Origin of the sequence: Escherichia sp. WS547 (assembly GCF_046486065.1) — a bacterium.
Lineage (GTDB): Bacteria > Pseudomonadota > Gammaproteobacteria > Enterobacterales > Enterobacteriaceae > Escherichia > Escherichia coli.
Genome location: NZ_JBJQMA010000018.1, coordinates 1 through 57,671 on the forward strand (window position 1 = coordinate 1; position 57,671 = coordinate 57,671).

The following is a 57,671-nucleotide window of genomic DNA, read 5'->3' on the forward strand; positions in this document are numbered from 1 at the left end:
CCCGCCTTCGCCCTGCGTGTGCAGCACTTCACGGCGGTCCAGACTGTCGGTGATGGTGATGCGGTCTTTCTCATACTGATACGTGTAGCTTAAGCCTGCCGGGTTTAGCTGTTCTGTCACCCGCCCGTCACTGTCGTAACGGTAACGGATTTCCGACCGGCCCGTGTGACGGTGCGCCACCATCCGGCCCCGGTATTTATCATCGTAAGTAAAGCTGCGCACCTGTGTATTGCTGCGGTCATACACCGCCGCCAGTTCGCCGCGCGGCGTCCAGCCATAGCGTACCAGCGGCGCGGCTGGCAGGTTGTCCGGATATTCCGGGTCGTGCGTCAGCCACACGGCAGACAGACGGATGCCGTTGTCCCGGCCATATTCGGTGTAGTCCGGCAGGGTATCAGGAAAAGCGGACGGTTCCGTCCCGCCGGAAATGGCCTGCTGCCGGGCCTCTTCTGCCCGCTGCGCCTGCGTGGTCAGTACCAGCCGGAAGTGACGCCCGGCACCATCCGTCACGCCGGTGATTTCGCCGCTGAATTCACCGGCGGCTTCGCGGTGGAACGTCTGTGTGCGCCCGAAGCGGTCCACCAGCCCGGTCAGTACCCGGTACGGCGGCAGCGGCGCGGGCAGCACCTCATCCGCTTCCGGCACCCGCTCACACCAGCCGAGCAGCCACCACGGCCCCTGCGGACTGTTTGTCGCCAGATAACGATGCGGACTTAAGCGGAGTTCTTCCGGCAGCGCCTGCCAGAGTGCGGCCAGCCGGTGACCTTCATCCAGTTTCAGGACACCGCCGCGCACCAGCCAGAGTGACTCGCTGCGGCTGTAACCGTCCTCACCGGGAAACAGGTGCTCAAAATACAGGCTTCTGCCGCCGTTATCACTGAGTATCAGTGTGTTATCGCGCAGCTGTAAGCGGATATCCGCAGGCATTTTCCAGCCGGGGCCGAGGCTCCCCACCGGCGCGGGCGTTTTTGTCCGGTAACTGCTGTAGGTGCGGGAGAGGATGAACGGCAGCGGGCCGGGCAGGGCAAGGTCGGTTTCTCCGGGAAGGACCTTCGCGCCGAGCAGCGGATTGACCGGATGGCCGGACGTCACCCCGCCGGGGCACACCGAACAGGCCACGCCGGTGGGGGCACCGATGCGCACCCCGGCTGAACCCTGGACAATGCTACCGCCATACTGCGTCATGTCGCCCTGACGCGCCGCCGGTTTTCCACTCATCTGCTCATCCTTGTTTTATCGGGTTATTTGTCTGCTGACAGGCGAAACCCTACAGATTTATAAGAAAGCCTTAAGTGAGATATCTGTCAGATAAGAACAATTAGGAAAATATTTATATATATTTCATGAATATATATTTCGGTTGGGTAATGCGATGTATAAATACTTACCTGAACGTCTTCCCGACAAAAAAACCGCCAGCGTTTCCGCTGGCGGTTTTCTTTTCTTTGAACGTAATATTTAGCAATCAGTAAAAATCACCAGTTGCCTTTTCTGCCTGATCCATCCACACCGGTTTCTCGCTGGTTTTCGACCAGACGCGGTGCAGGTAGCTGTAAAAGCGGGCGCGGTCTTTCCAGAAAAGCATGAAAGGCAGCGCCAGAACGCCCGCTGCAACCGCATAAGTACGGCGTAAAAAGATAAGCCATGCAGGATATTCTCTGTAGAGTTCCATACTTTTCTCCCCCTTTTGTATCTACCCGGTGAATGGCACCGGAAAAATGAATTTGTTTATCTGATGAAAATAGTACCGCCTTTTGTGTAATTTTACTACTCATCCGACCACTTATTTTTGCTTATTGATGGTTTATTTACATTCATCGTGTAATTAAGTTACACAAAAGTTAAATTAATACTAACCATCAGTTAAATCATGGCTTTTGCCATTTTTATACTTTTTTTACATCCCGCCCGAAGATTTTTGCGAAATCTTTGCAGCCAGAATTCTACCCTTCCGGTATCACTTTTAGGCCACTGGAGGTGCACTGTGAGTGCAGGCGTGATAGCCGGCGTGTTGCTGGTGTTTTTATTACTGGGTTATCTGGTTTATGCCCTGATCAATGCGGAGGCGTTCTGATGGCTGCGCAAGGGTTCTTACTGATTGCCACGTTTTTACTGGTGTTAATGGTGCTGGCGCGTCCTTTAGGCAGCGGGCTGGCGCGGCTGATTAACGACATACCTCTTCCCGGTACAGCGGGTGTTGAACGCGTACTTTTTCGTTTACCTGGCGTCTCTGACAGTGAGATGAACTGGAAGCAGTATCTCTCTGCCATTCTCGGCCTGAACATGCTGGGGCTGGCGGTGCTGTTTTTTATGTTGCTCGGTCAGCACTATCTGCCGCTTAATCCACAGCAGTTGCCAGGGCTGTCGTGGGATCTGGCGCTGAATACCGCCGTCAGCTTTGTCACCAATACCAACTGGCAATCTTATAGCGGTGAAACCACGTTGAGCTATTTCAGCCAGATGGCGGGCTTAACGGTGCAAAACTTTCTTTCTGCCGCCAGCGGGATTGCGGTGATTTTTGCCCTCATCCGTGCATTTACCCGCCAGAGCATGAGCACACTCGGGAATGCCTGGGTCGATCTGCTACGCATCACGTTATGGGTGCTAGTCCCTGTGGCGTTGTTGATCGCACTGTTTTTTATTCAACAAGGTGCACTGCAAAACTTTCTGCCCTATCAGGCGGTGAATACCGTTGAAGGAGCGCAACAGCTGTTACCCATGGGTCCGGTGGCTTCTCAGGAAGCGATCAAGATGCTCGGTACTAACGGCGGTGGCTTCTTTAATGCCAACTCGTCGCATCCGTTTGAAAACCCAACCGCACTGACCAACTTCGTGCAGATGCTGGCGATCTTCTTGATCCCAACAGCGCTGTGCTTTGCCTTTGGTGAAGTGACGGGCGATCGCCGCCAGGGGCGCATGTTGCTGTGGGCGATGTCAGTGATTTTTGTCATCTGCGTAGGCGTGGTGATGTGGGCAGAAGTTCAGGGTAATCCTCATCTGCTGGCGCTGGGTGCGGACAGCAGCATCAATATGGAAGGTAAAGAGAGCCGTTTCGGCGTGCTGGTCAGTAGCCTGTTTGCGGTCGTGACTACGGCGGCGTCCTGTGGCGCGGTGATTGCGATGCATGATTCGTTTACCGCTCTCGGTGGCATGGTGCCGATGTGGCTGATGCAAATTGGTGAAGTGGTATTCGGCGGTGTCGGTTCTGGTCTTTACGGCATGATGCTGTTTGTTCTGCTGGCGGTGTTTATTGCCGGGCTGATGATTGGTCGTACACCGGAATATCTGGGTAAAAAAATCGACGTACGCGAGATGAAACTGACTGCACTGGCGATTCTGGTTACTCCAACACTGGTGCTGATGGGCGCGGCGCTGGCAATGATGACCGACGCCGGACGTAGCGCCATGCTCAACCCTGGCCCGCATGGTTTTAGCGAAGTGCTGTACGCCGTGTCGTCCGCCGCTAACAACAACGGCAGCGCCTTTGCCGGATTAAGCGCCAACTCCCCATTCTGGAACTGTTTACTGGCGTTCTGCATGTTTGTCGGTCGCTTCGGGGTGATTATCCCGGTGATGGCAATTGCCGGTTCGTTGGTGAGTAAAAAGAGCCAACCCGCCAGCTCCGGCACGCTGCCAACGCACGGCCCGCTGTTTGTTGGCCTGTTAATCGGCACCGTGTTGCTGGTTGGCGCACTGACCTTTATCCCTGCCCTGGCGCTTGGTCCGGTGGCGGAATATCTCTCCTGATGATATTGAGTGAGCACTGAATATGAGTCGTAAACAACTGGCGCTATTCGAACCAACACTTGTCGTTCAGGCGCTGAAAGAAGCGGTGAAAAAATTAAACCCGCAGGCGCAATGGCGCAATCCGGTGATGTTTATCGTCTGGATCGGCAGTCTGCTGACCACCTGTATTAGCATCGCGATGGCAAGCGGTGCGATGCCTGGCAATGCGCTGTTTAGCGCGGCCATTAGCGGCTGGCTGTGGATCACCGTACTGTTCGCTAATTTCGCCGAGGCGCTGGCAGAAGGCCGCAGTAAAGCGCAGGCCAACAGCCTGAAAGGGGTGAAAAAAACTGCCTTTGCCCGCAAGCTGTGTGAGCCGAAATATGGCGCTGCGGCGGACAAAGTTCCCGCCGATCAACTGCGTAAAGGCGATATCGTACTGGTAGAAGCTGGCGATATTATCCCCTGCGATGGTGAAGTCATTGAAGGGGGCGCATCGGTCGATGAAAGCGCCATCACCGGGGAATCGGCACCGGTGATCCGTGAATCCGGCGGCGATTTTGCCTCCGTCACTGGCGGCACGCGTATTCTTTCTGACTGGCTGGTGATTGAGTGCAGCGTTAACCCCGGCGAGACATTTCTGGATAGGATGATCGCGATGGTGGAAGGCGCACAGCGACGCAAAACGCCGAACGAGATTGCCCTGACCATTCTCCTGATTGCCCTGACTATCGTCTTTTTACTGGCAACCGCCACGCTGTGGCCGTTTTCCGCGTGGGGCGGTAATGCAGTGAGTGTAACGGTACTGGTGGCGCTGCTGGTCTGTCTGATCCCAACCACTATTGGCGGCCTGTTGTCAGCGATCGGCGTCGCCGGGATGAGTCGGATGCTGGGCGCGAATGTGATTGCCACCAGCGGACGTGCAGTTGAAGCGGCAGGTGACGTTGACGTTCTGCTACTGGATAAAACCGGCACCATCACACTCGGTAACCGTCAGGCGTCGGAGCTTATCCCCGCGCAGGGCGTGGATGAAAAAACGCTGGCTGACGCCGCACAACTGGCTTCACTGGCTGATGAAACGCCGGAAGGCCGCAGTATTGTGATCCTCGCCAAGCAGCGTTTTAACCTGCGCGAGCGCGATGTGCAGTCGCTCCATGCCACCTTTGTACCGTTTACTGCGCAAAGCCGGATGAGCGGGATCAACATCGACAACCGCATGATCCGTAAAGGTTCTGTCGATGCCATTCGCCGCCATGTTGAGGCTAATGGTGGTCACTTCCCTGCCGACGTCGATCAAAAAGTCGATCAAGTAGCACGCCTGGGGGCAACACCGCTGGTCGTGGTGGAAGGTTCCCGCGTGTTGGGCGTTATTGCGCTAAAAGATATCGTCAAAGGCGGTATTAAAGAGCGCTTCGCCCAACTGCGCAAAATGGGCATTAAAACGGTGATGATTACCGGCGATAACCGTCTGACTGCCGCCGCCATTGCTGCGGAAGCGGGCGTCGATGATTTCCTCGCCGAAGCGACACCAGAAGCCAAGCTGGCATTGATTCGTCAGTATCAGGCAGAAGGCCGTTTAGTGGCGATGACCGGCGATGGCACCAACGATGCTCCGGCGCTGGCGCAGGCAGATGTCGCGGTGGCGATGAACTCCGGTACTCAGGCGGCGAAAGAAGCGGGCAATATGGTGGATCTCGACTCTAACCCGACCAAGTTGATCGAGGTGGTACATATTGGCAAACAGATGCTGATGACCCGTGGCTCGCTGACCACCTTCAGCATTGCCAACGATGTGGCGAAATACTTCGCCATTATTCCGGCGGCGTTCGCGGCAACGTATCCACAGTTAAATGCGCTGAACATCATGCGCCTGCATTCGCCCGACTCCGCAATCCTCAGTGCGGTGATTTTCAACGCCTTGATTATCGTCTTTTTGATTCCCCTAGCGTTAAAAGGCGTGAGTTATAAACCGCTTACCGCTTCTGCCATGTTGCGCCGTAACTTATGGATTTACGGTCTGGGTGGGCTGCTGGTGCCGTTTATCGGTATCAAAGTCATTGATTTACTGCTGACCGTTTGCGGTCTGGTGTGAGGTTTACCATGCGTGGATTACGTCCGACATTATCGACATTTCTCTTTCTGTTATTGATTACTGGCGGCGTTTACCCGCTGCTAACCACCGTGCTGGGGCAATGGTGGTTTCCCTGGCAGGCCAACGGTTCGTTGATTCGTGAAGGTGATACGGTGCGCGGTTCGGCATTAATCGGGCAGAATTTTACCGGCAACGGCTATTTTCAGGGTCGCCCGTCGGCAACGGCAGAAATGCCCTATAATCCACAGGCTTCTGGCGGGAGCAACCTGGCGGTCAGTAACCCTGAGCTGGATAAACTAATAGCCGCACGCGTTGCTGCATTACGGGCCGCTAACCCGGATGCCAGCGCGAACGTTCCGGTTGAACTGGTGACGGCATCGGCAAGCGGGCTGGACAATAACATCACCCCGCAAGCGGCAGCCTGGCAGATCCCACGCGTGGCGAAAGCGCGCAATCTCAGCGTTGAACAGCTCACGCAGCTGATCGCAAAATACAGCCAACAACCGCTGGTGAAATATATCGGCCAGCCGGTCGTCAACATTGTCGAACTCAATCTGGCGCTGGATAAACTTGATGAATAACGAACCTTTACGTCCCGACCCCGATCGTCTGCTGGAACAAACTGCCGCGCCGCATCGGGGGAAGCTGAAAGTTTTCTTCGGTGCCTGCGCAGGCGTCGGAAAGACCTGGGCGATGCTGGCAGAGGCCCAGCGACTGCGGGCGCAAGGGCTGGATATTGTGGTTGGCGTGGTTGAAACCCACGGGCGGAAAGATACCGCCGCAATGCTGGAAGGGCTGGCTGTTCTGCCGCCCAAACGCCAGGCGTACCGTGGGCGGCATATCAGCGAGTTTGATCTCGATGCCGCCCTCGCCCGCCGTCCGGCGCTGATCTTAATGGACGAACTGGCGCACAGTAATGCGCCAGGTTCTCGTCATCCTAAACGCTGGCAGGACATCGAAGAACTGCTGGAAGCGGGCATTGATGTTTTCACTACCGTCAACGTTCAGCATCTGGAAAGCCTGAATGATGTGGTCAGTGGCGTCACCGGAATTCAGGTACGAGAAACCGTGCCCGATCCTTTTTTCGATGCCGCCGACGACGTGGTGCTGGTGGACTTGCCCCCGGACGATCTGCGTCAACGGCTGAAAGAAGGTAAAGTCTATATTGCCGGGCAGGCGGAACGCGCCATTGAACATTTTTTTCGTAAAGGTAATCTGATCGCCCTGCGCGAATTGGCACTGCGCCGTACTGCCGATCGCGTAGATGAGCAAATGCGCGCCTGGCGGGGGCATCCTGGCGAAGAGAAAGTCTGGCACACGCGCGACGCGATCCTTTTATGCATCGGCCATAACACTGGTAGTGAGAAACTGGTCCGCGCGGCGGCGCGGCTGGCGTCACGGCTGGGTAGCGTCTGGCACGCGGTGTATGTTGAAACCCCTACCCTGCATCGCTTACCGGAGAAAAAACGTCGGGCAATTCTCAGCGCCTTACGTCTGGCGCAGGAGCTGGGCGCAGAGACGGCAACACTTTCTGATCCAGCGGAAGAGAAAGCGGTAGTGCGTTATGCCCGTGAACATAATCTCGGCAAGATTATTCTCGGTCGCCCAGCCTCGCGCCGCTGGTGGCGTCGGGAAACGTTTGCTGACCGACTGGCGCGCATCGCCCCCGATCTCGATCAGGTGCTGGTCGCGCTTGATGAACCACCCGCCCGCACGATTAACAACGCGCCGGATAGCCGCTCTTTTAAAGACAAGTGGCGGGTACAGATTCAGGGATGCGTGGTTGCCGCCGCGTTATGCGCCGTTATCACCTTAATTGCCATGCAGTGGCTGATGGCGTTTGATGCCGCCAACCTGGTGATGCTGTATCTGCTTGGCGTGGTGGTGGTGGCACTGTTTTATGGGCGCTGGCCTTCGGTGGTCGCCACCGTCATTAATGTGGTGAGTTTCGATCTCTTTTTTATCGCCCCACGCGGCACGCTTGCCGTCTCTGATGTGCAATATCTGCTGACCTTCGCGGTGATGTTAACCGTCGGGCTGGTGATCGGGAACCTTACTGCGGGCGTGCGTTATCAGGCGCGGGTAGCCCGTTACCGCGAGCAACGCACACGGCACTTATATGAAATGTCGAAAGCTCTGGCGGTGGGCCGCAGTCCGCAGGACATCGCCGCCACCAGCGAACAGTTTATTGCCTCCACGTTTCATGCCCGCAGTCAGGTGCTGTTACCCGATGACAACGGTAAATTGCAGCCGTTAACACATCCGCAAGGAATGACCCCGTGGGACGATGCCATCGCGCAGTGGAGTTTTGATAAAGGCCTGCCTGCGGGCGCGGGCACCGACACGTTACCCGGTGTACCGTACCAGATTTTGCCGCTAAAAAGCGGCGAGAAAACCTACGGACTGGTGGTGGTGGAACCGGGGAATCTGCGCCAGTTGATGATCCCGGAACAGCAGCGCCTGCTGGAGACATTTACGTTGTTAGTCGCCAATGCCCTTGAGCGGCTGACACTGACCGCCAGCGAAGAACAGGCGCGGATGGCAAGCGAACGTGAACAGATCCGCAACGCCCTGCTGGCGGCGCTTTCGCATGATTTACGCACTCCGCTCACGGTGCTGTTCGGTCAGGCAGAAATCTTAACGCTCGATCTGGCGAGCGAAGGATCGCCCCACGCCCGCCAGGCCAGCGAGATTCGTCAGCATGTGCTGAACACCACCCGACTGGTGAATAATCTACTGGATATGGCACGAATTCAGTCCGGCGGCTTTAATTTGAAGAAAGAGTGGTTAACGCTGGAAGAAGTGGTCGGCAGCGCGCTGCAAATGCTGGAACCGGGTTTATCGTCGACCATCAATCTTTCTCTGCCAGAACCGCTGACCTTAATCCACGTTGACGGGCCACTCTTTGAACGGGTGCTGATTAATCTGCTGGAGAACGCGGTGAAATACGCGGGGGCGCAGGCCGAAATTGGTATCAATGCCCACGTTGAGGGCGAAAATCTACAACTGGATGTCTGGGATAACGGCCCCGGTCTTCCACCAGGCCAGGAGCAGACGATATTTGATAAGTTTGCTCGCGGGAATAAAGAGTCGGCGGTACCGGGTGTAGGGCTTGGGTTGGCAATTTGTCGGGCGATAGTGGATGTACACGGCGGCACCATTACCGCATTCAACCGACCGGAAGGTGGTGCCTGTTTTCGTGTTACACTTCCCCAGCAAACAGCCCCTGAACTTGAAGAATTTCATGAGGATATGTGACAAACGTTCTGATTGTTGAAGATGAACAGGCTATTCGTCGCTTTCTGCGCACGGCGCTGGAGGGCGACGGGATGCGCGTCTATGAGGCCGAAACGCTGCAACGCGGCTTGCTGGAAGCGGCTACCCGTAAGCCAGATTTGATTATTCTCGATCTCGGCCTGCCCGATGGTGATGGGATTGAGTTTATCCGCGACCTGCGCCAGTGGAGCGCAGTGCCAGTGATTGTGCTTTCCGCACGCAGCGAAGAGAGCGACAAAATCGCCGCGCTGGATGCCGGAGCGGATGATTACCTGAGTAAGCCGTTTGGCATTGGCGAATTGCAGGCCCGTCTGCGCGTCGCTTTACGTCGCCACTCCGCCACCGCTGCGCCCGATCCGCTGGTGAAATTTTCCGATGTTACCGTCGATTTAGCCGCCCGCGTGATCCATCGCGGTGAGGAAGAGGTGCATCTCACACCAATTGAGTTTCGCCTGCTGGCGGTGCTGCTCAACAATGCCGGAAAAGTGCTCACCCAGCGCCAGCTCCTTAACCAGGTGTGGGGGCCAAACGCGGTCGAACACAGTCATTATTTGCGTATTTATATGGGACATCTGCGACAAAAACTGGAACAGGATCCCGCTCGCCCCCGCCATTTCATTACTGAAACCGGTATTGGGTATCGGTTTATGCTTTGAATTGTTATTCAATAAATTCGCTTTAATAGTGATTAATTTATTATTAAACCTGCTCCAAATATTATTATTTGGCAGGTTTAATTTCTTAACGCAAATATAAAACACAAAATTACAACATTTAAGTAACAAAACAGCATCTAATATGGCAATATTCATAATTAATGATTTATTATCTGGGGTATGATCGTTTTTTGTTGATCTTCTTCACAGATTATAGCCATTTCATGGATAGAATAACTCTACCTTCAACTGACACAGCAAGAGGTAAAGGTAAATGGAAAATAATAACCGCTTAATGCCTCATATAAGGCGGACAACCCATATCATGAAGTTTGCCCATCGTAATAGTTTTGACTTTCATTTCTTTAATGCCCGCTAGTCTTCTGACTAAAGGGCACCCCAACGTACAGGTCTCCCTGACTTTAAGCATTACAGGTTAATACCTGTATTCCTCGGTGCTCATATACTGCTAACCCTTTTAAACTCTAAATAATTCGAGTCGCAGCACTTGCAACTTGAGGTATGACGAGTATAGCCAGTTACCGGGCTGGTCTGGGTTATTGCATCTACAAAAAGCAAACTACTGATTTATTTATCAGCGGTGGGGTTTTGCTTTTTTCCGGCGTGATCAATTTCTCCTTTGAGAAATTGAGGACCTGCTATTACCTGAAATAAAGAGATGAACAAAATGTCAGAATTAAAAATTGCCGTTAGCCGTTCTTGCCCGGATTGTTTTTCCACTCATCGTGCATGCGTGAATATTGACGAAAGTAATTATATTGACGTTGCCGCCATTATTTTATCAGTCAATGATGTTGAACGTGGAAAACTCGATGAAATAGACGCTACTGGCTATGGCATTCCTGTTTTTATTGCAACGGCAAATGAAGAACGTGTACCAGCAGAATATCTGCCACGTATTTCTGGTGTCTTCGAGCATTGCGAATCACGGAAAGAGTTTTATGGACGTCAGTTAGAAACCGCTGCTAGCCATTATGAAACGCAACTGCGCCCGCCCTTCTTCCGCGCACTGGTCGATTATGTCAATCAGGGCAATAGCGCTTTTGACTGCCCGGGTCATCAGGGAGGTGAGTTTTTCCGTCGTCATCCGGCAGGGAATCAGTTCGTGGAGTACTTCGGAGAAACGCTGTTCCGTTCCGACTTATGCAACGCGGATGTGGCAATGGGCGATCTGCTGATTCACGAAGGCGCACCATGCATTGCACAGCAACATGCGGCAAAAGTGTTTAATGCCGATAAAACATACTTCGTTCTAAATGGCACTTCATCTTCTAACAAAGTGGTTTTAAACGCCCTGCTAACACCGGGTGATCTGGTGCTGTTTGATCGCAATAACCACAAATCTAACCACCACGGAGCGTTGCTACAGGCTGGTGCAACACCGGTTTATCTGGAAACGGCACGTAACCCGTATGGCTTTATCGGTGGCATTGATGCGCATTGTTTTGAAGAAAGTTACCTGCGTGAGCTGATCGCGGAAGTCGCACCGCAGCGGGCAAAAGAGGCTCGTCCTTTCCGCCTCGCTGTGATTCAGTTAGGCACCTACGACGGTACGATTTATAACGCCCGCCAGGTGGTGGATAAAATTGGTCATCTGTGTGACTACATTCTGTTTGACTCCGCATGGGTCGGCTATGAGCAATTTATCCCGATGATGGCTGACTGTTCGCCGCTGTTGCTGGATCTTAATGAGAACGATCCGGGTATTCTGGTTACGCAATCCGTACATAAACAGCAGGCTGGTTTTTCTCAAACTTCACAAATCCATAAAAAAGACAGCCACATCAAAGGGCAACAGCGTTATGTACCGCACAAACGCATGAACAACGCCTTTATGATGCACGCCTCCACCAGCCCGTTCTATCCGCTGTTTGCCGCACTGGATATCAACGCCAAAATGCATGAAGGTGTCAGCGGTCGTAATATGTGGATGGATTGTGTGGTAAATGGCATTAATGCCCGCAAACTGATCCTCGATAACTGTCAGCATATTCGTCCGTTCGTACCTGAACTGGTGGATGGTAAACCCTGGCAGTCGTATGAAACAGCGCAAATTGCGGTTGATCTGCGCTTCTTCCAGTTTGTACCAGGGGAACACTGGCATTCTTTTGAAGGCTATGCAGAGAATCAATACTTTGTCGATCCTTGCAAACTGTTGCTGACAACCCCAGGTATTGATGCACGTAACGGCGAATATGAAACATTCGGTGTACCCGCGACGATTCTTGCTAACTTCCTGCGCGAAAATGGCGTAGTGCCGGAAAAATGCGATCTTAACTCCATCCTCTTCCTGCTGACTCCGGCGGAGGATATGGCCAAACTTCAGCAACTTGTTGCCCTGCTGGTACGCTTCGAAAAACTGCTGGAATCTGATGCGCCGCTGGCGGAAGTGCTACCTTCCATCTACAAACAGCATGAAGAGCGCTACGCCGGTTATACCCTTCGTCAGTTGTGCCAGGAAATGCATGATTTGTATGCCCGCCACAACGTGAAACAACTGCAAAAAGAGATGTTCCGTAAGGAACACTTCCCACGCGTCAGCATGAATCCGCAAGAAGCTAACTACGCCTATTTACGCGGTGAAGTGGAGCTGGTTCGTCTGCCGGATGCAGAAGGCCGTATCGCTGCCGAAGGTGCGCTTCCTTATCCTCCGGGTGTGCTGTGTGTTGTTCCGGGTGAAATCTGGGGTGGTGCTGTTTTGCGTTACTTCAGCGCTCTGGAAGAAGGGATCAACCTGCTGCCAGGTTTTGCACCGGAGCTGCAGGGTGTCTATATCGAAGAACATGATGGTCGTAAGCAAGTTTGGTGCTATGTCATCAAGCCTCGTGATGCGCAAAGCACCCTGTTGAAAGGGGAAAAATTATGAGTCAGGCTAAATCGAACAAAATGGGCGTCGTTCAGTTAACCATACTGACGATGGTCAACATGATGGGCTCCGGTATCATCATGCTGCCGACAAAGCTTGCCGAAGTCGGGACAATCTCAATTATTTCCTGGCTGGTGACAGCCGTAGGCTCAATGGCACTGGCATGGGCATTCGCAAAATGCGGTATGTTCAGCCGTAAATCAGGCGGTATGGGCGGTTATGCGGAGTATGCTTTCGGTAAATCCGGGAACTTTATGGCGAACTATACCTACGGCGTCTCACTGCTAATTGCTAACGTCGCGATTGCTATTTCGGCGGTTGGTTACGGCACCGAACTGCTCGGCGCGAGTTTGTCGCCAGTGCAGATTGGTCTTGCGACCATCGGGGTGCTGTGGATTTGTACCGTGGCTAACTTTGGTGGTGCGCGCATTACCGGGCAAATCAGTAGCATTACCGTGTGGGGGGTCATTATTCCGGTGGTAGGCCTGTGCGTTATCGGCTGGTTCTGGTTTAGCCCGACGCTTTACGTTGATTCCTGGAATCCGCATCATGCACCGTTCTTCAGTGCGGTAGGTTCTTCCATCGCTATGACGCTGTGGGCTTTTCTTGGTCTGGAGTCTGCGTGTGCGAATACTGATGTAGTGGAAAACCCGGAACGTAATGTGCCAATCGCGGTACTCGGCGGTACGTTAGGTGCGGCGGTGATTTATATCGTCTCCACCAACGTGATTGCAGGGATTGTGCCTAATATGGAGCTGGCAAATTCAACGGCACCATTTGGCCTGGCCTTCGCACAGATGTTCACGCCAGAAGTGGGTAAAGTCATTATGGCGCTGATGGTGATGTCCTGCTGCGGTTCGCTGCTTGGCTGGCAGTTCACCATTGCCCAGGTGTTTAAATCTTCATCTGATGAAGGCTACTTCCCTAAAATTTTCTCCCGTGTAACCAAAGTGGATGCACCGGTGCAGGGAATGTTGACCATTGTGATTATCCAGAGCGGGTTGGCGCTGATGACGATTAGCCCGTCGCTAAACAGTCAGTTCAACGTGCTGGTTAACCTGGCCGTGGTGACCAATATCATTCCGTATATTCTGTCAATGGCGGCATTAGTCATTATTCAGAAGGTCGCTAATGTGCCCCCCTCAAAAGCGAAAGTTGCAAACTTTGTTGCTTTTGTTGGCGCGATGTACAGCTTTTATGCGCTGTACTCATCCGGGGAAGAAGCCATGCTATACGGTTCCATCGTGACCTTCCTCGGTTGGACACTGTATGGTCTGGTCTCACCACGCTTTGAACTGAAAAATAAACACGGTTAATTAAGAAAAGCAAAAAAGGGCGATCTTCCGACCGCCCTTTTTCTTATTTAATGTGTTTACGCGTTTTTCAGAACTTCGCTAACAATCTCAACCGCTTCTTTCTCGATCTGCTTGCGATGCTCTTCACCGAGGAAGCTTTCGCAATAAATCTTGTACGCGTCTTCCGTGCCTGACGGACGCGCGGCGAACCAGCCGTTGTCAGTCATCACTTTCAGACCGCCGATAGAAGCACCATTGCCCGGTGCCGCAGTCAGGCGCGCGGTGATCGGGTCACCTGCCAGGGTGCTGGCGCTCACCATTTCCGGAGACAGCTTAGACAACGCCGCTTTTTGTGCGGAAGTCGCAGCTGCCTGCAAACGGTTGTAGCTCGGCGCACCAAAGCGTTTTGCCAGTTCGTTGTAGTGTTCCTGCGGGTTCTTACCGGTGACAGCGGTGATTTCCGCCGCCAGCAGACACATGATGATGCCGTCTTTGTCGGTGGACCACGGCGTGCCGTCGAAACGCAGGAAGGAAGCCCCTGCGCTCTCTTCGCCGCCAAAGCCGAAGCTGCCGTCGAACAGACCATCAACAAACCATTTGAAACCTACCGGGACTTCTACCAGCTTACGGCCCAAGTCATTGACCACACGGTCGATCATCGCAGATGAAACCAGCGTTTTACCGACAGCAACATCTTTGCCCCACTGCGGACGATGCTGGAACAGGTAGTTGATCGCCACCGCCAGGTAGTGGTTCGGATTCATCAAACCTGCCGGAGTGACGATACCGTGACGGTCATAATCCGGGTCGTTAGCAAACGCCAGATCGAACTTATCACGCAGTGCCAGCAGGCCCGCCATCGCACACTCGGAGGAGCAGTCCATACGGATCGCACCGTCTTTATCGAGGTGCATAAAGCGGAAGGTTTGATCGACCTGATCGTTAACGATGGTCAGGTTGAGGTTGTAATACTCGCCAATGCGCTTCCAGTATTCGATACCGGAACCGCCCAACGGATCAACGCCCAGCGTCAGGCCCGCTTTCTGAATCGCCGCCATATCAACGATATCGGCCAGCCCTTCCACGAACGGCTGCACCAGATCCTGCTCTTTCACATGACCGGATGCCATCGCTTCGTCGAGGGAGATACGCTTCACGCCTTTCAGGCCATCGGCCATCAGTGCGTTGGCCCTGTCTTCCACCACTTTGGTGACGTTGGTATCAGCCGGGCCACCATTTGGCGGATTGTACTTGATACCACCATCTTCCGGCGGGTTATGGGACGGTGTAATCACGATACCGTCTGCCAGCGGGCCACCTTTTTTATTGTGAACCAGGATGGCATTGGAAACGGCAGGCGTCGGAGTGAAGCCATTGTTTTCCTGCACAATAACATCTACGCCGTTCGCTGCCAGCACTTCCAGTACGGAAATGAACGCAGGCTCGGACAGAGCGTGAGTATCTTTACCCACATAGCAAGGGCCAGTGATGCCGTTTTTCGCACGTTCTTCAGCAATTGCCTGAGCGATCGCCAGAATGTGCGGCTCGTTAAAGCTGTGGCGCGCTGCACTGCCACGGTGACCGGAAGTACCGAATTTCACCGCGTGCTCCGCATTCCCTGCTTCTGGTTTCAGTACATAATATTGCGCCGTCAGTTGGGCGACGTTAATCAAATCACTCTGTTGTGCAGGTTGGCCTGCACGATTGTGGATTGCCATTGCTTTGTCCTTTGTCTGCAACGTTTTAGATAGTTCCGCAAACCTTCTCAATCAATTCCGCCGGGAATTGCATCGACTGCATGATGTGTTCGATCATGCTGCATTTACGGCCGGTGTTGGTGTTGGTGATCACCCAATACGGCGTGCCTGGCACATGTTTCGGCTTGGTCTGATTACCATTTTTCAGCAGCGTTTGTTCATCTGCCGCAAAGTAAACGCGTGTACGACCGTGCAACGATTCCGTTGCTTCGGCAAACGCCTGGGCGTCAAGAGAATATAGTGTAGACAACAGCAGCATAAAGCGATTGACCGCTCGCTTTTGCTCTGCGTATTCATCCGAAAGCAGAAGTTCACGCATTGCGCGAACCTTGTCTTTAATCGTTTTGACCGGCTTCGCTTCGACGATAGCAGGTGACGCAACGCGAACCTCTTTCGTCACCGGAGCAGCAGGCTGTGATGCGGCGGAAAATTTCAACATACGCCGTAAAATGTCGGATGCGCTCTCGCCGATATGCTTAGTGTGGCTGGCAATATAGCTGTAGAGTTCATCATCAACTTCAATCGTTTTCATCTTAATCCAGTGCAGTGTCTTAGCTGAATACAAGTCGCCAGGAGTATATGAATAAATCCCGGCAGCGGATAGCGTCAAGCCTGGCTTGCAGAAAAACTCGGAATAAACCTTATTTGTTGCAGCCCTGTGGCACAATGGTCAACATAATACCCTAACCCGACAACGCGAAAAAAAGAACTTTGCCATGAAATTGAATATCCGCGCGCAAACTGCACAAAACCAGCACAATAATTCTCCCATCGTTCTTGTCCATGGTCTGTTTGGTAGCCTAGACAACCTTGGCGTACTGGCTCGCGATCTGGTAAACGATCACAATATCATCCAGGTTGATATGCGTAACCACGGTCTTTCACCGAGAGATCCGGTAATGAATTACCCGGCGATGGCCCAGGATCTTGTTGATACCCTGGATGCACTGCAGATCGACAAAGCAACATTTATCGGTCACTCCATGGGCGGTAAAGCGGTAATGGCACTTACTGCACTGGCCCCCGATCGGATTGACAAGCTGGTGGCAATTGATATTGCTCCGGTCGATTATCACGTTCGCCGGCATGATGAGATTTTCGCGGCCATCAACGCAGTCAGTGAATCGGACGCACAAACTCGCCAGCAAGCAGCGGCAATAATGCGCCAGCATCTTAATGAAGAAGGGGTGATTCAGTTTCTGCTGAAATCTTTTGTTGACGGGGAGTGGCGCTTTAACGTGCCGGTATTGTGGGATCAGTATCCGCATATTGTGGGTTGGGAGAAAATCCCGGCATGGGATCACCCTGCCCTGTTTATCCCTGGCGGCAATTCTCCGTATGTTAGCGAGCAGTACCGCGATGATTTACTGGCACAATTTCCACAGGCACGGGCGCATGTGATTGCAGGCGCGGGTCACTGGGTCCATGCTGAAAAACCGGATGCGGTATTACGCGCTATCCGTCGCTATCTCAATGATTAACGCAACTGATTAAAAACCCAGCGTCCGCGTCGCTTTCCGCGCGTGGGCGTTGGCGTGACTCATCGCGCTGATGTATTATGGCGCGCTATCCATCCGGGCAGAGGCCTGGCTGATTGTTTCCCCCGAAGTCACCAAGATCATGGCCAAAGAACAAACGGACCGTACGACATTAGATCTGTTCGCGCACGAGCGTCGACCGGGACGACCGAAAACTAATCCGCTTTCGCGCGATGAACAGCTGCGTATTAATAAACGCAACCAGCTAAAACGCGATAAAGTACGTGGCCTTAAGCGTGTCGAACTGAAGCTGAACGCGGAAGCTGTCGAGGCGCTGAACGAGCTGGCGGAATCGCGCAATATGAGCCGTAGCGAACTGATCGAAGAGATGTTAATGCAGCAACTGGCGGCGCTGCGTAGTCAGGGCATCGTTTAAATTTCCACTTTCATGTAGCACAGTGTGCAGTCCTGCTCGTTTGCTGATTCCGCAAGACTGCCTGTTCTGCTATGATTGCCTTTATCCGTGGGCAATTTTCCACCCCCATTTCAATAAGTTTCAAGAGGTTATTTCACTCATGGCTATCACTGGCATCTTTTTCGGCAGCGACACCGGTAATACCGAAAATATCGCAAAAATGATTCAAAAACAGCTTGGTAAAGACGTTGCCGATGTCCATGACATTGCAAAAAGCAGCAAAGAAGATCTGGAAGCATATGACATTCTGCTGCTGGGCATCCCAACCTGGTATTACGGCGAAGCGCAGTGTGACTGGGATGACTTCTTTCCGACTCTCGAAGAGATTGATTTCAATGGCAAACTGGTTGCGCTGTTTGGTTGTGGTGACCAGGAAGATTACGCTGAATACTTCTGTGACGCATTGGGCACCATCCGCGACATCATTGAACCGCGCGGTGCAACCATTGTTGGTCACTGGCCAACTGCGGGCTATCATTTCGAAGCATCAAAAGGTCTGGCAGATGACGACCACTTTGTCGGTCTGGCTATCGACGAAGACCGTCAGCCGGAACTGACCGCTGAACGTGTAGAAAAATGGGTTAAACAGATTTCTGAAGAGTTGCATCTCGACGAAATTCTCAATGCCTGATGTGATGCGGCGTAGACTCATGTCTACGCCGTATTAATAGATAATGCCAATCAAAATAATTGCTACAAATTTGTAACTTTTGCTGTTGTACCTGTACAATGTCCCGGTGTTCAAGTGGCCTTGCCGTTGTAAATGTAAGCTGTGCCACGTTTTTATTAACAATATTTGCCAGGGACTTGTGGTTTTCATTTAGGCGTGGCAATTCTATAATGATACGCATTATCTCAAGAGCAAATTCTGTCACTTCTCCTAATGAAGTGAACCGCTTAGTAACAGGACAGATTCCGCATGACTGATAACAATACCGCCCTAAAGAAAGCTGGCCTGAAAGTAACGCTTCCTCGTTTAAAAATCCTGGAAGTTCTTCAGGAGCCGGACAACCATCACGTCAGTGCGGAAGATTTATACAAACGTCTGATCGATATGGGTGAAGAAATTGGTCTGGCTACGGTATATCGCGTACTGAACCAGTTTGACGACGCTGGTATCGTCACCCGCCACAATTTTGAAGGCGGTAAATCCGTATTTGAACTGACACAGCAACATCACCACGATCACCTGATCTGCCTCGACTGCGGCAAGGTAATCGAATTTAGTGATGATTCCATCGAAGCGCGTCAGCGTGAAATTGCCGCAAAACATGGCATTCGCCTGACTAACCACAGTCTCTATCTTTACGGTCACTGTGCCGAAGGCGATTGCCGCGAAGATGAGCACGCGCACGAAGGCAAATAAGCCAGCCGGAACGAGAAAAGCCAACCTGCGGGTTGGCTTTTTTATACACGGGAAATAAGAAAAGCGAGAGTTACAGCTCTCACTTATTTGTTATTACTGCGAATTTCCTGCCAGACCTTATCACAGTCGGCTTTTACCGCCTGATCATTTCCGGTTTGCGTTGCGCGCAGACACTGCTGATAATCCAGTACGCGTACACTTTCCTGGTCGGCAAACTGCTGATGTTGTTTCTCTTTCTTCAGCACGTTTAACACGCTCTGGCAGGCTTCAATTTTTTCTGGCGAACCTTGTGCGGTGTTGATACAGGCGCTGTATGCCTCTTTCAGACGGCTGTCTTCCTGTGGCGCGGTTGATTGCGCACAAGCCACCAGCCCCGATGCCATCATGGCGATGAGAATCAGTTTTTTCATAGCAAATTCCTCAAACGTGCGGCAGGCACAAAACCTGCCGCGTCGGGCATCAGAAGATGGTGAATGGTGCGATTACCATAAATTTCACGTCACGCTCATCCTGGAAGATGTTGCCGTAACCACCGCCCCAGCTTGGGATGTCGGAGTGGTTGTCGTATTCGGTGAAGTGCAGTTTGAACATCGTGCCTTTGGCGCGGCCGTCCTGAATGGTGTAAACCGCATCCAGGCTATATGCAGACTCTTCAATAGTCCGGTTCTTGTCGTAGTACGCATCCGGATTGCTCTGCCAGGTAGCGGGTTTAGCATCCCATGCGTAAACGTAGGAAGCGCCGATGGCGAAGCCTGGAAGATTCCAGTTTTTCAGGTCATACATCGCACCGAAGAAGACCGCTTTTTCGCCGTTAGCGTTGAAGTCGGAACGGTTATCCCACCAGATATCCAGGCGGCCGTTGGAGGAAGCGTAGGTTGGAGTCATACGTTGCAGGAAGTATCCCTGCTGACCGTCAGCCTTAACCCAGGTGCCTTCGAGGCGCAAATCCACTACGTCAGCCGCCCGGTAACCAAAGGTCAACGCTTGCAGCCAGGCGGTGCCGTCATAAAGATCGTTGACGCTGCGATCGTCAACTTTATCGCGCGTACCATAGAACTGGTAACTGGTGGTTAACGGGCTACCGGCGATATCAAATTTGTAGCTGGCTTTGGCAAAATATTGATCGATATACCCTTCCGCCTGACCAAATGCCGCTTCCAGTACGAAGTTATTTTTGAAGTCGTATTTCGCACCGATGGAGTGAAGATAATCAACTTTGGTGGTTTTATCGTTCTGATAAAACTCATCCATTTCCAGATGCCACGGTGCTTTGTATTCGTTGGTCCACATGTAGGAGAAACTCAACGCACCAGCATCGCCGTAATCAAAATTCGCCCCGGCTTCCGCCCCCTGATAAGTACCCGGCATAAAGCTCCAGTGCGGCGCTAACAGCGTCTGACCAGTTGGCTGAATGTAACCTGCCCTCGCCCACACCGGACCGTATTTAAATTTGGCCGCTGCTTTATACAGGCTTATACCGCTTTTGTCGCCGGACCAGTCTTCGTCATAGGCTTTATTGCTTTTTGAAAACGCGATTTCGTTCGGGTGAGAGCTGTCACCGTTTTCCGCCATTTCAATCGCCGTAAACGCAGCAATATCAAGGCCGAACATATCAGCAGCATAACCAGACTGAAAATCGAGGTTGGCGTTCCAGGTGGAGTGAGAAAGGTTGGTTTTGTATTTGTCGCCGTCGGTAACATCTTTACGGTCGCGTTCACGCTGCCAGTAATAGATACCGCCGGTTAAGGTTGAATCGTCGATAAATCCTTCGGCGCGAGCCTCCGGCATTGCCATAAAGCCCGACATTGCTGTAACACCGGCGATAGCCAGCGCCAGCGTACTACGTTTGCCACTAAACGTACGCATGGGTTAATCCTCTTTGACGTATAAATTGCTGCACCAAAGGTGAACAGCGAAAAAAATAAAAATTAAAAAAGTAGCGTTGAGAAAAGTCTCGCTGACTACAGGAACAGACTATTTTTCGCGACGCGAATTATCAATCTCTTTCTGTAACCAGAATGTAAGAACATGAGCAACCGCACATATTTTGATGATTTTTGTTACAAGGCTTAAGTTTGCGGTTGAAAGGCTTGCAGAAGAATAAAAGCGTGAATTTCCAGCAAGATGAAAGCGGTTACATTTTATTTAATTATGTTTTGTGATTTTAAATTTATTTTATGGATAAATTGCGAAGCAGAATTAATTCGCGAAGAAAAGCAGAAAAAACGCCGCTGAACGCGGCGTTTTGGATTGTTTGCATATTTCTTGCCGGATGCGGCGTGAATACCTCACCCGGCCTGGTAGAACTTAAAACTACTCGCCTACTTTCGCCCAGGTATCACGCAGCCCTACGGTGCGGTTAAATACCGGTTTTTCGGCAGTGGAATGGCGGCTGTCGAGGCAGAAATAACCTTCACGTTCAAACTGGAATGCTTTACCCGCAACCGCGTCTTTCAGAGACGGTTCAGCAAAGCCCTGTTTGATCACCAGCGATTCCGGGTTAATCACCGACAGGAAATCATCCGCAGCACCTGGGTTCGGCACGCTGAACAGACGATCGTACAGGCGGATTTCAACCGGCAGCGCATGTGCCGCGCTCACCCAGTGAATAACACCTTTGACTTTACGACCATCTGCCGGATCTTTGCTTAAGGTGTCGGCGTCATAAGTACAGAAGATGGTGGTGATATTGCCTTCGGCATCTTTCTCCACGCGTTCAGCCTTAATGACGTAAGCATTACGCAGACGCACTTCTTTACCCAGCACCAGACGTTTGTACTGCTTGTTAGCTTCTTCGCGGAAATCGGCGCGATCGATCCAAATCTCACCGCTAAACGGCACCTGACGGCTCCCCATTTCCGGTTTGTTCGGATGGTTCGGCATGGTGACCATTTCGCCTTCGCCATGGTAGTTTTCGATAACCAGTTTCACCGGATCGATAACCGCCATTGCGCGCGGCGCATTTTCGTTGAGATCTTCACGGATGCAGGATTCCAGTGACGCCATCTCAATGGTGTTGTCCTGCTTGGTCACACCGATGCGTTTGCAGAACTCACGAATAGAAGCCGCAGTGTAACCACGACGACGCAGACCGGAAATGGTCGGCATACGCGGGTCATCCCAGCCTTCAACGTGCTTGTCGGTCACCAGCAGGTTCAGCTTACGCTTGGACATCACAGTGTATTCCAGATTCAGGCGCGAGAATTCGTACTGGCGCGGGTGAACAGGAATGGTGATGTTGTCCAGCACCCAGTCGTACAGGCGACGGTTGTCCTGGAACTCAAGCGTACACAGAGAGTGCGTAATACCTTCCAGCGCATCGCTGATGCAATGGGTGAAGTCGTACATCGGGTAGATGCACCACTTGTTGCCAGTCTGGTGGTGTTCAGCAAATTTAATGCGGTACAGCACCGGATCGCGCATTACGATAAATGGCGACGCCATGTCGATTTTCGCACGCAGGCAGGCTTTACCTTCTTCAAAACCACCGGTACGCATTTTTTCGAACAGCGCCAGGTTCTCTTCAACGCTGCGGTCGCGGTACGGGCTGTTTTTACCCGGCTGCGTCAGGGTGCCGCGGTATTCGCGGATCTGTTCCGGTGTCAGTTCATCAACGTACGCCAGGCCTTTATTGATCAGTTCGATCGCATAGGCGTGGAGCTGATCAAAATAATCGGAGGAGTAACGGACGTTACCAGACCAGTGAAAACCTAACCACTCTACGTCGTTTTTGATCGACTCAACATACTCGATATCTTCTTTTACCGGGTTAGTGTCGTCGAAACGCAGGTTGCACTGGCCTTTATAGTCCTGGGCGATCCCGAAGTTCAGGCAGATAGATTTCGCATGGCCAATATGCAGATAGCCATTCGGCTCCGGCGGGAAACGGGTGTGTACTGTGGTGTGCTTACCACTGGCCAGATCTTCATCGATGATCTGACGAATAAAGTTAGTCGGGCGGGCTTCTGCCTCACTCATCGTGGATTCCTCAAAGCGTAAACAACGTATAACGGCGTATGATCTTATAAGCGGGACAGGCTGACAACTGTTAGTTAGTGAAAATCGAAAATCTCACTGAGATTATGGGGATGATTGATGAAAAAAAAAGCGGCAGAGAAGATCTCCACCGCTTGTCATTGTTGGATGCGACGCTGACGTGTCGCATCAGGTATAAAGCAGATTACTTTTTGATTTCATACAGCGGTGTTTGACCCGCCACAACATGGCCCTGAGCTTTAATGATCAAGCCGCTGAAATCGTCGATATTGCTGCAAACCACCGGGCTAATCATCGAACGGGCGTTAGCGTTCAGGTAATCCAGATCCATTTCCAGAATCGGTTGCCCTGCGCTTACTTGCGCGCCCTCTTCCACCAGACGTTTAAAGCCTTTACCTTCCAGCGCTACGGTGTCGATACCCATATGGACGACGATCTCCGCGCCTTTTTCGGTTTCCAGACAGCACGCGTGGTTGGTGTTGAAGATTTTCACGATTGTCCCTGCGGCTGGTGATACGACGATTTTATCTGTCGGTTTCACCGCCACACCGTCACCCACCGCTTTGCTGGCGAATGCTTCGTCAGGAACCTGATCCAGTGCCACAACATCACCGGTAATCGGCGATACCAGCTCCGCGACAGACACCGCGTTTGGTATAGCCTGCGGTTTTGCTACAGGCGCGGCAGTTGCAGGCGCAGTTTCAGCTGACGCAGCGGCTACCGGACCACGGGCAACAACTTTCTTCATTGCATCGCCAATGGATTCCGCTTTCGCGCCAACAATCACCTGAATAGTCTGTTTGTTCAGTTTCACTACCCCAGAAGCACCCAGCCGTTTACACATCGCATCGTTGACGCGAGCCGAGTCAACCACGGTCAGGCGCAGACGAGTAATACAGGCGTCAATTGCTTTCAGGTTGTCAGTGCCGCCAACCGCAGCAATATAGTTGGTCGCCAGTTGATTGAGGCCTTCTTCAGTGTTGCTGTTGGCTTCTTCAGTAACGATCTCATCTTCTTTATCTTCACGACCCGGCGTTTTCAGGTTGAACATGCGGATAACCAAACTGAACACCACGAAGTAGATAGCGAAGAAGACAACACCCATCACCAGCAGCATCCAGACGTTCTGGCTGGCGGCCGGCAGGTTATACATCAACGCGTAGTCGATAGCCCCCGCAGAGAAGGAGAAGCCCGCGTGGATACCCAGCAGCGTTGCCACAAACAGGCTGATACCGGTCAGCAGTGCGTGCAGGAGGTACAGCAGCGGCGCAAGGAACATGAACAGGAATTCCAGCGGCTCAGTCACACCGGTCAGGAACGCAGTAACAGCAACAGAAAGCAGCATCCCGCCAACCATCGGACGACGCTCTTTCGGTGCTGCGAAGTACATCGCCAGCGCCGCACCTGGCAGACCGAACATCATAATCGGGAAGAAGCCGGACATGAACATCCCCGCGGTGCCGTCACCGGCATAGAAGCGGTTGATATCACCGTGGAAAACCGTTCCCGCCGCGTTGGTGAATTCACCAATCTGGAACCAGGCGATGGTGTTCAGCACCTGATGCAGACCGGTTGGGATCAGCAGACGGTTGATGAAACCAAAGATACCGGAACCCAGCGCGCCCGCAGAAACGATCCACTCGCCGCCTGCATGGATAGCGTGCTGTACCGGCGGCCAGACGTAACCAAAAATGGCCGCCAGCACCAGACAGAAGAAGCCGGTGGCGATCGGCACAAAGCGTTTGCCGCCGAAGAAGCTCAGGAAGTCCGGCAGTTTAATATCGGACCAACGGTTATAGGCTGCACCACCGACCAGACCGGTAATGATACCCGCCAGTACACCCATGTTAATTTCCGGGTTGATGGTCACCATCGCTTTGGTTAACACAAAGTAACCTACCGCACCCGCCAGTGCCGCCGCACCTGCGCTGTCTTTCGACCAGCTGGATGCCACGCCGATGGCGAAGATTAATGCGAGGTTATCAAAAATCGCACCGCCCGCCTGGGCAATAAACGCAACGTTAAGTAAATCTGGCTGACCGAATCGCAGCAACAGCGCCGCCACCGGCAGCACCGCGATAGGGAGCTGTAACGCCCTACCGAGTCGCTGGAAAAAACCTAAAATATTCATCTTATTCCCCCTACGAGAACCCTATTTGGCTCGTTTAAAGCCGTATTTTTATTTTGCTGCAAATTGTACTGCCGATGTTCTGTAATCAGATTGTTAGATCATCTGCTACAGAGTGTGTGAAAATTTAATTCGTATCGCAAATTAAACGCGTGTCTTTTGTGAGTTTTGTCACCAAATATCGTTATCATCACTCCCTTTTACTGGCTAAACCAGAAAACTTATTTTATCATTCAAAAAATCAGGTCGGATTGACGCCTGTCTGCGCAAATCCAGGTTACGCTTAAAGATGCCTAATCCGCCAACGGCTTACATTTTACTTATTGAGGTGAATAATGAGACTGATCCCCCTGACTACCGCTGAACAGGTCGGCAAATGGGCTGCTCGCCATATCGTCAATCGTATCAATGCGTTCAAACCGACTGCCGATCGTCCGTTTGTTCTGGGCCTGCCGACTGGCGGCACGCCGATGACCACCTATAAAGCGTTAGTCGAAATGCATAAAGCAGGCCAGGTCAGCTTTAAGCACGTTGTCACCTTCAACATGGACGAATATGTCGGTCTGCCGAAAGAGCATCCGGAAAGCTACTACAGCTTTATGCACCGTAATTTCTTCGATCACGTTGATATTCCAGCAGAAAACATCAACCTTCTCAACGGCAACGCCCCGGATATCGACGCCGAGTGCCGCCAGTATGAAGAAAAAATCCGTTCTTACGGAAAAATTCATCTGTTTATGGGCGGTGTAGGTAACGACGGTCATATTGCATTTAACGAACCGGCGTCTTCTCTGGCTTCTCGTACTCGTATCAAAACCCTGACTCATGACACTCGCGTCGCGAACTCTCGTTTCTTTGATAACGATGTCAATCAGGTGCCAAAATATGCCCTGACTGTCGGTGTTGGTACATTGCTGGATGCCGAAGAAGTGATGATTCTGGTGCTGGGTAGCCAGAAAGCACTGGCACTGCAGGCCGCCGTTGAAGGTTGCGTAAACCACATGTGGACCATCAGCTGTCTGCAACTGCATCCAAAAGCGATCATGGTGTGCGATGAACCTTCCACCATGGAGCTGAAAGTTAAGACTTTAAGATATTTCAATGAATTAGAAGCAGAAAATATCAAAGGTCTGTAATTGTTATCCCTGCCCTGACACCTTGCTCAGGGCAATATTTTTTAAAATCGGGGGTCAGAATGTATGCATTAACCCAGGGCCGGATCTTTACCGGCCACGAATTTCTTGATGACCACGCGGTTGTTATCGCTGATGGCCTGATTAAAAGCGTCTGTCCGGTAGCGGAACTGCCGCCAGAGATCGAACAACGTTCACTGAACGGGGCCATTCTCTCCCCCGGTTTTATCGATGTGCAGTTAAACGGCTGCGGCGGCGTGCAGTTTAACGATACTGCTGAAGCAGTCAGCGTAGAAACGCTGGAAATCATGCAGAAAGCCAATGAGAAATCAGGCTGTACTAACTATTTGCCGACGCTTATCACCACCAGCGACGAGCTGATGAAACAGGGCGTGCGCGTTATGCGCGAGTACCTGGCAAAACATCCGAATCAGGCGTTAGGTCTGCATCTGGAAGGCCCGTGGCTGAATCTGGTAAAAAAAGGCACCCATAATCCGAATTTTGTGCGTAAGCCTGATGCCGCGCTGGTCGATTTCCTGTGCGAAAATGCCGATGTCATTACCAAAGTGACCCTGGCACCGGAAATGGTTCCTGCAGAAGTCATCAGCAAACTGGCAAATGCCGGGATTGTGGTTTCTGCCGGTCACTCCAACGCGACGTTGAAAGAAGCGAAAGCCGGTTTCCGCGCGGGGATTACCTTTGCCACCCATCTGTACAACGCAATGCCGTATATTACCGGTCGTGAGCCGGGCCTGGCGGGCGCGATCCTCGACGAAGCTGACATTTATTGCGGTATTATCGCTGATGGCCTGCATGTTGATTACGCCAACATTCGCAACGCTAAACGTCTGAAAGGCGACAAACTGTGTCTGGTTACTGACGCCACCGCGCCAGCAGGTGCCAACATTGAACAGTTCATTTTTGCGGGTAAAACAATATACTACCGTAATGGACTTTGTGTGGATGAGAACGGTACGTTAAGCGGTTCATCCTTAACCATGATTGAAGGCGTGCGTAATCTGGTCGAACATTGCGGTATCGCACTGGATGAAGTGCTGCGTATGGCGACGCTCTATCCGGCGCGTGCGATTGGCGTTGAGAAACGTCTCGGCACACTCGCCGCAGGTAAAGTAGCCAACCTGACCGCATTCACACCTGATTTTAAAATCACCAGGACCATCGTTAACGGTAACGAGGTCGTAACTCAATAAGAGAAAGTATGACACCAGGCGGACAAGCTCAGATAGGTAATGTTGATCTCGTAAAACAGCTTAACAGCGCGGCGGTTTATCGCCTGATTGACCAGTATGGGCCAATCTCGCGGATTCAGATTGCCGAGCAAAGCCAGCTTGCCCCCGCCAGCGTAACCAAAATTACGCGTCAGCTTATCGAACGCGGGCTGATTAAAGAAGTTGATCAGCAGGCCTCCACCGGGGGCCGCCGCGCTATCTCTATCGTCACCGAAACCCGCAATTTCCACGCAATCGGCGTACGGCTTGGTCGTCACGACGCCACCATCACCCTGTTTGATCTCAGCAGCAAAGTGCTGGCAGAAGAACATTACCCGTTGCCGGAACGTACCCAGCAGACGCTGGAACATGCCCTGCTGAATGCCATTGCTCAGTTTATTGATAGCTACCAGCGCAAGCTGCGCGAGCTGATCGCCATTTCCGTGATCCTGCCGGGGCTTGTTGACCCGGACAGCGGCAAAATTCATTACATGCCGCATATTCAGGTGGAAAACTGGGGGCTTGTAGAAGCACTGGAAGAGCGTTTTAAAGTGACCTGTTTTGTCGGCCACGATATCCGCAGTCTGGCGCTGGCGGAGCACTACTTCGGTGCAAGTCAGGATTGCGAAGACTCCATTCTGGTGCGTGTACATCGCGGAACCGGGGCCGGGATTATCTCTAACGGGCGCATTTTTATTGGCCGCAACGGTAACGTCGGTGAAATTGGCCATATTCAGGTCGAACCGCTGGGTGAACGCTGCCACTGCGGCAACTTTGGCTGCCTGGAAACTATCGCTGCCAACGCCGCTATTGAACAACGGGTGTTGAATCTGTTAAAGCAGGGCTACCAGAGCCGCGTGCCGCTGGACGACTGCACCATAAAAACTATCTGCAAAGCTGCGAACAAAGGCGATAGCCTGGCGTCGGAAGTGATTGAGTATGTCGGTCGTCATCTGGGCAAAACCATCGCCATTGCCATCAACCTGTTTAACCCGCAAAAAATTGTTATTGCCGGAGAAATCACCGAAGCCGATAAAGTGCTGCTCCCTGCTATTGAAAGCTGCATTAATACCCAGGCGCTGAAGGCGTTTCGCACTAATCTGCCGGTGGTACGTTCTGAGCTGGATCACCGCTCGGCAATCGGCGCTTTTGCGCTGGTAAAACGCGCCATGCTCAACGGTATTTTGCTCCAGCATTTGCTGGAAAATTAATGTGCTTTTATAGTGGCGCTTATTGTTGTCAATATTCTGGGTAGTCCATGACCATTAAAAATGTAATTTGCGATATCGACGGCGTGCTGATGCACGATAACGTCGCCGTACCGGGTGCAGCGGAATTTTTGCACGGGATTATGGATAAAGGCCTGCCGCTGGTGTTGCTGACCAACTATCCTTCACAGACCGGGCAAGATCTGGCGAATCGCTTTGCCACTGCGGGTGTCGATGTGCCGGACAGCGTGTTTTATACCTCCGCGATGGCAACCGCCGATTTCCTGCGTCGCCAGGAAGGCAAGAAAGCATATGTGGTGGGCGAAGGCGCACTGATTCATGAACTGTACAAAGCCGGTTTCACTATTACCGATGTGAACCCTGATTTTGTGATTGTTGGCGAAACGCGTTCCTACAACTGGGACATGATGCATAAAGCAGCCTATTTCGTCGCTAACGGTGCACGCTTTATCGCCACCAACCCGGACACCCACGGGCGCGGTTTTTATCCGGCCTGTGGCGCGCTATGCGCGGGGATCGAAAAAATCTCCGGACGTAAACCGTTCTATGTTGGTAAGCCGAGTCCGTGGATCATCCGCGCAGCATTAAACAAAATGCAGGCGCATTCGGAAGAAACGGTGATTGTTGGCGATAACCTGCGTACCGATATTCTGGCGGGCTTCCAGGCCGGTCTGGAGACGATTCTGGTACTCTCCGGTGTTTCGTCGCTCGACGATATCGACAGTATGCCATTCCGCCCCAGCTGGATTTACCCATCGGTCGCCGAAATCGACGTTATCTGAATAGCAACCACGCCTCAGGGCGTGGTTTCTTATTTTTACCCATCACTAAAATTCGCCCATTCAATAAAACCCGCCAAAAATTATCGATTCATCAATAAATACACCTCCACACCCTACCCTTTTTCATTAATCAGCAATCACCATTACGTTTTTTATTTACCCCCTGCCAAATCGCTTGCGCACAGTGCTGCTTTGCGGCATTTTTTTAAACAAGCAAACACAACAAGCAACAAATACCAGGTTAACGGAGAAGGTTATGTGTTCAATTTTTGGCGTATTCGATATCAAAACAGACGCAGTTGAGCTGCGCAAGAAAGCACTCGAGCTGTCACGCCTGATGCGTCATCGTGGCCCGGACTGGTCCGGTATTTATGCCAGCGATAACGCCATTCTCGCCCACGAACGTCTGTCCATTGTTGACGTTAACGCGGGGGCGCAACCTCTCTACAACCAACAAAAAACCCACGTGCTGGCAGTAAACGGTGAAATCTACAACCACCAGGCATTGCGCGCTGAATATGGCGATCGTTACCAGTTCCAGACCGGGTCTGACTGTGAAGTTATCCTCGCGCTGTATCAGGAAAAAGGGCCGGAATTTATCGACGACTTGCAGGGCATGTTTGCCTTTGCCCTGTACGACAGCGAAAAAGATGCGTATCTGATTGGTCGCGACCATCTGGGGATCATCCCACTGTATATGGGCTATGACGAACATGGTCAGCTGTATGTGGCCTCAGAAATGAAAGCCCTGGTGCCGGTATGCCGCACGATTAAAGAGTTCCCGGCGGGGAGCTATTTGTGGAGTCAGGACGGCGAAATCCGTTCTTATTATCACCGCGACTGGTTCGACTTTGATGCAGTGAAAGATAACGTGACCGACAAAAACGAGCTGCGTCAGGCACTGGAAGATTCCGTTAAAAGCCATTTGATGTCTGATGTGCCTTACGGTGTGCTGCTTTCTGGTGGTCTGGATTCCTCAATTATTTCCGCGATCACCAAGAAATACGCCGCCCGTCGCGTGGAAGATCAGGAACGTTCTGAAGCCTGGTGGCCGCAGTTACACTCCTTTGCTGTAGGTCTGCCGGGTTCACCGGATCTGAAGGCAGCCCAGGAAGTGGCAAACCATCTGGGCACTGTGCATCACGAAATTCACTTCACTGTACAGGAAGGTCTGGACGCCATCCGCGACGTGATTTACCACATCGAAACCTATGATGTGACCACTATTCGCGCTTCAACACCGATGTATTTAATGTCGCGTAAGATCAAGGCGATGGGCATTAAAATGGTGCTGTCCGGTGAAGGTTCTGATGAAGTGTTTGGCGGTTATCTTTACTTCCACAAAGCACCGAATGCCAAAGAACTGCATGAAGAGACGGTGCGTAAACTGCTGGCCCTGCATATGTATGACTGCGCGCGTGCCAACAAAGCGATGTCAGCCTGGGGCGTGGAAGCACGCGTTCCGTTCCTCGACAAAAAATTCCTTGATGTGGCGATGCGTATTAACCCACAGGATAAAATGTGCGGTAACGGCAAAATGGAAAAACACATCCTGCGTGAATGTTTTGAAGCGTATCTGCCTGCAAGTGTTGCCTGGCGGCAGAAAGAGCAGTTCTCCGATGGCGTCGGTTACAGTTGGATCGACACCCTGAAAGAAGTAGCGGCGCAGCAGGTTTCTGATCAACAGCTGGAAACTGCCCGCTTCCGCTTCCCGTACAACACGCCGACGTCCAAAGAAGCGTATCTGTACCGGGAGATCTTTGAAGAACTGTTCCCGCTTCCGAGCGCCGCTGAGTGCGTGCCGGGCGGCCCTTCCGTCGCGTGTTCTTCCGCTAAAGCGATCGAGTGGGATGAGGCGTTCAAGAAAATGGACGATCCGTCTGGTCGTGCGGTTGGTGTTCACCAGTCGGCGTATAAGTAAGAAATGCGGTACTGCCCCGGAGAAATCCGGGGCAGTTTCAGTTATTGAGCTGCTTGTTGATTCTGATATGCAGTAAGGAAATGTTCCGGGTTTGCCACATCACTGTTTGACAACTCATCACTGTAGGCCAGTATTTCATTGATTAATTTCCCACCACTATTGTTGAATTCCGAATTTCATCCTGTATGACAAAAGAATGGCTGTAGGGTGGGGAAAAAACACAAAGTAAACAATAATTGACGAATATAGCGCCACGCTGTTCGCAACCTAACCAAACAGTCACTTTCGAGCAATTTTCCTTGAAAAAGAGGTTGACGCTGCAAGGCTCTATACGCATAATGCGCCCCGCAACGCCGATAAGGTATCGCGAAAAAAAGATGGCTACGTAGCTCAGTTGGTTAGAGCACATCACTCATAATGATGGGGTCACAGGTTCGAATCCCGTCGTAGCCACCATCTTTTTTGCGGGAGTGGCGAAATTGGTAGACGCACCAGATTTAGGTTCTGGCGCCGCAAGGTGTGCGAGTTCAAGTCTCGCCTCCCGCACCATTCACCAGAAAGCGTTGTACGGATGGGGTATCGCCAAGCGGTAAGGCACCGGTTTTTGATACCGGCATTCCCTGGTTCGAATCCAGGTACCCCAGCCATCTTCTTCGAGTAAGCGGTTCACCGCCCGGTTATTGGGGTATCGCCAAGCGGTAAGGCACCGGTTTTTGATACCGGCATTCCCTGGTTCGAATCCAGGTACCCCAGCCATCGAAGAAACAATCTGGCTACGTAGCTCAGTTGGTTAGAGCACATCACTCATAATGATGGGGTCACAGGTTCGAATCCCGTCGTAGCCACCAAATTCTGAATGTGTCGAATATGTTCGGCAAATTCAAAAACCAATTTGTTGGGGTATCGCCAAGCGGTAAGGCACCGGATTCTGATTCCGGCATTCCGAGGTTCGAATCCTCGTACCCCAGCCAATTTATTCAAGACGCTTACATCGTAAGTGCACCCAGTTGGGGTATCGCCAAGCGGTAAGGCACCGGATTCTGATTCCGGCATTCCGAGGTTCGAATCCTCGTACCCCAGCCACATTAAAAAAGCTCGCTTCGGCGAGCTTTTTGCTTTTCTGCGTTCATTCAATGTCGAATGCGATGTTGACACGTCTTATCCTTCAAAGTCGGATGCGACGCTGACGCGTCTTATCCGACCTACGGTTGGCATGCATCCGGCAATGTTGTAAGGCTACAACCCTAACGCATATTTCAGCGCCTGACGTTTCAACACGCCAGCACGCTCCGCCGCCATCAAACCAAGATTACGCACAAAACGCAGTGGTGGCAGATTATTGCTGAATCCGGCATAAAACAGATCCATACCGCTCTGCATAATGAAGTTATCCGCCATGCGCCGCATCTGGTAACGCTTGAGTATCGGATAACTGGCCCACGCTTCGCCATAGCTGCGAGCGTTGACCAGAACGTCAATCAGGGCATCGACATCACGATAACCAAGATTCACCCCCTGCCCCGCCAGCGGATGGATGGTATGCGCGGCATCGCCCACCAGCGCAAGCCCCGGCTGCACATACTGCAACGCATGGCGACGCGTCAGCGGAAACGCGCCAGCGGCAAGCGGTGTCACGTAACCCAGACGCGACGGGAAATGCTTCGCGATTTCCGCCTGTAACTGCGCCATATTCATATTCTGCAACTGGCGAATGCGCGCCGGAGAGTCATACCACACCAGCGATGCCCAGTTATCAAACAACGGCAGAAACGCACGCGGTCCATCCGGGGTAAATTGCTGCCAGGTGCTATCGCCGGGATCGTTCTCGCACTGGACGCTAATCAACATGCACGACTGCGCATACTGCCATGCATGAACGCCAATTCCCGCCATCTGCCGCACCTGCGAATTTGCGCCGTCGGCACCAATCACCAGCTTCGCGCGAATCACTTCACCGCCTTTCAGCTCCAGCTCCTGAAGATCATTATGGCGATGCAGCGCAATCAGCGAGCCTGGCACACGTAACGTTACTTTCGGATGCGCTTCCAGCGCCTGCCACAATGCCTGTTGCAGGACAGTGTTTTCTACCATATAGCCAAGCAACGGCAACTTTAATTCGGCTGCGTCAAATACCACATGCGCCGTTTCCCACTCCCACGTTTCCAGTCTGCGGTAAGGATGGCAACGCATAGCCTGTACTGCATCCCAGACCCCTAATCCTTTAAGCAATGATACCGAAGCCGCGCTGATCGCCGAGATCCGCACGTCCGGTTGGCTATCAGCGACAAACGGTGCAGGTTCTGCGTGCTCGATCACCGTTACCGCAAATCCGTGCTGAGCCAGTCCCAGCGCCAGTGCGCCGCCGACCATTCCTCCGCCGACAATGGCAATTTCCGTTGGTTGATTTGTCATGGTCAATCATCCTGTTAGCAATATGCTTTAAGTTTACAGGATTTTTACCCCCAAGGGCTGATAACGCTCATACTGGTCACAACGGCAGCAAAGCATTACACTATGCGCCCTGCATTCCTGGCTACTATTTCGCAAGAGCAAGTCGATGACCAAAAAACTCCATATTAAAACCTGGGGCTGTCAGATGAACGAGTACGATTCATCGAAGATGGCCGATCTGCTGGATGCCACCCACGGCTATCAACTGACCGACGTGGCGGAAGAAGCGGATGTGCTGCTGCTGAACACCTGCTCAATCCGCGAGAAGGCTCAGGAAAAAGTCTTCCATCAGTTGGGTCGCTGGAAACTGTTAAAAGAGAAGAATCCAGACCTGATTATCGGCGTCGGCGGCTGCGTGGCATCGCAAGAAGGCGAGCACATTCGCCAGCGCGCCCACTATGTCGATATTATTTTTGGGCCGCAAACGCTGCACCGTCTGCCGGAGATGATCAACTCCGTGCGCGGCGACCGCAGCCCGGTTGTAGATATCAGCTTCCCGGAAATCGAGAAGTTTGACCGTCTGCCGGAACCGCGTGCCGAAGGGCCGACCGCGTTTGTCTCCATCATGGAAGGCTGCAATAAATATTGCACCTACTGCGTAGTGCCTTACACCCGTGGTGAAGAGGTAAGCCGTCCGTCCGACGATATTCTGTTTGAGATCGCCCAGCTTGCGGCTCAGGGCGTGCGTGAAGTCAACCTGCTCGGTCAGAACGTGAACGCCTGGCGTGGTGAAAACTACGACGGCACCACCGGATCGTTTGCCGATCTGCTGCGTCTGGTTGCTGCGATCGACGGGATCGATCGTATTCGCTTTACCACCAGCCATCCGATCGAATTCACCGACGATATCATCGAAGTGTACCGCGACACGCCGGAGCTGGTGAGCTTCCTGCATCTGCCGGTACAGAGCGGTTCCGATCGCATTCTGAACCTGATGGGACGTACCCATACAGCGCTGGAGTACAAAGCGATCATCCGTAAGCTGCGTGCGGCGCGTCCGGATATTCAGATCAGTTCTGACTTCATCGTTGGCTTCCCTGGCGAAACCACCGAAGACTTCGAGAAAACGATGAAGCTGATTGCCGACGTCAATTTCGACATGAGCTACAGCTTTATCTTCTCCGCTCGTCCAGGTACACCAGCCGCCGATATGGTTGATGATGTTCCGGAAGAAGAGAAGAAGCAGCGTCTGTATATTCTGCAAGAACGCATTAATCAGCAAGCGATGGCATGGAGCCGCCGAATGCTCGGCACCACCCAGCGTATTCTGGTAGAAGGTACATCGCGTAAGAGCATCATGGAGCTTTCCGGTCGCACTGAAAATAACCGAGTGGTTAACTTCGAAGGTACACCGGATATGATCGGTAAATTCGTCGATGTAGAAATTACCGACGTCTACCCGAACTCTCTGCGCGGTAAAGTGGTGCGAACTGAAGATGAAATGGGTCTGCGCGTGGCAGAAACACCGGAATCGGTGATTGCCCGTACCCGCAAAGAAAACGACCTTGGCGTGGGTTATTATCAGCCGTAATTCTCAGGCCCGCCGTTCCGGTGGGCCTTGTTTTTTCTCTCTTTATCCCCATCTTTATCGCAATGCTTGCGCCTTTTTCCTGTGGCGTGAATAATTTCCTTATAGGCCGGTGAATGTTCAGCTTCCGGCGGCATACAGATAAGAGGAACGGTTTGAACATAGACACTCGCGAAATCACCCTGGAGCCAGCAGACAATGCGCGTCTGTTGAGCCTGTGCGGCCCGTTTGATGACAACATCAAGCAGCTCGAACGCCGTCTCGGCATCGAGATCAATCGCCGCGATAACCACTTTAAACTGACCGGCCGTCCGATTTGCGTCACCGCTGCGGCAGACATTCTGCGTAGCCTGTATGTCGATACCGCCCCGATGCGCGGCCAGATTCAGGATATCGAACCGGAACAGATCCACCTTGCGATTAAAGAAGCGCGGGTACTGGAGCAAAGCGCGGAGAGCGTGCCGGAGTACGGCAAAGCGGTCAATATCAAAACCAAACGCGGCGTAATCAAGCCGCGCACGCCAAACCAGGCGCAGTACATTGCCAATATTCTCGACCATGACATCACCTTCGGCGTTGGCCCGGCGGGTACGGGTAAAACCTACCTGGCAGTGGCTGCGGCAGTTGATGCCCTGGAGCGTCAGGAAATTCGCCGTATTCTGCTGACTCGTCCGGCGGTCGAAGCCGGTGAGAAACTGGGCTTCCTGCCTGGCGATTTAAGCCAGAAAGTAGACCCGTATCTGCGCCCACTGTACGACGCGCTGTTTGAAATGCTGGGCTTTGAGAAAGTCGAGAAACTGATTGAGCGCAACGTTATTGAAGTCGCGCCGCTGGCCTATATGCGTGGTCGTACGCTGAACGACGCGTTTATCATTCTCGATGAGAGCCAGAACACCACCATCGAACAGATGAAGATGTTCCTGACCCGTATCGGTTTTAACTCAAAAGCGGTTATCACCGGCGACGTCACACAGATCGACCTGCCGCGTAATACCAAGTCAGGCTTGCGTCACGCCATCGAAGTGCTGGCCGATGTTGAAGAGATCAGCTTTAACTTCTTCCACAGCGAAGACGTGGTTCGTCACCCGGTGGTGGCGCGTATCGTTAACGCTTATGAAGCCTGGGAAGAAGCAGAACAAAAACGTAAAGCGGCGCTGGCAGCAGAACGCAAGCGCGAAGAACAGGAACAAAAATGAGTCAGGTGATCCTCGATTTACAACTGGCATGTGAAGATAATTCCGGGTTACCGGAAGAGAGCCAGTTTCAAACATGGCTGAATGCGGTGATCCCGCAGTTTCAGGAAGAGTCGGAAGTGACTATTCGCGTGGTCGATACCGCCGAAAGCCACAGTCTGAATCTGACCTATCGCGGTAAGGATAAGCCGACCAACGTGCTCTCCTTCCCGTTTGAAGTGCCGCCTGGCATGGAAATGTCGCTACTGGGCGATCTGGTTATCTGCCGTCAGGTGGTTGAGAAGGAAGCTCAGGAGCAAGGCAAACCACTGGAGGCGCACTGGGCGCATATGGTGGTGCACGGCAGTCTGCATTTGTTAGGTTACGATCACATCGAAGATGACGAAGCAGAAGAAATGGAAGCCCTCGAAACAGAGATTATGCTTGCTCTGGGCTATGAGGATCCGTACATTGCCGAGAAAGAATAATTTGCCAGGCATTTGACTGGCAGACGTCCCCGCCGTTGGTGATTAACGACGGCGTTTTGATTAACTAACATGAGAACCCATACGACGCCATGAGCGACGACAATTCACACAGTAGTGACACGATAAGCAACAAGAAGGGATTTTTCTCCCTGTTACTCAGCCAACTTTTCCACGGTGAACCGAAAAACCGTGACGAACTGCTGGCGCTGATCCGTGATTCCGGGCAGAACGACCTTATCGACGAAGATACGCGCGATATGCTCGAAGGGGTGATGGACATCGCAGACCAACGCGTCCGCGACATCATGATCCCCCGCTCCCAGATGATTACCCTGAAACGCAACCAGACGCTGGACGAATGCCTTGATGTCATCATCGAGTCCGCCCACTCACGTTTCCCGGTGATTAGCGAAGACAAAGATCACATTGAAGGGATTCTGATGGCGAAAGACTTGCTGCCGTTTATGCGCAGCGATGCTGAAGCCTTCAGCATGGACAAAGTGTTACGTCAGGCAGTTGTCGTTCCTGAAAGTAAGCGCGTAGACCGGATGCTGAAAGAGTTTCGCTCTCAGCGTTACCACATGGCGATCGTCATTGACGAATTCGGTGGAGTTTCCGGTCTGGTGACCATTGAAGACATCCTGGAACTGATTGTTGGTGAGATTGAAGACGAGTATGACGAAGAAGATGATATCGACTTCCGTCAACTTAGCCGCCACACCTGGACCGTGCGCGCACTGGCTTCCATCGAAGATTTCAACGAAGCGTTCGGCACCCACTTTAGCGATGAAGAGGTTGACACTATCGGTGGTCTGGTGATGCAGGCATTTGGGCATCTTCCGGCGCGTGGCGAAACCATCGACATCGACGGTTACCAGTTCAAAGTGGCGATGGCCGACAGTCGGCGTATTATTCAGGTTCATGTCAAAATCCCGGATGACTCACCCCAGCCGAAGCTGGATGAATAAAACCGAAACTGGATAGATAACTACATGGCTTTTGCCTCATTAATTGAACGCCAGCGCATTCGCCTGCTGCTGGCGTTATTATTCGGTGCCTGCGGAACGCTGGCCTTCTCTCCTTACGACGTCTGGCCTGCGGCGATTATTTCGCTGATGGGGCTTCAGGCGCTGACCTTTAACCGCCGTCCACTCCAGTCTGCCGCTATTGGCTTTTGCTGGGGATTTGGCCTCTTTGGCAGCGGTATTAACTGGGTCTATGTCAGCATCGCGACTTTTGGCGGAATGCCTGGCCCGGTTAACATCTTCCTGGTGGTGCTGCTGGCGGCGTATTTGTCGCTGTATACCGGACTGTTTGCTGGCGTGCTGTCGCGTCTATGGCCGAAAACCACCTGGCTGCGCGTGGCGATTGCCGCCCCTGCTCTCTGGCAAGTGACCGAGTTTCTGCGCGGTTGGGTGCTGACCGGCTTCCCGTGGTTACAGTTCGGCTATAGCCAGATTGATGGCCCGTTAAAAGGGCTGGCACCGATAATGGGCGTGGAAGCCATTAACTTCCTGCTGATGATGGTTAGTGGCCTGCTGGCACTGGCGTTGGTCAAACGCAACTGGCGTCCGCTGGTAGTGGCCGTCGTGCTGTTTGCCCTTCCCTTCCCGCTGCGTTACATCCAGTGGTTTACCCCGCAACCGGAGAAAACCATTCAGGTTTCGATGGTTCAGGGCGATATTCCGCAATCGCTGAAGTGGGACGAAAGCCAGCTTCTTAATACGCTGAAAATTTATTACAACGCGACGGCACCGCTGATGGGCAAATCATCGTTGATTATCTGGCCGGAGTCGGCGATAACCGATCTGGAAATTAATCAGCAACCGTTCCTCAAAGCACTGGACGGTGAGTTGCGCGATAAAGGGAGTACGCTTGTAACCGGAATTGTTGACGCGCGTCTCAATAAGCAGAACCGCTACGATACCTACAACACCATCATCACGCTGGGTAAAGGTGCACCGTACAGCTACGAATCAGCCGATCGCTATAACAAAAACCATCTGGTGCCGTTTGGCGAGTTTGTCCCGCTGGAGTCGATTCTGCGTCCGTTAGCACCGTTCTTTGATCTGCCGATGTCGTCGTTCAGCCGTGGGCCATATATCCAGCCGCCGCTGTCGGTGAATGGTATTGAGCTTACTGCGGCCATTTGCTATGAGATCATTCTCGGCGAGCAAGTGCGCGATAACTTCCGCCCGGATACCGACTACCTGCTGACTATCTCCAACGATGCGTGGTTTGGTAAATCTATTGGTCCATGGCAACACTTCCAGATGGCGCGAATGCGTGCGCTGGAGCTGGCGCGCCCATTGCTGCGTAGCACCAACAACGGTATTACGGCGGTGATTGGCCCGCAGGGTGAGATTCAGGCAATGATCCCGCAGTTCACCCGCGAAGTGTTGACCACTAACGTGACGCCGACTACCGGACTTACACCGTACGCACGTACCGGCAACTGGCCGCTGTGGGTACTGACGGCATTGTTTGGTTTTGCTGCTGTGCTGATGAGCCTGCGTCAACGACGTAAATAATCCCTTCTTATCGTGCCGGAATACATCCCGTATTTCGGCACGCTCACCGGATGCGGCATCAGTGCGTTATCCGGATAACAAAATTCCCCTATCCAACTTTGGCACATCTATTGCTTTGTTATACAAGGCAAAGCTTGAACCAGCATCAGTACAACCCGGTTGCACCACAGCAATCCACGGGTAGCACCAAAAGAGTGCATTTTAAGAATTTTGCTTCGGAATGGTGCGGCGCATCTCGCAAAAACAAACAATAAAACAGCAATATCTTTACATTTAGCCAAACTAAATGTTACCTAACAGGCACAACACTGCACAATAAAGTTGCAGACGATAACAACACAAACACTCACAACGGGTATCCATGCGTTCTTAACGCAGAAGATAAAGGAGTTGGATATGCAATTACGTAAACCTGCCACAGCAATCCTCGCCCTGGCGCTTTCCGCAGGACTGGCACAGGCAGATGACGCCGCCCCGGCAGCGGGCAGTACGCTGGACAAAATCGCCAAAAACGGTGTGATTGTCGTCGGTCACCGTGAATCTTCAGTACCTTTCTCTTATTACGACAATCAGCAAAAAGTGGTGGGTTACTCGCAGGATTACTCCAACGCCATTGTTGAAGCAGTGAAAAAGAAACTCAACAAACCGGACTTGCAGGTGAAACTGATTCCGATCACCTCACAAAACCGTATTCCACTGCTGCAAAACGGCACTTTCGATTTTGAATGTGGTTCTACCACCAACAACGTCGAACGCCAAAAACAGGCGGCTTTCTCTGACACTATTTTCGTGGTCGGTACGCGCCTGTTGACCAAAAAGGGTGGCGATATCAAAGATTTCGCCGATCTGAAAGGCAAAGCCGTAGTCGTCACTTCCGGCACTACCTCTGAAGTTTTGCTCAACAAACTGAATGAAGAGCAAAAAATGAATATGCGAATTATCAGCGCCAAAGATCACGGTGACTCTTTCCGCACCCTGGAAAGCGGTCGTGCCGTTGCCTTTATGATGGATGATGCTCTGCTGGCTGGTGAACGTGCGAAAGCGAAGAAACCAGACAACTGGGAAATCGTCGGCAAGCCGCAGTCTCAGGAAGCCTACGGTTGCATGTTGCGTAAAGACGATCCGCAGTTCAAAAAGCTGATGGATGACACTATCGCTCAGGTGCAGACCTCCGGTGAAGCGGAAAAATGGTTTGATAAATGGTTCAAAAACCCAATTCCGCCGAAAAACCTGAACATGAATTTCGAACTGTCAGACGAAATGAAAGCACTGTTCAAAGAACCGAATGACAAGGCACTGAACTAATTACAAGAACCAGGGGCGGAAATTCCAGCCCTCTCGATTGTTACGTAGCACGGACAGACTATACGCCTGATGGTCGTTCCCCATCGGGCCTGAAAACCGCAATACGCTGGGTAACAATCTTCGAGGGTAGCAGTTAACGCTGCTACCCTCTTTTTTCTGGAGTAGATTTATGTCTATAGACTGGAACTGGGGTATTTTTTTACAACAAGCCCCGTTCGGCAACACCACCTATCTTGGTTGGATCTGGAGTGGTTTTCAGGTGACGATCGCTTTGTCGATCTGCGCCTGGATTATCGCTTTCCTCGTCGGTTCATTTTTCGGCATTTTACGTACCGTTCCAAACCGTTTTCTCTCCGGTCTGGGTACGTTGTATGTCGAACTGTTCCGCAACGTGCCGTTGATTGTGCAATTCTTTACCTGGTATCTGGTGATCCCGGAGCTGTTGCCGGAGAAAATCGGCATGTGGTTTAAGGCCGAGCTGGATCCCAATATTCAGTTTTTCCTTTCATCCATGCTTTGCCTGGGGCTGTTTACCGCCGCCCGTGTTTGCGAACAGGTACGCGCCGCGATCCAGTCGCTGCCGCGTGGGCAGAAGAATGCCGCGCTGGCGATGGGTCTGACGCTGCCGCAGGCTTACCGCTATGTACTGTTGCCTAATGCTTATCGCGTTATCGTCCCGCCGATGACCTCCGAGATGATGAACCTGGTGAAAAACTCCGCCATCGCCTCGACCATCGGTCTGGTGGATATGGCAGCGCAGGCCGGTAAATTGCTTGATTACTCAGCCCACGCCTGGGAGTCGTTTACCGCCATTACGCTTGCGTATGTGTTGATTAACGCTTTTATCATGCTGGTGATGACGCTGGTTGAACGTAAAGTTCGCCTGCCCGGCAACATGGGGGGCAAATAATGTACGAGTTTGACTGGAGTTCCATTGTCCCTTCCCTGCCATATCTGCTGGATGGGCTGGTGATCACCCTGAAAATCACCGTCACGGCAGTCGTGATTGGTATTTTGTGGGGCACCATGCTGGCGGTGATGCGCTTGTCCAGCTTTGCGCCCGTAGCGTGGTTTGCCAAAGCCTACGTTAACGTATTCCGCTCGATTCCTTTAGTTATGGTTTTGCTGTGGTTTTACCTGATTGTGCCGGGTTTTCTGCAAAACGTGCTGGGATTATCGCCAAAAAATGATATCCGTTTAATTTCGGCGATGGTGGCGTTTTCGATGTTTGAAGCGGCCTACTATTCAGAGATTATCCGTGCCGGTATTCAAAGTATTTCCCGTGGTCAGTCGAGCGCCGCGCTGGCGTTGGGGATGACTCACTGGCAGTCGATGAAACTGATTATTCTGCCGCAGGCTTTCCGCGCGATGGTGCCGCTGCTGCTCACTCAGGGCATCGTACTGTTCCAGGATACCTCACTGGTGTATGTGTTATCTCTGGCCGATTTCTTCCGTACCGCCTCAACCATTGGTGAGCGTGATGGTACGCAGGTTGAGATGATCCTGTTTGCCGGATTTGTTTATTTCGTTATTAGCCTTAGCGCGTCGTTGTTGGTCAGCTACTTGAAAAGAAGGACAGCATAATGATTACCCTGAAAAATGTTTCAAAATGGTATGGTCACTTTCAGGTGCTGACCGACTGCTCAACCGAAGTGAAAAAAGGCGAAGTGGTGGTGGTTTGCGGCCCGTCTGGTTCCGGCAAATCAACGCTGATTAAAACCGTCAACGGCCTCGAACCGGTGCAGCAAGGTGAAATTACCGTCGATGGCATCGTGGTTAACGATAAGAAAACCGATCTGGCAAAGCTGCGTTCCCGCGTCGGGATGGTGTTCCAGCATTTCGAGTTGTTCCCCCATTTGTCGATTATTGAAAACCTGACCCTGGCGCAGGTGAAAGTGCTTAAACGCGATAAAGCACCCGCTCGTGAAAAAGCATTGAAATTGCTGGAGCGCGTGGGACTTTCCGCACATGCCAATAAATTTCCGGCGCAGCTTTCCGGCGGTCAGCAACAGCGTGTGGCGATCGCTCGCGCATTGTGTATGGATCCTATTGCCATGCTGTTCGACGAACCGACATCGGCGCTGGATCCGGAGATGATCAACGAAGTGCTGGACGTAATGGTCGAACTGGCGAACGAAGGAATGACCATGATGGTGGTGACCCACGAAATGGGCTTTGCCCGTAAAGTGGCGAATCGGGTGATCTTTATGGACGAGGGTAAAATTGTCGAAGACTCGCCGAAAGACGCTTTCTTCGATGATCCGAAATCGGACCGCGCAAAAGACTTCCTCGCGAAAATCCTGCATTAATCACTCTGGCGCGCATACCCAAGTGCGCGCCATCTCACGCTTTATCGTTTCGCTCCTCGTATCTGTTACATCCTGGCGTTACCCTTGTCGCAAAGAAGCACACAACAAGGAGCAACAATGGCACTGCCAATTCTGTTAGATTGCGACCCAGGTCATGACGACGCTATCGCAATAGTTCTTGCCCTCGCCTCACCAGAGCTTGATGTCAAAGCAATTACGTCTTCCGCCGGAAACCAGACTCCAGAAAAAACCTTACGCAATGTTCTGCGTATGCTGACCTTGCTTAATCGCACCGATATTCCGGTAGCAGGCGGCGCGGTAAAACCGTTAATGCGTGAGTTGATTATCGCGGACAATGTGCACGGCGAAAGCGGTCTCGACGGCCCGGCATTACCGGAACCGACGTTCGCACCGCAAAACTGTACGGCGGTGGAGCTGATGGCGAAAACGCTGCGTGAAAGTGCGAAACCTGTCACGATTGTTTCTACCGGGCCGCAAACTAACGTTGCCTTGCTGCTCAATAGCCATCCGGAACTGCATAGCAAAATTGCTCGTATCGTGATTATGGGCGGCGCAATGGGGCTTGGTAACTGGACGCCTGCGGCTGAATTTAATATTTACGTTGACCCGGAAGCGGCAGAAATTGTTTTCCAGTCAGGGATCCCGGTGGTGATGGGCGGTCTGGATGTTACTCATAAAGCGCAAATCCACGTTGAAGACACCGAGCGTTTCCGCGCGATTGGCAACCCTGTTTCAACCATTGTTGCCGAACTGCTGGATTTCTTCCTCGAATATCATAAAGACGAAAAATGGGGCTTTGTCGGCGCACCGCTGCATGACCCATGTACCATCGCCTGGCTGTTAAAACCGGAGTTGTTTACCACTGTTGAGCGCTGGGTTGGCGTGGAAACACAAGGGAAATATACCCAGGGTATGACGGTTGTTGATTATTATTATCTGACCGGCAATAAACCGAATGCCACTGTAATGGTCGATGTTGATCGTCAGGGCTTTGTTGATTTACTGGCTGATCGTCTGAAATTTTACGCTTAATCACTCGCCGGATGACATCACGCCATCCGGCACCACTCATTTCATTACGGCTCGAACGGGCGTCTCTGGAACTGGTCATGACCACATTTCGGGCATAGCGTCAGCACTTCCGGTGTATAGATCGGGAGATGGAAATGACATTTCTCGCAGACCAGATTACCCAGCCCTACCACTTCTCCGCTGTGATAAACCCCGTGATGATTGAGGTCCTGGAAAACTTCGCGCCATTCAAGCTGCGTTTTATCGGTGATGTCTGCCAGCTCCTGCCACAAGCTTTCTTTAATCACCCGCATAAAGACGCTGTCAGATTCTTCTTTCAGGCTCTCTTCATAGCTCATGGCGAACTCTTCCAGGTCACGTCTGACAGCTCGCGTCAGCTCATCGACTTCGGTTCGCGTTAACTCCCCTGTTTTTATTACGCGCTCGCGCGCCTGTTCCACCAGTGCGTCGATATCACGTTCGCCATTGCGCAGGCGTTCGCTCAGTGACGCGACCAGTTCACGGTAATATTGAGCAACCTTGTTCATCGTTTCATCTCCCGGGTCGTTAATTGACTATAATAATAGACGTTCTTTGTTCCTTGCTTTGCTAATACGCCCACAAACTCTGTAAATTAATGTATGAATAATCCGGGCATCATTTCAACGTCGAGTGCGCGAAAGGCTGTTTTGACGCGGACGTTTGGGCTATGCTATGCGGATCTGAAAAACCACCTCAAACGCTACTTTTGTAGCCGTAATGAAAACAGGACCACTGGCTGCCATGCAAGAGCAATACCGCCCGGAAGAGATAGAATCCAAAGTACAGCTTCATTGGGATGAGAAGCGCACATTTGAAGTAACCGAAGACGAGAGCAAAGAGAAGTATTACTGCCTGTCTATGCTTCCCTATCCTTCTGGTCGACTACACATGGGCCACGTACGTAACTACACCATTGGTGACGTGATCGCCCGCTACCAGCGTATGCTGGGCAAAAACGTCCTGCAGCCGATCGGCTGGGACGCGTTTGGTCTTCCTGCGGAAGGCGCGGCGGTGAAAAACAACACCGCACCGGCACCGTGGACGTACGACAACATCGCGTACATGAAAAACCAGCTCAAAATGCTGGGCTTTGGTTATGACTGGAGCCGCGAGCTGGCAACCTGTACACCGGAATACTACCGTTGGGAACAGAAATTCTTCACCGAGCTGTATAAAAAAGGCCTGGTATATAAGAAGACTTCTGCAGTCAACTGGTGCCCGAACGACCAGACCGTACTGGCGAACGAACAAGTTATCGACGGCTGCTGCTGGCGCTGCGATACCAAAGTTGAGCGTAAAGAGATCCCGCAATGGTTTATCAAAATCACTGCTTACGCTGACGAGCTGCTCAACGATCTGGATAAACTGGATCACTGGCCAGACACCGTTAAAACAATGCAGCGTAACTGGATCGGTCGTTCCGAAGGCGTGGAAATCACCTTCAACGTTAACGACTATGACAACACGCTGACCGTTTACACTACCCGCCCGGACACCTTTATGGGTTGTACCTACCTGGCGGTAGCGGCGGGTCATCCGCTGGCGCAGAAAGCGGCGGAAAATAATCCTGAACTGGCGGCCTTTATTGACGAATGCCGTAACACCAAAGTTGCCGAAGCTGAAATGGCAACGATGGAGAAAAAAGGCGTCGATACTGGCTTTAAAGCGGTTCACCCATTAACGGGCGAAGAAATTCCCGTTTGGGCAGCAAACTTCGTATTGATGGAGTACGGCACGGGCGCAGTTATGGCGGTTCCGGGTCACGACCAGCGCGACTACGAGTTTGCCTCTAAATACGGCCTGAACATCAAACCGGTTATCCTGGCAGCTGACGGCTCTGAGCCAGATCTTTCTCAGCAAGCCCTGACTGAAAAAGGCGTTCTGTTCAACTCTGGCGAGTTCAACGGTCTTGACCATGAAGCGGCCTTCAACGCTATCGCCGATAAACTGACTGCGATGGGCGTTGGCGAGCGTAAAGTGAACTACCGCCTGCGCGACTGGGGTGTTTCCCGTCAACGTTACTGGGGCGCGCCGATTCCGATGGTGACGCTGGAAGACGGTACCGTAATGCCGACCCCGGACGACCAGCTGCCGGTGATCCTGCCGGAAGATGTGGTGATGGACGGTATTACCAGCCCGATTAAAGCAGATCCGGAGTGGGCAAAAACTACCGTTAACGGTATGCCAGCGCTGCGTGAAACCGACACTTTCGACACCTTTATGGAGTCCTCCTGGTACTATGCGCGCTACACTTGCCCGGAGTACAAAGAAGGTATGCTGGATTCCAAAGCGGCTAACTACTGGCTGCCGGTGGATATCTACATTGGTGGTATCGAACACGCCATTATGCACCTGCTCTACTTCCGCTTCTTCCACAAACTGATGCGTGATGCAGGCATGGTGAACTCTGACGAACCAGCGAAACAGTTACTGTGTCAGGGTATGGTGCTGGCAGATGCCTTCTACTATGTTGGCGAAAACGGCGAACGTAACTGGGTTTCCCCGGTTGATGCTATCGTTGAACGTGACGAGAAAGGCCGTATCGTGAAAGCGAAAGATGCGGCAGGCCATGAACTGGTTTATACCGGCATGAGCAAAATGTCCAAGTCGAAGAACAACGGTATCGACCCGCAGGTGATGGTTGAACGTTACGGCGCGGACACCGTTCGTCTGTTTATGATGTTTGCTTCTCCGGCTGATATGACTCTCGAATGGCAGGAATCCGGCGTGGAAGGGGCTAACCGCTTCCTGAAACGTGTCTGGAAACTGGTTTACGAGCACACAGCGAAAGGTGATGTTGCGGCACTGAACGTTGATGCGCTGACTGAAGATCAGAAAGCGCTGCGTCGCGATGTGCATAAAACGATCGCTAAAGTGACCGATGATATCGGCCGTCGTCAGACCTTCAACACCGCAATTGCGGCGATTATGGAGCTGATGAACAAACTGGCGAAAGCACCGACCGATGGCGAGCAGGACCGCGCCCTAATGCAGGAAGCGCTGCTGGCGGTAGTCCGTATGCTTAACCCGTTCACCCCACACATCTGCTTCACGCTGTGGCAGGAACTGAAAGGCGAAGGCGATATCGACAACGCACCGTGGCCGGTTGCTGACGAAAAAGCGATGGTGGAAGACTCCACGCTGGTCGTGGTGCAGGTTAACGGTAAAGTCCGTGCAAAAATCACCGTTCCGGTGGACGCAACGGAAGAACAGGTTCGCGAACGTGCTGGCCAGGAACATCTGGTAGCAAAATATCTTGATGGCGTTACCGTGCGTAAAGTGATTTACGTACCCGGTAAACTCCTCAATCTGGTCGTTGGCTAAGCGCGGGAGGAAGCGTGCGATATCTGGCAACATTGTTGTTATCTCTGGCGGTGTTAATCACCGCCGGGTGTGGCTGGCATCTGCGTGATACCACGCAGGTTCCTTCCACTATGAAGGTCATGATCCTGGACTCAGGCGATCCGAACGGGCCATTAAGCCGTGCGGTGCGTAACCAGTTACGTCTGAATGGTGTCGAGTTGCTTGATAAAGAAACCACGCGTAAGGACGTTCCATCCCTGCGTTTGGGTAAAGTGAGCATCGCGAAAGATACCGCATCGGTATTCCGTAACGGTCAAACAGCAGAGTATCAGATGATCATGACGGTCAATGCGACCGTGTTGATCCCCGGCCGTGACATCTACCCGATTAGCGCCAAAGTCTTCCGTTCGTTCTTCGATAACCCGCAAATGGCGTTAGCGAAAGATAACGAACAAGACATGATCGTAAAAGAGATGTACGACCGTGCTGCCGAACAGCTGATTCGTAAGCTGCCAAGCATCCGTGCTGCGGATATTCGTTCCGACGAAGAACAGACGTCGACCACAACGGATACTCCGGCAACGCCTGCACGCGTCTCTACCACGCTGGGTAACTGATGATTCGGTTGTACCCGGAACAACTCCGCGCGCAGCTCAATGAAGGGCTGCGCGCGGCGTATCTTTTACTTGGTAACGATCCTCTGTTATTGCAGGAAAGCCAGGACGCTATTCGTCAGGTCGCTGCGGCGCAAGGGTTCGAAGAACACCACACTTTTTCCATTGATCCCAACACCGACTGGAATGCGATTTTTTCGTTATGCCAGGCCATGAGCCTGTTTGCCAGTCGACAAACGCTATTGCTGTTGTTACCCGAAAACGGACCGAATGCGGCGATCAATGAACAACTTCTCACACTCACCGGACTTCTGCATGACGACCTGCTGTTGATCGTCCGCGGTAATAAATTAAGCAAAGCGCAAGAAAATGCCGCCTGGTTTACTGCTCTTGCGAATCGCAGCGTGCAGGTGACCTGTCAGACACCGGAGCAGGCTCAGCTTCCCCGCTGGGTTGCTGCGCGTGCAAAACAGCTCAACTTAGAACTGGATGACGCGGCAAACCAAGTGCTCTGCTACTGTTATGAAGGTAACCTGCTGGCGCTGGCCCAGGCACTGGAGCGTTTATCGCTACTCTGGCCAGACGGCAAACTGACATTACCTCGCGTTGAACAGGCGGTGAATGATGCCGCGCATTTCACCCCTTTTCATTGGGTTGATGCTTTGTTGATGGGAAAAAGTAAGCGCGCGTTGCATATTCTTCAGCAACTGCGTCTGGAAGGCAGCGAAGCGGTTATTTTGTTGCGCACATTACAACGTGAACTGTTGTTACTGGTTAACCTGAAACGCCAGTCTGCCCATACGCCACTGCGTGCATTGTTTGATAAGCATCGGGTATGGCAGAACCGCCGGGGCATGATGGGCGAGGCGTTAAATCGCTTAAGCCAGCCGCAGTTACGTCAGGCCGTGCAACTCCTGACACGAACGGAACTCACCCTCAAACAAGATTACGGTCAGTCAGTGTGGGCAGAGCTGGAAGGGTTATCTCTTCTGTTGTGCCATAAACCCCTGGCGGACGTATTTATCGACGGTTGATATGAAATCTTTACAGGCTCTGTTTGGCGGCACCTTTGATCCGGTGCACTATGGTCATCTTAAACCCGTGGAAACGCTGGCGAATTTGATTGGTCTGACGCGGGTCACAATCATCCCTAATAATGTTCCTCCGCATCGTCCCCAGCCGGAAGCGAACAGCGTGCAGCGTAAACACATGCTTGAACTGGCGATTGCCGACAAGCCATTATTTACTCTTGATGAACGCGAGCTAAAGCGCAATGCCCCCTCTTACACTGCGCAAACACTGAAAGAGTGGCGGCAGGAACAAGGGCCGGACGTGCCGCTGGCGTTTATTATAGGTCAGGATTCACTGCTGACCTTTCCGACCTGGTACGAATACGAAACGATACTCGACAATGCACATTTGATCGTCTGTCGGCGTCCAGGTTACCCACTTGAAATGGCGCAACCGCAATACCAGCAATGGCTGGAAGATCATTTGACACATAACCCGGAAGATCTTCACCTTCAGCCTGCCGGTAAAATTTATCTGGCTGAAACGCCGTGGTTTAACATCTCGGCGACCATCATCCGCGAACGTTTGCAAAACGGTGAATCGTGTGAGGATTTATTGCCGGAACCGGTACTGACTTACATTAACCAACAAGGCTTGTATCGCTGATACCTGTCGTTACGGAGGGCATGATGCGACTGTGGTTAATTCGTCATGGTGAAACGCAAGCGAATATCGATGGTCTTTACAGCGGTCATGCGCCCACCCCCCTGACTGCGCGCGGTATTGAGCAAGCGCAAAATCTGCATACGCTGCTACATGGTGTTTCCTTTGACCTGGTTTTATGCAGTGAACTGGAACGGGCACAGCATACCGCGCGACGGGTTCTCAGTGATCGCCAGCTCCCCGTGCAAATCATCCCTGAACTCAACGAAATGTTTTTTGGCGACTGGGAGATGCGACATCATCGCGACCTCATGCAAGAAGATGCCGAAAACTATAGCGCGTGGTGCAATGACTGGCAGCATGCTATCCCCACGAACGGTGAAGGATTTCAGGCATTTTCACAACGTGTGGAACGGTTTATCGCAAGGCTTAGTGAATTTCAGCACTATCAGAATATTTTAGTCGTCAGCCATCAGGGTGTACTGAGTCTGTTAATCGCCCGTTTAATTGGTATGCCTGCCGAAGCTATGTGGCATTTTCGCGTTGACCAGGGGTGTTGGAGCGCCATTGATATCAACCAAAAATTCGCGACGCTACGCGTCCTCAATAGCCGTGCCATCGGGGTCGAGAATGCATGACTTTTCTGTTTTTTTACGGGTAAGCCGCAACGACCATTGACAGCCCCGGGCAGGCTGATATTCTCCGCAGCCAGACTTTTTTCGCCAGACACGACTTTGTAGAAATTGTTTTACAAAAATGGCGATGCAATCTGCGGCGCGGGGTGGGATGATAGCCCACTTTCGAAAGCCGATTCGGCGACAATTGTCCCGAAATCGCCTCTGGTTCAGGTATACTGACAGACCATTTTTATCTATTTGATTCACCCAGGGGGAAAACTTGCAGGGTAAAGCACTCCAGGATTTTGTTATCGACAAAATTGATGACCTCAAAGGTCAGGACATCATCGCCTTAGACGTTCAGGGCAAATCCAGCATCACCGACTGCATGATCATCTGTACGGGTACGTCCAGCCGTCATGTTATGTCCATTGCTGACCACGTTGTGCAGGAGTCTCGCGCAGCGGGCCTGTTACCGCTCGGCGTAGAAGGTGAAAACAGCGCCGACTGGATTGTCGTGGATTTGGGCGATGTGATTGTCCATGTCATGCAGGAAGAGAGCCGTCGCCTGTATGAACTGGAAAAACTCTGGAGTTAATGCGTGAAGCTGCAACTTGTCGCCGTGGGAACGAAAATGCCGGACTGGGTACAAACCGGTTTTACCGAGTACCTGCGTCGTTTTCCGAAAGATATGCCCTTCGAGCTGATTGAAATTCCGGCCGGAAAACGCGGCAAGAATGCGGACATCAAGCGCATACTCGACAAAGAGGGTGAGCAGATGTTGGCGGCCGCAGGCAAAAACCGCATTGTCACCCTCGATATTCCAGGCAAGCCCTGGGATACGCCGCAGTTAGCCGCTGAGCTGGAACGCTGGAAGCTGGATGGTCGCGACGTCAGTCTACTGATTGGCGGGCCTGAAGGGTTGTCGCCTGCCTGTAAAGCGGCGGCGGAGCAGAGCTGGTCGCTGTCGGCGCTTACCCTCCCCCATCCGTTGGTTCGCGTGCTGGTCGCAGAGAGTCTGTACCGGGCGTGGAGCATCACCACCAACCATCCTTATCACCGTGAGTGATAAGGGAGCTTTGAGTAGAAAACGCAGCGGATGAAACTACAGAACTCTTTTCGCGACTATACGGCAGAGTCCGCGCTGTTTGTGCGCCGGGCGCTGGTCGCCTTTTTGGGGATTTTGCTGCTGACCGGCGTGCTTATCGCCAACCTGTATAATCTGCAAATTGTTCGCTTTACCGACTACCAGACCCGCTCTAATGAAAACCGCATTAAGCTGGTGCCTATCGCGCCCAGCCGCGGCATTATCTACGACCGTAACGGTATCCCTCTGGCCCTCAACCGCACTATCTACCAGATAGAAATGATGCCGGAGAAAGTCGATAACGTGCAGCAAACGCTGGACGCTTTGCGCAGCGTGGTTGATCTGACCGATGACGATATTGCTGCATTCCGAAAAGAGCGCGCACGTTCACACCGTTTCACCTCCATTCCGGTGAAAACTAACCTGACCGAAGTACAAGTAGCTCGCTTTGCCGTCAATCAGTACCGTTTTCCGGGTGTTGAAGTTAAAGGCTATAAACGTCGTTACTATCCTTACGGTTCGGCGTTGACCCACGTCATCGGCTATGTGTCGAAAATCAACGATAAAGACGTCGAACGCCTGAATAATGACGGCAAACTGGCCAACTATGCGGCAACGCATGATATCGGTAAGCTGGGCATTGAGCGTTACTATGAAGACGTGCTGCACGGTCAGACCGGTTATGAAGAGGTTGAAGTTAACAACCGTGGGCGTGTTATCCGCCAGTTAAAAGAAGTCCCACCGCAAGCCGGACACGATATTTACCTGACGCTGGATCTCAAACTCCAGCAATATATTGAAACGCTGCTGGCGGGTAGCCGCGCAGCGGTGGTAGTCACCGATCCGCGTACAGGTGGGGTGCTGGCGCTGGTTTCCACGCCTAGTTATGACCCAAACCTGTTTGTTGACGGTATCTCCAGCAAAGATTATTCCGCCTTGCTGAACGACCCGAATACACCGCTGGTGAACCGCGCTACACAGGGGGTTTATCCTCCCGCGTCTACAGTTAAACCCTATGTGGCGGTTTCGGCATTGAGCGCCGGAGTGATCACGCGCAATACGACGCTGTTTGACCCAGGCTGGTGGCAACTGCCAGGTTCGGAAAAACGTTATCGTGACTGGAAAAAATGGGGCCACGGGCGTCTGAATGTCACAAGATCGCTGGAAGAATCTGCGGATACCTTCTTCTATCAGGTGGCCTACGATATGGGAATCGATCGCCTCTCCGAATGGATGGGTAAATTCGGTTATGGTCATTACACCGGTATCGACCTGGCGGAAGAACGTTCCGGCAACATGCCTACCCGCGAATGGAAACAGAAACGCTTTAAAAAACCGTGGTATCAGGGTGACACCATTCCGGTTGGTATCGGTCAGGGTTACTGGACAGCGACCCCAATCCAGATGAGTAAGGCACTGATGATCCTGATTAATGACGGTATCGTGAAGGTTCCGCATTTGCTGATGAGCACCGCCGAAGACGGCAAACAGGTGCCATGGGTACAACCGCATGAACCGCCCGTCGGCGATATTCATTCCGGTTACTGGGAGCTGGCGAAAGACGGTATGTACGGTGTTGCTAACCGCCCTAACGGTACGGCGCATAAATACTTTGCCAGCGCACCGTACAAAATTGCGGCGAAATCCGGTACCGCTCAGGTCTTCGGTCTGAAAGCGAACGAAACCTATAATGCGCACAAAATTGCCGAGCGTTTACGTGACCACAAACTGATGACCGCCTTTGCGCCATACAACAATCCGCAAGTCGCTGTCGCCATGATTCTGGAGAACGGCGGTGCGGGTCCGGCGGTTGGTACGCTGATGCGCCAGATCCTCGACCACATTATGCTGGGTGATAACAACACCGATCTGCCTGCGGAAAATCCAGCGGTTGCCGCAGCGGAGGACCATTAATCATGACGGATAATCCGAATAAAAAAACATTCTGGGATAAAGTCCATCTCGATCCCACAATGCTGCTGATCTTACTGGCATTGCTGGTTTACAGCGCCCTGGTTATCTGGAGCGCCAGCGGTCAGGATATTGGCATGATGGAGCGTAAAATCGGCCAAATCGCGATGGGTCTGGTCATCATGGTGGTGATGGCGCAAATTCCTCCACGCGTTTATGAAGGCTGGGCCCCCTATCTCTATATCATCTGTATTATTTTGCTGGTGGCGGTAGATGCTTTCGGTGCCATCTCTAAAGGCGCTCAACGCTGGCTGGACCTCGGTATTGTTCGTTTTCAGCCGTCGGAAATTGCCAAAATAGCCGTACCACTGATGGTTGCGCGCTTTATCAACCGCGACGTTTGCCCGCCATCGTTGAAGAACACTGGCATCGCGCTAGTGCTGATATTTATGCCCACGCTGCTGGTGGCTGCACAGCCTGACCTGGGGACATCAATCCTCGTTGCGCTTTCCGGTCTGTTTGTACTGTTCCTCTCTGGCCTTAGCTGGCGTCTGATTGGCGTCGCAGTAGTGCTGGTAGCGGCGTTCATTCCGATTCTGTGGTTCTTCCTGATGCATGATTACCAGCGCCAGCGCGTAATGATGCTCCTGGACCCGGAATCAGACCCACTCGGCGCGGGCTATCACATTATTCAGTCTAAAATTGCTATTGGCTCCGGCGGATTACGCGGCAAAGGCTGGCTGCATGGCACTCAGTCACAACTTGAATTTCTCCCCGAACGCCATACCGACTTTATCTTCGCGGTACTGGCGGAAGAGCTGGGATTAGTGGGCATTTTGATTCTGCTCGCTCTCTACATTCTGCTGATCATGCGCGGGCTGTGGATAGCCGCCAGAGCGCAAACCACCTTTGGTCGCGTCATGGCTGGCGGCTTAATGCTGATATTATTCGTTTATGTCTTCGTAAATATTGGTATGGTAAGCGGTATTCTGCCGGTTGTAGGGGTTCCGCTCCCACTGGTCAGTTATGGAGGATCGGCGCTAATTGTGCTGATGGCTGGGTTCGGGATTGTAATGTCAATCCACACCCACAGGAAAATGTTGTCGAAAAGCGTGTAAGAGGTGCGCAATGCGTAAGCAGTGGCTCGGGATCTGCATCGCGGCAGGAATGCTCGCGGCATGTACAAGCGATGATGGTCAGCAACAGACGGTAAGTGTACCGCAGCCTGCGGTATGTAACGGCCCCATAGTTGAAATTAGCGGGGCGGACCCGCGTTTCGAACCACTGAACGCGACGGCAAATCAGGATTACCAGCGCGACGGTAAAAGCTACAAAATCGTGCAGGATCCGTCTCGATTTAGCCAGGCGGGACTGGCGGCAATCTATGATGCCGAACCCGGCAGTAACCTGACGGCCTCTGGCGAAGCATTCGATCCGACACAGCTGACAGCGGCCCATCCAACGCTTCCGATCCCCAGCTACGCCAGAATCACTAACCTGGCTAACGGGCGAATGATCGTGGTGCGCATTAATGATCGCGGTCCTTACGGCAACGACCGCGTTATTTCGCTTTCTCGCGCGGCAGCTGACCGTCTTAACACGTCAAACAACACCAAAGTTCGTATCGATCCGATTATTGTCGCCCAGGATGGTTCGCTTTCTGGTCCTGGTATGGCCTGTACCACAGTTGCCAAACAGACTTACGCCCTGCCTGCACCTCCCGATTTAAGCGGCGGCGCGGGAACAAATTCAGTGTCTGGCCCGCAGGGTGACATTCTTCCGGTCAGTAATTCGACGCTAAAAAGCGAAGATCCGACCGGCGCGCCGGTAACCAGCAGCGGTTTCCTCGGCGCACCAACGACCTTAGCGCCTGGTGTTCTGGAAGGCAGCGAACCAACACCTGCACCACAGCCCGTTGTTACAGCTCCGGCGACAACGCCTGCAACCACGCCTGCAATGGTGACACCGCAAGCCACCTCGCAAAGCGCCAGCGGCAACTTTATGGTGCAAGTCGGAGCCGTTAGCGATCAGGCTCGTGCGCAACAGTACCAACAGCAACTGGGACAGAAGTTCGGCGTCCCCGGTCGCGTAACTCAAAATGGCGCAGTCTGGCGGATCCAGCTTGGCCCATTCGCCAGCAAAGCCGAAGCCAGTACCTTGCAGCAACGTTTGCAAACCGAAGCCCAATTACAGTCATTTATTACCACCGCGCAGTAGCGTAAAGCAGGCATCTGATGTGTCAATTTCTGTAAATGACGTTAACAAAGTCACGCGGAAAGTCAGATGCCTGCCGGTAGTGCATTTGCTATAGTAGGGCACTTTTTTTAATTCCATCACGGATGTCGTAGTTCAGACCATGAATACCATTTTTTCCGCTCGTATCATGAAGCGCCTGGCGCTCACCACGGCTCTTTGCACAGCCTTTATCTCTGCTGCACATGCCGATGACCTGAATATCAAAACTATGATCCCGGGTGTACCGCAGATCGATGCGGAGTCCTACATCCTGATTGACTATAACTCCGGCAAAGTGCTCGCCGAACAGAACGCAGATGTCCGCCGCGATCCTGCCAGCCTGACCAAAATGATGACCAGTTACGTTATCGGCCAGGCAATGAAAGCCGGTAAATTTAAAGAAACTGATTTAGTCACCATCGGTAACGACGCATGGGCTACCGGTAACCCGGTGTTTAAAGGTTCTTCGCTGATGTTCCTCAAACCGGGCATGCAGGTTCCGGTTTCTCAGCTGATCCGCGGTATTAACCTGCAATCGGGTAACGATGCTTGTGTCGCCATGGCCGATTTTGCCGCTGGTAGCCAGGACGCTTTTGTTGGCTTGATGAACAGCTACGTTAACGCACTGGGACTGAAAAATACCCACTTCCAGACGGTACATGGTCTGGATGCTGATGGTCAGTACAGCTCCGCGCGAGATATGGCGCTGATCGGCCAGGCGTTGATCCGTGACGTACCGAATGAATACTCGATCTATAAAGAAAAAGAATTTACGTTTAACGGTATTCGCCAGCTGAACCGTAACGGTCTGTTATGGGATAACAGCCTGAATGTCGACGGCATCAAAACCGGACACACTGACAAAGCAGGTTACAACCTTGTTGCTTCTGCGACTGAAGGCCAGATGCGCTTGATCTCTGCGGTGATGGGCGGACGTACTTTTAAAGGCCGTGAAGCCGAAAGTAAAAAACTGCTGACCTGGGGCTTCCGTTTCTTCGAAACCGTTAACCCACTGAAAGTAGGTAAAGAGTTCGCCTCTGAACCGGTTTGGTTTGGTGATTCTGATCGCGCTTCGTTAGGTGTTGATAAAGACGTGTATCTGACCATTCCGCGTGGCCGCATGAAAGATCTGAAAGCCAGCTATGTGCTGAACAGCAGTGAATTGCATGCGCCGCTGCAAAAGAATCAGGTCGTCGGTACTATCAACTTCCAGCTTGATGGCAAAACGATCGAACAACGCCCGCTGGTTGTGCTGCAAGAAATCCCGGAAGGCAACTTCTTCGGCAAAATCATTGATTACATTAAATTAATGTTCCATCACTGGTTTGGTTAAAAATCGAACACTTGAAAGTGTAATTTCCGTCCCCATATACTAAGCATCAGTAAAAAACTCCCGCCTTCTGGCGGGAGTTGCTATTTAATTACGTTACGCCGGAGCTGACATGAAAACCAAACTTAACGAACTGCTTGAATTCCCTACTCCTTTTACTTACAAAGTTATGGGGCAGGCGTTACCTGAGCTGGTTGATCAGGTGGTTGAAGTGGTACAGCGCCATGCGCCAGGTGACTACACCCCAACGGTAAAACCAAGCAGCAAAGGCAACTACCACTCGGTATCTATCACTATCAACGCTACTCATATCGAGCAGGTTGAAACACTGTATGAAGAACTGGGCAAAATCGATATTGTCCGCATGGTTCTGTAACTCGCTTCTCCGTTACCCGGCTCCTGGTCGGGTAACTCCCCTCTCCTCGCTGTGATATACTTTTCCCCCACTTTTACTCATTCTCCACGGAGATGCCGTTTTGTATCAGGATAAAATTCTTGTCCGCCAGCTCGGTCTTCAGCCTTACGAGCCAATCTCCCAGGCTATGCATGAATTCACCGATACCCGCGATGAAAGTACCCTTGATGAAATCTGGCTGGTCGAGCACTATCCGGTATT

52 protein-coding genes, 7 tRNA genes and 1 pseudogene (1 of these 60 running past the window's edge) are annotated in these 57,671 nt (G+C 52.2%); 50 read left to right on the top strand and 10 right to left on the bottom strand.

The window, feature by feature from the left end:
* Both rhsC and ACJHWK_RS15995 read right to left on the bottom strand, forming a co-directional pair.
* A pseudogene (gene rhsC / locus ACJHWK_RS15990) lies at window positions 1–1,218 on the bottom strand (rhs element protein RhsC); the annotation flags it as partial.
* 247 nt (window positions 1,219–1,465) lie between these two features.
* Entirely contained in the window at window positions 1,466–1,672 is a 207-nt protein-coding gene (locus ACJHWK_RS15995; RefSeq protein ID WP_000424926.1) for a YbfA family protein, read from the bottom strand.
* A gap of 312 nt (window positions 1,673–1,984) precedes the next feature.
* Here ACJHWK_RS15995 and kdpF point away from each other — a divergent pair, with 312 nt between their 5' ends.
* The 10 genes from kdpF (at window position 1,985) to potE (ending at window position 13,953) form a co-directional block, all read left to right on the top strand.
* Window positions 1,985–2,074: a K(+)-transporting ATPase subunit F gene (gene kdpF, locus ACJHWK_RS16000; protein WP_001365534.1), complete on the top strand. Its 90-nt coding sequence runs from the start codon at window positions 1,985–1,987 to the stop codon at window positions 2,072–2,074.
* Entirely contained in the window at window positions 2,074–3,747 is a 1,674-nt protein-coding gene (kdpA, locus tag ACJHWK_RS16005) for a potassium-transporting ATPase subunit KdpA (RefSeq protein WP_001522568.1), read from the top strand. Before kdpF ends, kdpA begins: the two co-directional genes overlap by 1 nt.
* Before the next feature lie 22 nt (window positions 3,748–3,769).
* Window positions 3,770–5,818, top strand: a complete 2,049-nt coding sequence (gene kdpB, locus ACJHWK_RS16010) for a potassium-transporting ATPase subunit KdpB (protein WP_001522567.1) — start codon at window positions 3,770–3,772, stop codon at window positions 5,816–5,818.
* Window positions 5,819–5,826: 8 nt separating this feature from the next.
* Window positions 5,827–6,399, top strand: a complete 573-nt coding sequence (kdpC, locus tag ACJHWK_RS16015; RefSeq protein ID WP_001522564.1) for a K(+)-transporting ATPase subunit C — start codon at window positions 5,827–5,829, stop codon at window positions 6,397–6,399.
* The gene (gene kdpD, locus ACJHWK_RS16020) at window positions 6,392–9,076 is read left to right on the top strand and encodes a two-component system sensor histidine kinase KdpD (RefSeq protein WP_001522559.1); all 2,685 of its coding nucleotides are present in this window, start codon (window positions 6,392–6,394) and stop codon (window positions 9,074–9,076) included. The genes kdpC and kdpD overlap by 8 nt, the downstream gene beginning before the upstream one ends.
* On the top strand, window positions 9,073–9,750 hold the full coding sequence (kdpE, locus tag ACJHWK_RS16025) for a two-component system response regulator KdpE (RefSeq protein WP_000186102.1): 678 nt from the start codon (window positions 9,073–9,075) through the stop codon (window positions 9,748–9,750). Before kdpD ends, kdpE begins: the two co-directional genes overlap by 4 nt.
* Before the next feature lie 161 nt (window positions 9,751–9,911).
* A complete protein-coding gene (locus tag ACJHWK_RS16030; protein ID WP_001299172.1) occupies window positions 9,912–10,046 on the top strand; it encodes a hypothetical protein in 135 nt (44 codons plus the stop codon).
* Entirely contained in the window at window positions 10,025–10,129 is a 105-nt protein-coding gene (speFL, locus tag ACJHWK_RS16035) for a leader peptide SpeFL (protein ID WP_001312672.1), read from the top strand. Before ACJHWK_RS16030 ends, speFL begins: the two co-directional genes overlap by 22 nt.
* A gap of 309 nt (window positions 10,130–10,438) precedes the next feature.
* Window positions 10,439–12,637, top strand: coding sequence for an ornithine decarboxylase SpeF (gene speF, locus ACJHWK_RS16040; protein WP_021523044.1), 2,199 nt, complete (start codon window positions 10,439–10,441; stop codon window positions 12,635–12,637).
* Complete coding sequence (gene potE / locus ACJHWK_RS16045) at window positions 12,634–13,953, top strand: putrescine-ornithine antiporter (protein ID WP_000075850.1); 1,320 nt, start codon at window positions 12,634–12,636, stop codon at window positions 13,951–13,953. Before speF ends, potE begins: the two co-directional genes overlap by 4 nt.
* A 56-nt stretch (window positions 13,954–14,009) precedes the next feature.
* On the opposite strand, the gene pgm is transcribed toward potE, so the two are convergent.
* Both pgm and seqA read right to left on the bottom strand, forming a co-directional pair.
* On the bottom strand, window positions 14,010–15,650 hold the full coding sequence (pgm, locus tag ACJHWK_RS16050) for a phosphoglucomutase (alpha-D-glucose-1,6-bisphosphate-dependent) (RefSeq protein ID WP_001295675.1): 1,641 nt from the start codon (window positions 15,648–15,650) through the stop codon (window positions 14,010–14,012).
* Between the two features lie 25 nt (window positions 15,651–15,675).
* A complete protein-coding gene (gene seqA / locus ACJHWK_RS16055) occupies window positions 15,676–16,221 on the bottom strand; it encodes a replication initiation negative regulator SeqA (RefSeq protein WP_000848387.1) in 546 nt (181 codons plus the stop codon).
* Between the two features lie 184 nt (window positions 16,222–16,405).
* Between seqA and ybfF the strand changes: the two genes are divergently transcribed.
* The 5 genes from ybfF (at window position 16,406) to fur (ending at window position 19,008) form a co-directional block, all read left to right on the top strand.
* Window positions 16,406–17,170 carry an esterase gene (ybfF, locus tag ACJHWK_RS16060; RefSeq protein ID WP_000773272.1) on the top strand — a complete coding sequence of 255 codons (765 nt, stop codon included), beginning with the start codon at window positions 16,406–16,408 and terminating at the stop codon, window positions 17,168–17,170.
* Between the two features lie 139 nt (window positions 17,171–17,309).
* Window positions 17,310–17,603 (top strand): LexA regulated protein, encoded by a 294-nt coding sequence (gene ybfE, locus ACJHWK_RS16065; protein ID WP_001300829.1) that lies wholly within the window; start codon window positions 17,310–17,312, stop codon window positions 17,601–17,603.
* Between the two features lie 139 nt (window positions 17,604–17,742).
* The gene (gene fldA, locus ACJHWK_RS16070; protein WP_001018618.1) at window positions 17,743–18,273 is read left to right on the top strand and encodes a flavodoxin FldA; all 531 of its coding nucleotides are present in this window, start codon (window positions 17,743–17,745) and stop codon (window positions 18,271–18,273) included.
* Window positions 18,274–18,482: 209 nt separating this feature from the next.
* Window positions 18,483–18,569, top strand: a complete 87-nt coding sequence (uof, locus tag ACJHWK_RS16075; protein WP_001695552.1) for a fur leader peptide — start codon at window positions 18,483–18,485, stop codon at window positions 18,567–18,569.
* On the top strand, window positions 18,562–19,008 hold the full coding sequence (gene fur / locus ACJHWK_RS16080) for a ferric iron uptake transcriptional regulator (protein ID WP_000131702.1): 447 nt from the start codon (window positions 18,562–18,564) through the stop codon (window positions 19,006–19,008). Before uof ends, fur begins: the two co-directional genes overlap by 8 nt.
* An 83-nt stretch (window positions 19,009–19,091) precedes the next feature.
* Here fur and chiQ read toward each other — a convergent pair whose 3' ends face one another.
* The 4 genes from chiQ to nagE form a co-directional block, all read right to left on the bottom strand.
* On the bottom strand, window positions 19,092–19,418 hold the full coding sequence (gene chiQ / locus ACJHWK_RS16085) for a ChiQ/YbfN family lipoprotein (RefSeq protein WP_000733592.1): 327 nt from the start codon (window positions 19,416–19,418) through the stop codon (window positions 19,092–19,094).
* Window positions 19,419–19,467: 49 nt separating this feature from the next.
* On the bottom strand, window positions 19,468–20,874 hold the full coding sequence (gene chiP, locus ACJHWK_RS16090) for a chitoporin ChiP (RefSeq protein ID WP_001258828.1): 1,407 nt from the start codon (window positions 20,872–20,874) through the stop codon (window positions 19,468–19,470).
* Between the two features lie 447 nt (window positions 20,875–21,321).
* Window positions 21,322–22,986 carry a glutamine--tRNA ligase gene (gene glnS, locus ACJHWK_RS16095; protein WP_020233305.1) on the bottom strand — a complete coding sequence of 555 codons (1,665 nt, stop codon included), beginning with the start codon at window positions 22,984–22,986 and terminating at the stop codon, window positions 21,322–21,324.
* Between the two features lie 202 nt (window positions 22,987–23,188).
* Window positions 23,189–25,135: a PTS N-acetyl glucosamine transporter subunit IIABC gene (gene nagE / locus ACJHWK_RS16100; protein WP_410234869.1), complete on the bottom strand. Its 1,947-nt coding sequence runs from the start codon at window positions 25,133–25,135 to the stop codon at window positions 23,189–23,191.
* A gap of 332 nt (window positions 25,136–25,467) precedes the next feature.
* Between nagE and nagB the strand changes: the two genes are divergently transcribed.
* The 12 genes from nagB to ACJHWK_RS16160 all read left to right on the top strand — a co-directional run bounded on the left by nagB (window position 25,468) and on the right by ACJHWK_RS16160 (window position 32,509).
* The gene (gene nagB / locus ACJHWK_RS16105) at window positions 25,468–26,268 is read left to right on the top strand and encodes a glucosamine-6-phosphate deaminase (protein WP_001237072.1); all 801 of its coding nucleotides are present in this window, start codon (window positions 25,468–25,470) and stop codon (window positions 26,266–26,268) included.
* A 59-nt stretch (window positions 26,269–26,327) separates the two neighbouring features.
* Window positions 26,328–27,476, top strand: a complete 1,149-nt coding sequence (gene nagA, locus ACJHWK_RS16110; RefSeq protein ID WP_000271154.1) for an N-acetylglucosamine-6-phosphate deacetylase — start codon at window positions 26,328–26,330, stop codon at window positions 27,474–27,476.
* Between the two features lie 8 nt (window positions 27,477–27,484).
* Window positions 27,485–28,705 (top strand): DNA-binding transcriptional regulator NagC, encoded by a 1,221-nt coding sequence (gene nagC, locus ACJHWK_RS16115; RefSeq protein ID WP_000187594.1) that lies wholly within the window; start codon window positions 27,485–27,487, stop codon window positions 28,703–28,705.
* A 47-nt stretch (window positions 28,706–28,752) separates the two neighbouring features.
* The gene (gene nagD, locus ACJHWK_RS16120) at window positions 28,753–29,505 is read left to right on the top strand and encodes a ribonucleotide monophosphatase NagD (protein ID WP_000153129.1); all 753 of its coding nucleotides are present in this window, start codon (window positions 28,753–28,755) and stop codon (window positions 29,503–29,505) included.
* A 256-nt stretch (window positions 29,506–29,761) separates the two neighbouring features.
* Window positions 29,762–31,426, top strand: a complete 1,665-nt coding sequence (gene asnB / locus ACJHWK_RS16125) for an asparagine synthase B (RefSeq protein WP_170886107.1) — start codon at window positions 29,762–29,764, stop codon at window positions 31,424–31,426.
* Window positions 31,427–31,805: 379 nt separating this feature from the next.
* A tRNA-Met gene (locus ACJHWK_RS16130) sits at window positions 31,806–31,882 on the top strand.
* An 8-nt stretch (window positions 31,883–31,890) separates the two neighbouring features.
* Window positions 31,891–31,975: transfer RNA gene (locus ACJHWK_RS16135), tRNA-Leu, on the top strand.
* 23 nt (window positions 31,976–31,998) lie between these two features.
* Window positions 31,999–32,073: transfer RNA gene (locus ACJHWK_RS16140), tRNA-Gln, on the top strand.
* Between the two features lie 34 nt (window positions 32,074–32,107).
* Window positions 32,108–32,182: transfer RNA gene (locus ACJHWK_RS16145), tRNA-Gln, on the top strand.
* Window positions 32,183–32,197: 15 nt separating this feature from the next.
* Window positions 32,198–32,274, top strand: a tRNA-Met gene (locus ACJHWK_RS16150).
* A gap of 48 nt (window positions 32,275–32,322) precedes the next feature.
* Window positions 32,323–32,397, top strand: a tRNA-Gln gene (locus ACJHWK_RS16155).
* 37 nt (window positions 32,398–32,434) lie between these two features.
* A tRNA-Gln gene (locus tag ACJHWK_RS16160) sits at window positions 32,435–32,509 on the top strand.
* A gap of 153 nt (window positions 32,510–32,662) precedes the next feature.
* On the opposite strand, the gene ubiF is transcribed toward ACJHWK_RS16160, so the two are convergent.
* Window positions 32,663–33,838, bottom strand: coding sequence for a 3-demethoxyubiquinol 3-hydroxylase (gene ubiF, locus ACJHWK_RS16165; protein WP_001522553.1), 1,176 nt, complete (start codon window positions 33,836–33,838; stop codon window positions 32,663–32,665).
* 145 nt (window positions 33,839–33,983) lie between these two features.
* On the opposite strand from ubiF, the gene miaB reads away from it, so the two are divergent.
* From miaB to rihA, 10 genes are all read left to right on the top strand, one after another.
* A complete protein-coding gene (miaB, locus tag ACJHWK_RS16170; RefSeq protein WP_000162740.1) occupies window positions 33,984–35,408 on the top strand; it encodes a tRNA (N6-isopentenyl adenosine(37)-C2)-methylthiotransferase MiaB in 1,425 nt (474 codons plus the stop codon).
* A gap of 152 nt (window positions 35,409–35,560) precedes the next feature.
* The gene (locus ACJHWK_RS16175) at window positions 35,561–36,601 is read left to right on the top strand and encodes a PhoH family protein (RefSeq protein ID WP_001018040.1); all 1,041 of its coding nucleotides are present in this window, start codon (window positions 35,561–35,563) and stop codon (window positions 36,599–36,601) included.
* Window positions 36,598–37,065, top strand: coding sequence for an rRNA maturation RNase YbeY (gene ybeY, locus ACJHWK_RS16180; RefSeq protein WP_000084469.1), 468 nt, complete (start codon window positions 36,598–36,600; stop codon window positions 37,063–37,065). The genes ACJHWK_RS16175 and ybeY overlap by 4 nt, the downstream gene beginning before the upstream one ends.
* An 89-nt stretch (window positions 37,066–37,154) precedes the next feature.
* Window positions 37,155–38,033, top strand: coding sequence for a CNNM family magnesium/cobalt transport protein CorC (gene corC / locus ACJHWK_RS16185; RefSeq protein ID WP_001278605.1), 879 nt, complete (start codon window positions 37,155–37,157; stop codon window positions 38,031–38,033).
* Between the two features lie 24 nt (window positions 38,034–38,057).
* Window positions 38,058–39,596 carry an apolipoprotein N-acyltransferase gene (gene lnt / locus ACJHWK_RS16190; protein ID WP_001522550.1) on the top strand — a complete coding sequence of 513 codons (1,539 nt, stop codon included), beginning with the start codon at window positions 38,058–38,060 and terminating at the stop codon, window positions 39,594–39,596.
* A 396-nt stretch (window positions 39,597–39,992) separates the two neighbouring features.
* Window positions 39,993–40,901: a glutamate/aspartate ABC transporter substrate-binding protein GltI gene (gene gltI / locus ACJHWK_RS16195; RefSeq protein WP_001177085.1), complete on the top strand. Its 909-nt coding sequence runs from the start codon at window positions 39,993–39,995 to the stop codon at window positions 40,899–40,901.
* A gap of 169 nt (window positions 40,902–41,070) precedes the next feature.
* Entirely contained in the window at window positions 41,071–41,811 is a 741-nt protein-coding gene (gltJ, locus tag ACJHWK_RS16200) for a glutamate/aspartate ABC transporter permease GltJ (RefSeq protein ID WP_000020941.1), read from the top strand.
* On the top strand, window positions 41,811–42,485 hold the full coding sequence (gltK, locus tag ACJHWK_RS16205; protein WP_000272824.1) for a glutamate/aspartate ABC transporter permease GltK: 675 nt from the start codon (window positions 41,811–41,813) through the stop codon (window positions 42,483–42,485). Before gltJ ends, gltK begins: the two co-directional genes overlap by 1 nt.
* Window positions 42,485–43,210, top strand: a complete 726-nt coding sequence (gene gltL, locus ACJHWK_RS16210) for a glutamate/aspartate ABC transporter ATP-binding protein GltL (protein WP_000631384.1) — start codon at window positions 42,485–42,487, stop codon at window positions 43,208–43,210. Before gltK ends, gltL begins: the two co-directional genes overlap by 1 nt.
* A gap of 117 nt (window positions 43,211–43,327) precedes the next feature.
* A complete protein-coding gene (gene rihA / locus ACJHWK_RS16215; protein WP_020233368.1) occupies window positions 43,328–44,263 on the top strand; it encodes a pyrimidine-specific ribonucleoside hydrolase RihA in 936 nt (311 codons plus the stop codon).
* Window positions 44,264–44,307: 44 nt separating this feature from the next.
* Here the strand turns inward: rihA and ACJHWK_RS16220 are convergent, their stop codons facing one another.
* Entirely contained in the window at window positions 44,308–44,790 is a 483-nt protein-coding gene (locus ACJHWK_RS16220; RefSeq protein ID WP_001044880.1) for a zinc ribbon-containing protein, read from the bottom strand.
* Window positions 44,791–45,025: 235 nt separating this feature from the next.
* Here ACJHWK_RS16220 and leuS point away from each other — a divergent pair, with 235 nt between their 5' ends.
* From leuS to lipB, 13 genes are all read left to right on the top strand, one after another.
* On the top strand, window positions 45,026–47,608 hold the full coding sequence (gene leuS, locus ACJHWK_RS16225) for a leucine--tRNA ligase (protein ID WP_001157896.1): 2,583 nt from the start codon (window positions 45,026–45,028) through the stop codon (window positions 47,606–47,608).
* A gap of 14 nt (window positions 47,609–47,622) precedes the next feature.
* The gene (lptE, locus tag ACJHWK_RS16230; protein WP_001269673.1) at window positions 47,623–48,204 is read left to right on the top strand and encodes an LPS assembly lipoprotein LptE; all 582 of its coding nucleotides are present in this window, start codon (window positions 47,623–47,625) and stop codon (window positions 48,202–48,204) included.
* A complete protein-coding gene (holA, locus tag ACJHWK_RS16235; protein WP_001522543.1) occupies window positions 48,204–49,235 on the top strand; it encodes a DNA polymerase III subunit delta in 1,032 nt (343 codons plus the stop codon). Before lptE ends, holA begins: the two co-directional genes overlap by 1 nt.
* Window position 49,236: 1 nt before the next feature.
* On the top strand, window positions 49,237–49,878 hold the full coding sequence (nadD, locus tag ACJHWK_RS16240; protein WP_000838889.1) for a nicotinate-nucleotide adenylyltransferase: 642 nt from the start codon (window positions 49,237–49,239) through the stop codon (window positions 49,876–49,878).
* A 23-nt stretch (window positions 49,879–49,901) separates the two neighbouring features.
* On the top strand, window positions 49,902–50,513 hold the full coding sequence (locus ACJHWK_RS16245) for an adenosylcobalamin/alpha-ribazole phosphatase (RefSeq protein WP_001241878.1): 612 nt from the start codon (window positions 49,902–49,904) through the stop codon (window positions 50,511–50,513).
* Between the two features lie 259 nt (window positions 50,514–50,772).
* On the top strand, window positions 50,773–51,090 hold the full coding sequence (rsfS, locus tag ACJHWK_RS16250; RefSeq protein WP_001161664.1) for a ribosome silencing factor: 318 nt from the start codon (window positions 50,773–50,775) through the stop codon (window positions 51,088–51,090).
* Window positions 51,091–51,093: 3 nt separating this feature from the next.
* On the top strand, window positions 51,094–51,561 hold the full coding sequence (gene rlmH / locus ACJHWK_RS16255; RefSeq protein ID WP_000776104.1) for a 23S rRNA (pseudouridine(1915)-N(3))-methyltransferase RlmH: 468 nt from the start codon (window positions 51,094–51,096) through the stop codon (window positions 51,559–51,561).
* 30 nt (window positions 51,562–51,591) lie between these two features.
* A complete protein-coding gene (mrdA, locus tag ACJHWK_RS16260; RefSeq protein WP_000776191.1) occupies window positions 51,592–53,493 on the top strand; it encodes a peptidoglycan DD-transpeptidase MrdA in 1,902 nt (633 codons plus the stop codon).
* A gap of 2 nt (window positions 53,494–53,495) precedes the next feature.
* Window positions 53,496–54,608 (top strand): peptidoglycan glycosyltransferase MrdB, encoded by a 1,113-nt coding sequence (gene mrdB / locus ACJHWK_RS16265; RefSeq protein ID WP_000131719.1) that lies wholly within the window; start codon window positions 53,496–53,498, stop codon window positions 54,606–54,608.
* Window positions 54,609–54,618: 10 nt separating this feature from the next.
* The gene (gene rlpA / locus ACJHWK_RS16270; protein WP_001231416.1) at window positions 54,619–55,707 is read left to right on the top strand and encodes an endolytic peptidoglycan transglycosylase RlpA; all 1,089 of its coding nucleotides are present in this window, start codon (window positions 54,619–54,621) and stop codon (window positions 55,705–55,707) included.
* Between the two features lie 139 nt (window positions 55,708–55,846).
* Entirely contained in the window at window positions 55,847–57,058 is a 1,212-nt protein-coding gene (gene dacA / locus ACJHWK_RS16275; protein WP_001092082.1) for a D-alanyl-D-alanine carboxypeptidase DacA, read from the top strand.
* A gap of 109 nt (window positions 57,059–57,167) precedes the next feature.
* On the top strand, window positions 57,168–57,431 hold the full coding sequence (ybeD, locus tag ACJHWK_RS16280) for a DUF493 family protein YbeD (RefSeq protein ID WP_000850550.1): 264 nt from the start codon (window positions 57,168–57,170) through the stop codon (window positions 57,429–57,431).
* A 100-nt stretch (window positions 57,432–57,531) separates the two neighbouring features.
* Window positions 57,532–57,671, top strand: the 5' portion of a protein-coding gene (gene lipB / locus ACJHWK_RS16285; protein WP_000284040.1) for a lipoyl(octanoyl) transferase LipB. Its footprint extends 502 nt past the window's final position; 140 of the gene's 642 nt are visible here — the first part of the coding sequence; its start codon is at window positions 57,532–57,534; the stop codon falls past the right edge of the window.

Coding starts and splice junctions, on each gene's coding strand:
- kdpD (WP_001522559.1), top strand. CDS start 6,392: ATGAATAACGAACCTTTACGTCCCGACCCCGATCGTCTGCTGGAACAA.
- rlpA (WP_001231416.1), top strand. CDS start 54,619: ATGCGTAAGCAGTGGCTCGGGATCTGCATCGCGGCAGGAATGCTCGCG.
- nagC (WP_000187594.1), top strand. CDS start 27,485: ATGACACCAGGCGGACAAGCTCAGATAGGTAATGTTGATCTCGTAAAA.
- rihA (WP_020233368.1), top strand. CDS start 43,328: ATGGCACTGCCAATTCTGTTAGATTGCGACCCAGGTCATGACGACGCT.
- ybfF (WP_000773272.1), top strand. CDS start 16,406: ATGAAATTGAATATCCGCGCGCAAACTGCACAAAACCAGCACAATAAT.
- kdpA (WP_001522568.1), top strand. CDS start 2,074: ATGGCTGCGCAAGGGTTCTTACTGATTGCCACGTTTTTACTGGTGTTA.
- pgm (WP_001295675.1), bottom strand. CDS start 15,650: ATGGCAATCCACAATCGTGCAGGCCAACCTGCACAACAGAGTGATTTG.
- nagA (WP_000271154.1), top strand. CDS start 26,328: ATGTATGCATTAACCCAGGGCCGGATCTTTACCGGCCACGAATTTCTT.
- holA (WP_001522543.1), top strand. CDS start 48,204: ATGATTCGGTTGTACCCGGAACAACTCCGCGCGCAGCTCAATGAAGGG.
- chiP (WP_001258828.1), bottom strand. CDS start 20,874: ATGCGTACGTTTAGTGGCAAACGTAGTACGCTGGCGCTGGCTATCGCC.
- mrdA (WP_000776191.1), top strand. CDS start 51,592: ATGAAACTACAGAACTCTTTTCGCGACTATACGGCAGAGTCCGCGCTG.
- corC (WP_001278605.1), top strand. CDS start 37,155: ATGAGCGACGACAATTCACACAGTAGTGACACGATAAGCAACAAGAAG.
- gltL (WP_000631384.1), top strand. CDS start 42,485: ATGATTACCCTGAAAAATGTTTCAAAATGGTATGGTCACTTTCAGGTG.
- ACJHWK_RS16030 (WP_001299172.1), top strand. CDS start 9,912: ATGATTTATTATCTGGGGTATGATCGTTTTTTGTTGATCTTCTTCACA.
- ACJHWK_RS15995 (WP_000424926.1), bottom strand. CDS start 1,672: ATGGAACTCTACAGAGAATATCCTGCATGGCTTATCTTTTTACGCCGT.
- speFL (WP_001312672.1), top strand. CDS start 10,025: ATGGAAAATAATAACCGCTTAATGCCTCATATAAGGCGGACAACCCAT.
- kdpB (WP_001522567.1), top strand. CDS start 3,770: ATGAGTCGTAAACAACTGGCGCTATTCGAACCAACACTTGTCGTTCAG.
- ybeD (WP_000850550.1), top strand. CDS start 57,168: ATGAAAACCAAACTTAACGAACTGCTTGAATTCCCTACTCCTTTTACT.
- uof (WP_001695552.1), top strand. CDS start 18,483: ATGATACGCATTATCTCAAGAGCAAATTCTGTCACTTCTCCTAATGAA.
- ubiF (WP_001522553.1), bottom strand. CDS start 33,838: ATGACAAATCAACCAACGGAAATTGCCATTGTCGGCGGAGGAATGGTC.
- ACJHWK_RS16245 (WP_001241878.1), top strand. CDS start 49,902: ATGCGACTGTGGTTAATTCGTCATGGTGAAACGCAAGCGAATATCGAT.
- miaB (WP_000162740.1), top strand. CDS start 33,984: ATGACCAAAAAACTCCATATTAAAACCTGGGGCTGTCAGATGAACGAG.
- glnS (WP_020233305.1), bottom strand. CDS start 22,986: ATGAGTGAGGCAGAAGCCCGCCCGACTAACTTTATTCGTCAGATCATC.
- lnt (WP_001522550.1), top strand. CDS start 38,058: ATGGCTTTTGCCTCATTAATTGAACGCCAGCGCATTCGCCTGCTGCTG.
- kdpC (WP_001522564.1), top strand. CDS start 5,827: ATGCGTGGATTACGTCCGACATTATCGACATTTCTCTTTCTGTTATTG.
- potE (WP_000075850.1), top strand. CDS start 12,634: ATGAGTCAGGCTAAATCGAACAAAATGGGCGTCGTTCAGTTAACCATA.
- chiQ (WP_000733592.1), bottom strand. CDS start 19,418: ATGAAAAAACTGATTCTCATCGCCATGATGGCATCGGGGCTGGTGGCT.
- ybeY (WP_000084469.1), top strand. CDS start 36,598: ATGAGTCAGGTGATCCTCGATTTACAACTGGCATGTGAAGATAATTCC.
- gltJ (WP_000020941.1), top strand. CDS start 41,071: ATGTCTATAGACTGGAACTGGGGTATTTTTTTACAACAAGCCCCGTTC.
- asnB (WP_170886107.1), top strand. CDS start 29,762: ATGTGTTCAATTTTTGGCGTATTCGATATCAAAACAGACGCAGTTGAG.
- nagD (WP_000153129.1), top strand. CDS start 28,753: ATGACCATTAAAAATGTAATTTGCGATATCGACGGCGTGCTGATGCAC.
- gltK (WP_000272824.1), top strand. CDS start 41,811: ATGTACGAGTTTGACTGGAGTTCCATTGTCCCTTCCCTGCCATATCTG.
- nadD (WP_000838889.1), top strand. CDS start 49,237: ATGAAATCTTTACAGGCTCTGTTTGGCGGCACCTTTGATCCGGTGCAC.
- leuS (WP_001157896.1), top strand. CDS start 45,026: ATGCAAGAGCAATACCGCCCGGAAGAGATAGAATCCAAAGTACAGCTT.
- ACJHWK_RS16220 (WP_001044880.1), bottom strand. CDS start 44,790: ATGAACAAGGTTGCTCAATATTACCGTGAACTGGTCGCGTCACTGAGC.
- nagE (WP_410234869.1), bottom strand. CDS start 25,135: ATGAATATTTTAGGTTTTTTCCAGCGACTCGGTAGGGCGTTACAGCTC.
- ybfE (WP_001300829.1), top strand. CDS start 17,310: ATGGCCAAAGAACAAACGGACCGTACGACATTAGATCTGTTCGCGCAC.
- nagB (WP_001237072.1), top strand. CDS start 25,468: ATGAGACTGATCCCCCTGACTACCGCTGAACAGGTCGGCAAATGGGCT.
- fur (WP_000131702.1), top strand. CDS start 18,562: ATGACTGATAACAATACCGCCCTAAAGAAAGCTGGCCTGAAAGTAACG.
- dacA (WP_001092082.1), top strand. CDS start 55,847: ATGAATACCATTTTTTCCGCTCGTATCATGAAGCGCCTGGCGCTCACC.
- seqA (WP_000848387.1), bottom strand. CDS start 16,221: ATGAAAACGATTGAAGTTGATGATGAACTCTACAGCTATATTGCCAGC.
- speF (WP_021523044.1), top strand. CDS start 10,439: ATGTCAGAATTAAAAATTGCCGTTAGCCGTTCTTGCCCGGATTGTTTT.
- mrdB (WP_000131719.1), top strand. CDS start 53,496: ATGACGGATAATCCGAATAAAAAAACATTCTGGGATAAAGTCCATCTC.
- fldA (WP_001018618.1), top strand. CDS start 17,743: ATGGCTATCACTGGCATCTTTTTCGGCAGCGACACCGGTAATACCGAA.
- gltI (WP_001177085.1), top strand. CDS start 39,993: ATGCAATTACGTAAACCTGCCACAGCAATCCTCGCCCTGGCGCTTTCC.